At 72.2% G+C, this 57671-nt stretch carries 49 protein-coding genes (2 of these 49 cut by a window edge); 37 read left to right on the top strand and 12 right to left on the bottom strand.

What is annotated here, in order from left to right; all coding sequences use genetic code 11:
* The 8 genes from SPOPO_RS27700 to SPOPO_RS0104460 form a co-directional block, all read left to right on the top strand.
* A protein-coding gene (locus tag SPOPO_RS27700; RefSeq protein ID WP_019873589.1) for a SpoIIE family protein phosphatase crosses the window boundary here: on the top strand, positions 1–186 show its 3' portion. The gene continues 1863 nt to the left of window position 1, outside the view; the window shows 186 of its 2049 coding nt (coding positions 1864–2049); its start codon lies beyond the left edge, outside the window; it ends in the stop codon at positions 184–186.
* A 60-nt stretch (positions 187–246) separates the two neighbouring features.
* Positions 247–1272 carry an ABC transporter substrate-binding protein gene (locus SPOPO_RS0104490; RefSeq protein ID WP_019873588.1) on the top strand — a complete coding sequence of 342 codons (1026 nt, stop codon included), beginning with the start codon at positions 247–249 and terminating at the stop codon, positions 1270–1272.
* Positions 1273–1288: 16 nt separating this feature from the next.
* Entirely contained in the window at positions 1289–2944 is a 1656-nt protein-coding gene (locus tag SPOPO_RS0104485; RefSeq protein WP_019873587.1) for an ABC transporter ATP-binding protein, read from the top strand.
* Positions 2941–4689: an ABC transporter ATP-binding protein gene (locus SPOPO_RS0104480; protein ID WP_019873586.1), complete on the top strand. Its 1749-nt coding sequence runs from the start codon at positions 2941–2943 to the stop codon at positions 4687–4689. Before SPOPO_RS0104485 ends, SPOPO_RS0104480 begins: the two co-directional genes overlap by 4 nt.
* A 10-nt stretch (positions 4690–4699) precedes the next feature.
* Positions 4700–5707, top strand: coding sequence for a sensor histidine kinase (locus SPOPO_RS0104475; protein WP_019873585.1), 1008 nt, complete (start codon positions 4700–4702; stop codon positions 5705–5707).
* Positions 5708–5726: 19 nt separating this feature from the next.
* Positions 5727–6368 carry a response regulator gene (locus tag SPOPO_RS0104470; RefSeq protein WP_019873584.1) on the top strand — a complete coding sequence of 214 codons (642 nt, stop codon included), beginning with the start codon at positions 5727–5729 and terminating at the stop codon, positions 6366–6368.
* A 20-nt stretch (positions 6369–6388) separates the two neighbouring features.
* Positions 6389–6646 carry a hypothetical protein gene (locus tag SPOPO_RS0104465; RefSeq protein WP_156869563.1) on the top strand — a complete coding sequence of 86 codons (258 nt, stop codon included), beginning with the start codon at positions 6389–6391 and terminating at the stop codon, positions 6644–6646.
* Between the two features lie 328 nt (positions 6647–6974).
* A complete protein-coding gene (locus tag SPOPO_RS0104460; RefSeq protein WP_019873582.1) occupies positions 6975–8117 on the top strand; it encodes an MFS transporter in 1143 nt (380 codons plus the stop codon).
* 73 nt (positions 8118–8190) lie between these two features.
* On the opposite strand, the gene SPOPO_RS0104455 is transcribed toward SPOPO_RS0104460, so the two are convergent.
* Positions 8191–8811: a TetR/AcrR family transcriptional regulator gene (locus SPOPO_RS0104455; protein WP_211210850.1), complete on the bottom strand. Its 621-nt coding sequence runs from the start codon at positions 8809–8811 to the stop codon at positions 8191–8193.
* Between the two features lie 55 nt (positions 8812–8866).
* On the opposite strand from SPOPO_RS0104455, the gene SPOPO_RS0104450 reads away from it, so the two are divergent.
* From SPOPO_RS0104450 to SPOPO_RS0104410, 9 genes are all read left to right on the top strand, one after another.
* Positions 8867–10021: an acyl-CoA dehydrogenase family protein gene (locus SPOPO_RS0104450; RefSeq protein ID WP_019873580.1), complete on the top strand. Its 1155-nt coding sequence runs from the start codon at positions 8867–8869 to the stop codon at positions 10019–10021.
* Positions 10018–11559 carry an acyl-CoA carboxylase subunit beta gene (locus tag SPOPO_RS0104445; protein WP_019873579.1) on the top strand — a complete coding sequence of 514 codons (1542 nt, stop codon included), beginning with the start codon at positions 10018–10020 and terminating at the stop codon, positions 11557–11559. Before SPOPO_RS0104450 ends, SPOPO_RS0104445 begins: the two co-directional genes overlap by 4 nt.
* 27 nt (positions 11560–11586) lie before the next feature.
* Positions 11587–13554 carry an AMP-binding protein gene (locus tag SPOPO_RS0104440; protein WP_019873578.1) on the top strand — a complete coding sequence of 656 codons (1968 nt, stop codon included), beginning with the start codon at positions 11587–11589 and terminating at the stop codon, positions 13552–13554.
* A complete protein-coding gene (locus tag SPOPO_RS0104435; protein WP_019873577.1) occupies positions 13554–14006 on the top strand; it encodes a MaoC family dehydratase in 453 nt (150 codons plus the stop codon). The genes SPOPO_RS0104440 and SPOPO_RS0104435 overlap by 1 nt, the downstream gene beginning before the upstream one ends.
* A complete protein-coding gene (locus tag SPOPO_RS0104430) occupies positions 14003–14824 on the top strand; it encodes an HpcH/HpaI aldolase/citrate lyase family protein (protein WP_019873576.1) in 822 nt (273 codons plus the stop codon). Before SPOPO_RS0104435 ends, SPOPO_RS0104430 begins: the two co-directional genes overlap by 4 nt.
* The gene (locus tag SPOPO_RS27695; protein ID WP_019873575.1) at positions 14821–15741 is read left to right on the top strand and encodes an LLM class F420-dependent oxidoreductase; all 921 of its coding nucleotides are present in this window, start codon (positions 14821–14823) and stop codon (positions 15739–15741) included. The genes SPOPO_RS0104430 and SPOPO_RS27695 overlap by 4 nt, the downstream gene beginning before the upstream one ends.
* 42 nt (positions 15742–15783) lie before the next feature.
* Complete coding sequence (locus SPOPO_RS0104420) at positions 15784–17514, top strand: ATP-binding protein (RefSeq protein WP_028984513.1); 1731 nt, start codon at positions 15784–15786, stop codon at positions 17512–17514.
* A 286-nt stretch (positions 17515–17800) separates the two neighbouring features.
* Positions 17801–19477 (top strand): HNH endonuclease signature motif containing protein, encoded by a 1677-nt coding sequence (locus tag SPOPO_RS32375; RefSeq protein WP_084671647.1) that lies wholly within the window; start codon positions 17801–17803, stop codon positions 19475–19477.
* A gap of 54 nt (positions 19478–19531) precedes the next feature.
* Positions 19532–20107, top strand: coding sequence for a YdeI/OmpD-associated family protein (locus tag SPOPO_RS0104410; RefSeq protein ID WP_019873572.1), 576 nt, complete (start codon positions 19532–19534; stop codon positions 20105–20107).
* A 7-nt stretch (positions 20108–20114) separates the two neighbouring features.
* Here SPOPO_RS0104410 and surE read toward each other — a convergent pair whose 3' ends face one another.
* From surE to SPOPO_RS0104395, 3 genes are read right to left on the bottom strand one after another with little or no spacing between them, the layout of a single operon-like run.
* Positions 20115–20927 carry a 5'/3'-nucleotidase SurE gene (gene surE / locus SPOPO_RS0104405; RefSeq protein WP_019873571.1) on the bottom strand — a complete coding sequence of 271 codons (813 nt, stop codon included), beginning with the start codon at positions 20925–20927 and terminating at the stop codon, positions 20115–20117.
* Positions 20924–21865: a PfkB family carbohydrate kinase gene (locus tag SPOPO_RS0104400; RefSeq protein ID WP_019873570.1), complete on the bottom strand. Its 942-nt coding sequence runs from the start codon at positions 21863–21865 to the stop codon at positions 20924–20926. Before SPOPO_RS0104400 ends, surE begins: the two co-directional genes overlap by 4 nt.
* A 53-nt stretch (positions 21866–21918) precedes the next feature.
* On the bottom strand, positions 21919–22755 hold the full coding sequence (locus SPOPO_RS0104395; RefSeq protein ID WP_028984511.1) for a hypothetical protein: 837 nt from the start codon (positions 22753–22755) through the stop codon (positions 21919–21921).
* 216 nt (positions 22756–22971) lie between these two features.
* Here SPOPO_RS0104395 and SPOPO_RS0104390 point away from each other — a divergent pair, with 216 nt between their 5' ends.
* Both SPOPO_RS0104390 and SPOPO_RS0104385 read left to right on the top strand, forming a co-directional pair.
* Positions 22972–24714, top strand: a complete 1743-nt coding sequence (locus tag SPOPO_RS0104390; protein ID WP_019873569.1) for a PHA/PHB synthase family protein — start codon at positions 22972–22974, stop codon at positions 24712–24714.
* A gap of 2 nt (positions 24715–24716) precedes the next feature.
* Positions 24717–25568 carry an alpha/beta fold hydrolase gene (locus tag SPOPO_RS0104385; RefSeq protein ID WP_019873568.1) on the top strand — a complete coding sequence of 284 codons (852 nt, stop codon included), beginning with the start codon at positions 24717–24719 and terminating at the stop codon, positions 25566–25568.
* A 147-nt stretch (positions 25569–25715) separates the two neighbouring features.
* Here SPOPO_RS0104385 and SPOPO_RS0104380 read toward each other — a convergent pair whose 3' ends face one another.
* The 5 genes from SPOPO_RS0104380 to icmF form a co-directional block, all read right to left on the bottom strand.
* Positions 25716–27317 (bottom strand): ABC transporter substrate-binding protein, encoded by a 1602-nt coding sequence (locus SPOPO_RS0104380; protein ID WP_084670882.1) that lies wholly within the window; start codon positions 27315–27317, stop codon positions 25716–25718.
* Positions 27314–28114: a hypothetical protein gene (locus tag SPOPO_RS27685; RefSeq protein WP_019873566.1), complete on the bottom strand. Its 801-nt coding sequence runs from the start codon at positions 28112–28114 to the stop codon at positions 27314–27316. The genes SPOPO_RS0104380 and SPOPO_RS27685 overlap by 4 nt, the downstream gene beginning before the upstream one ends.
* 206 nt (positions 28115–28320) lie before the next feature.
* Positions 28321–29493 (bottom strand): acyl-CoA dehydrogenase family protein, encoded by a 1173-nt coding sequence (locus SPOPO_RS0104370; protein ID WP_019873565.1) that lies wholly within the window; start codon positions 29491–29493, stop codon positions 28321–28323.
* Positions 29494–29565: 72 nt separating this feature from the next.
* Entirely contained in the window at positions 29566–30426 is an 861-nt protein-coding gene (locus tag SPOPO_RS0104365; RefSeq protein WP_019873564.1) for a 3-hydroxybutyryl-CoA dehydrogenase, read from the bottom strand.
* 25 nt (positions 30427–30451) lie between these two features.
* Positions 30452–33709 carry a fused isobutyryl-CoA mutase/GTPase IcmF gene (icmF, locus tag SPOPO_RS0104360; protein WP_019873563.1) on the bottom strand — a complete coding sequence of 1086 codons (3258 nt, stop codon included), beginning with the start codon at positions 33707–33709 and terminating at the stop codon, positions 30452–30454.
* Between the two features lie 98 nt (positions 33710–33807).
* On the opposite strand from icmF, the gene SPOPO_RS0104355 reads away from it, so the two are divergent.
* Positions 33808–34278 (top strand): MarR family transcriptional regulator, encoded by a 471-nt coding sequence (locus tag SPOPO_RS0104355; RefSeq protein WP_051098498.1) that lies wholly within the window; start codon positions 33808–33810, stop codon positions 34276–34278.
* 118 nt (positions 34279–34396) lie between these two features.
* Here SPOPO_RS0104355 and SPOPO_RS0104350 read toward each other — a convergent pair whose 3' ends face one another.
* Entirely contained in the window at positions 34397–36055 is a 1659-nt protein-coding gene (locus tag SPOPO_RS0104350; protein WP_084670881.1) for a peptide ABC transporter substrate-binding protein, read from the bottom strand.
* Positions 36056–36355: 300 nt separating this feature from the next.
* Here SPOPO_RS0104350 and SPOPO_RS0104345 point away from each other — a divergent pair, with 300 nt between their 5' ends.
* From SPOPO_RS0104345 to SPOPO_RS0104315, 7 genes are all read left to right on the top strand, one after another.
* Positions 36356–37471, top strand: coding sequence for an NDMA-dependent alcohol dehydrogenase (locus SPOPO_RS0104345; protein ID WP_019873560.1), 1116 nt, complete (start codon positions 36356–36358; stop codon positions 37469–37471).
* Between the two features lie 5 nt (positions 37472–37476).
* Positions 37477–38361 (top strand): AAA family ATPase, encoded by an 885-nt coding sequence (locus SPOPO_RS0104340; RefSeq protein WP_019873559.1) that lies wholly within the window; start codon positions 37477–37479, stop codon positions 38359–38361.
* A gap of 149 nt (positions 38362–38510) precedes the next feature.
* Complete coding sequence (locus tag SPOPO_RS0104335; RefSeq protein ID WP_019873558.1) at positions 38511–39308, top strand: VWA domain-containing protein; 798 nt, start codon at positions 38511–38513, stop codon at positions 39306–39308.
* A 124-nt stretch (positions 39309–39432) separates the two neighbouring features.
* Positions 39433–40293, top strand: coding sequence for a nitroreductase family protein (locus SPOPO_RS0104330; protein ID WP_019873557.1), 861 nt, complete (start codon positions 39433–39435; stop codon positions 40291–40293).
* 81 nt (positions 40294–40374) lie between these two features.
* Entirely contained in the window at positions 40375–40755 is a 381-nt protein-coding gene (locus SPOPO_RS0104325; RefSeq protein WP_019873556.1) for a hypothetical protein, read from the top strand.
* Positions 40756–40767: 12 nt separating this feature from the next.
* Positions 40768–42336 carry an AMP-binding protein gene (locus SPOPO_RS0104320; protein ID WP_019873555.1) on the top strand — a complete coding sequence of 523 codons (1569 nt, stop codon included), beginning with the start codon at positions 40768–40770 and terminating at the stop codon, positions 42334–42336.
* Positions 42337–42371: 35 nt separating this feature from the next.
* Complete coding sequence (locus SPOPO_RS0104315) at positions 42372–43592, top strand: thiolase family protein (protein ID WP_028984508.1); 1221 nt, start codon at positions 42372–42374, stop codon at positions 43590–43592.
* Between the two features lie 611 nt (positions 43593–44203).
* Here SPOPO_RS0104315 and SPOPO_RS0104305 read toward each other — a convergent pair.
* On the bottom strand, positions 44204–45904 hold the full coding sequence (locus SPOPO_RS0104305; protein ID WP_019873552.1) for an ABC transporter substrate-binding protein: 1701 nt from the start codon (positions 45902–45904) through the stop codon (positions 44204–44206).
* A 105-nt stretch (positions 45905–46009) separates the two neighbouring features.
* Here SPOPO_RS0104305 and SPOPO_RS0104300 point away from each other — a divergent pair, with 105 nt between their 5' ends.
* The 3 genes from SPOPO_RS0104300 (at position 46010) to SPOPO_RS0104290 (ending at position 50879) form a co-directional block, all read left to right on the top strand.
* A complete protein-coding gene (locus tag SPOPO_RS0104300; protein ID WP_019873551.1) occupies positions 46010–47170 on the top strand; it encodes a PucR family transcriptional regulator in 1161 nt (386 codons plus the stop codon).
* Positions 47171–47295: 125 nt separating this feature from the next.
* Complete coding sequence (gene cofD / locus SPOPO_RS0104295) at positions 47296–48309, top strand: 2-phospho-L-lactate transferase (protein ID WP_019873550.1); 1014 nt, start codon at positions 47296–47298, stop codon at positions 48307–48309.
* On the top strand, positions 48306–50879 hold the full coding sequence (locus SPOPO_RS0104290; RefSeq protein ID WP_019873549.1) for a bifunctional FO biosynthesis protein CofGH: 2574 nt from the start codon (positions 48306–48308) through the stop codon (positions 50877–50879). The genes cofD and SPOPO_RS0104290 overlap by 4 nt, the downstream gene beginning before the upstream one ends.
* Here SPOPO_RS0104290 and SPOPO_RS0104285 read toward each other — a convergent pair.
* Entirely contained in the window at positions 50825–52288 is a 1464-nt protein-coding gene (locus SPOPO_RS0104285; RefSeq protein ID WP_019873548.1) for a flavin-containing monooxygenase, read from the bottom strand. The two genes, SPOPO_RS0104290 and SPOPO_RS0104285, sit on opposite strands and share 55 nt — an antisense overlap.
* Positions 52289–52373: 85 nt before the next feature.
* Here SPOPO_RS0104285 and mftA point away from each other — a divergent pair, with 85 nt between their 5' ends.
* The 7 genes in view from mftA to mftD are tightly spaced (at most 11 nt apart) and all read left to right on the top strand, a layout consistent with a single transcriptional unit that may run on beyond the window.
* Complete coding sequence (gene mftA / locus SPOPO_RS33570) at positions 52374–52484, top strand: mycofactocin precursor MftA (protein WP_019873547.1); 111 nt, start codon at positions 52374–52376, stop codon at positions 52482–52484.
* A complete protein-coding gene (gene mftB / locus SPOPO_RS0104275; RefSeq protein WP_245541697.1) occupies positions 52474–52782 on the top strand; it encodes a mycofactocin biosynthesis chaperone MftB in 309 nt (102 codons plus the stop codon). Before mftA ends, mftB begins: the two co-directional genes overlap by 11 nt.
* Positions 52782–54017 (top strand): mycofactocin radical SAM maturase, encoded by a 1236-nt coding sequence (gene mftC / locus SPOPO_RS0104270; RefSeq protein ID WP_019873545.1) that lies wholly within the window; start codon positions 52782–52784, stop codon positions 54015–54017. Before mftB ends, mftC begins: the two co-directional genes overlap by 1 nt.
* Positions 54004–54735: a mycofactocin biosynthesis peptidyl-dipeptidase MftE gene (gene mftE / locus SPOPO_RS0104265; protein ID WP_019873544.1), complete on the top strand. Its 732-nt coding sequence runs from the start codon at positions 54004–54006 to the stop codon at positions 54733–54735. Before mftC ends, mftE begins: the two co-directional genes overlap by 14 nt.
* A complete protein-coding gene (locus tag SPOPO_RS0104260) occupies positions 54732–55532 on the top strand; it encodes a mycofactocin-coupled SDR family oxidoreductase (protein WP_019873543.1) in 801 nt (266 codons plus the stop codon). The genes mftE and SPOPO_RS0104260 overlap by 4 nt, the downstream gene beginning before the upstream one ends.
* An 11-nt stretch (positions 55533–55543) precedes the next feature.
* Positions 55544–57040, top strand: a complete 1497-nt coding sequence (locus SPOPO_RS27680; RefSeq protein WP_169577153.1) for a glycosyltransferase — start codon at positions 55544–55546, stop codon at positions 57038–57040.
* A protein-coding gene (gene mftD / locus SPOPO_RS0104250) for a pre-mycofactocin synthase MftD (protein WP_019873541.1) crosses the window boundary here: on the top strand, positions 57009–57671 show its 5' portion. The gene runs 513 nt beyond the window's last position; 663 of the gene's 1176 nt are visible here — the first part of the coding sequence; the start codon lies at positions 57009–57011; its stop codon lies beyond the right edge, outside the window. The genes SPOPO_RS27680 and mftD overlap by 32 nt, the downstream gene beginning before the upstream one ends.

Below are 57671 nucleotides of genomic sequence, written 5' to 3'. Positions count from 1 at the left end.
CGCGGCGAGGCGGGGGAGTTCTTCGGCGAGGACAACCTGCTGACGACCCTGCGCGCCGCCCACGCTGCGACCGCGTCCGAGCTCGCCGGCGTCGTCGAGACCGCCTGCCGGCACTTCGGCGCCTCCGGCGCCCCCCGCGACGACCTCGCGGTGCTCGTCGTCCAGGCGGCGGCGCCGACGCTTTAGCGGCCGCCCCACCCCGAAGTAAGGTCTGCCTCACCCCACCCGACTTCGGAGGTTCCGTCCATGCCCGCCCTGTTGCTGGAGCACCCCTCGCACGTCGTCGACGACTCGACGCGGCGTCACTTCCTGTTCGGCGTCGGCGGTCTCGGCGCCGCGCTGCTCGCCGGTTGCTCCGACGACGAGGACACGTTGCTGAAGTCGCGAACGCCCGGCCCGAGTGCCCCGAGCACGCGGACGGTCGACGACGCCTTCGGGCCGACGGAGATTCCGGTCGCCCCGACGAAGGTCGTCGCGGACTCGGTGAGCACGTACGGGCACCTGATGTCGCTGGGCGTCACGCCGGTCGCGACCGCGCTGCCCGAGGGGATCAGCGCCGACTACATCTCGCCGGATGCGGGCTCGATGACCAACGTCGTCGCCGACGACGGCTGGACCGTGGACCTCGAGGAGGTCCTCGCGATGGCGCCGCAGCTGATCCTCGCCGTCGGCGCGGAGTACAACAAGGAGAACGTCGACCGGTACCGCGCGGCCCTGCCGACCTACGCGTACGCCGAGTACTACGACTCCGGCACCGACGAGGACGTGAAGAAGACGGTGCGCGGTATCGCCGCGGCGATCGGCCGCGAGCAGCAGGCCGAGGCGGAGATCCGCCGCTACGAGGGCCGCATCAACGTCCTGCGCCAGAAGGCCGCCGACGCCGGGGTGAACACGCGCAAGCTCGCCGTCGTCCGTTTCGACTCGGCCGGGTTCATCGGCGTGCGCATCGATCAGACCCCCAACGCGATCTTCACCGCGCTCGGTTTCGCGAGGCCCGACTTCCCGGCCGCGACCGTCGACGGCTACCTCGAGCTCAGCGAGGAGAACCTCTCGGTCCTCGACGAGGCCGACATCCTGCTGATCAACACCGACGACGACGTCGTCGTCGACAACCTGACGACGCTGAAGTCCCCGCTGTGGGAGCGGCTCGAGGTCGTCAGCTCCGGCAACGCCCACTTCGTCAGCGCCTGGAACGGCGGCGACCTGCCGCAGCTGCACCGGATCCTGGACGACATCGAGCGCGAGGTGGTCGACCGCGCCGGCACCGCGTGAGCGTCGCGGAGACCCCGTGAGCCGGCACCCGGTGCTGCGCGAGGTCCTGCGCAGCCAACCGGGCCCGCTGGCCGGCGGCGTGGCCGCCGGGCTGGCGTGGCAGATCGCCGTCGCGGCCGTTCCGATCCTGCTCGGCGTCGTCGTGGACCGCGCCATCGTCGACGGCGACACCGTCGCCGTGTGGTGGGGCGCGGCCGCGCTGTTCGGCGTCGGCGTCGTGACCGCGGCGGCCGACGCCGCCCGCCACTGGTGCGAGACCACCGCCCAGGCCCGGACGACCGTCGTGCTGTGGGACCGGATCTCCGCGACTGCGTTGCGTGCCGACGGTCCGCACCGGGACCGCTGGCCCGCGTCGGAGGTCGTGGCCCGCTCGACCGCGGACATGGAGGCCGTCGCGACCGCGGCCGGGTCCGTGTCGTGGATCGTCGCGCAGGCGGCGATCATCCCGGTCGTCCTCACCGCGCTCGTCGTGATCGACCCGGTCCTCGCGCTGGTCGCGGTGCTGGCCGCCGTCGTCGCGGTGTCGGCGATGTGGTGGGGCTCGGTGGCGTGGAAGCGGCACTCGGAGCAGACCTCGTCCGCGCTGGCCGCGTACGTCGCCGACGCCCACGCGGTGCTCTCCGGCTTCGTCGCGATTCGCGGCGCGGGCGCCGACGACGGCGTGCTCCGCGGCATCGAGCGGCGCTCGGAGGCGGTGCGCGACCGCTACACCCGTGCCGGCCGGTGGTGGTTGTTCTTCACCCCGGTGCTCGAGGTCTGTTCCGGCATCACGGTGATCGCGCTGCTGTGGGTCGGCGGTGAGCGCGTCGTCGACGGCGGGCTCGGCGTCGGGGAGGTCGTCGCGGCGATCGGCCTCGCCGTGGTGCTGGTCGAGCCGATGGGCTCGGTCGGCTACGGCATCGTCGCCTTGCGCTCGGCCGTCGTCTCCGGCGGTCGTCTCGCCGAACTCGGCGACCCCGGCGAGCCCGAGGACGCGGTCGGTCCTACCCCGCCCCTCGGGGACGGCCTGGTCGCCGTTGATCTGATGGTGCGTCACCCCGAGCGGGTGCTGCCGATCCTCGACGGGCTCGACCATCACTTCGCCCCCGGCCGCCCGACGCTGGTCGTCGGGCCGGTGGGGTCGGGCAAGACGACGCTGACCGAGCTGCTCGCCGGAGACCGCGAGCCGACCCGCGGCGAGGTGCGCCTGGGGGACCGGCCGCTGCGCGACCTGAGCCCGGACGAGCGCCGCCGCACGGTGCTGCGGCTCGGCCCCGAGCCGTTCCTGCTCGCCGCGACCCTCGCGGAGAACCTGCGCCTCGGCGCCCCCGCCGCTCCCGACGCCGACCTGCTCACCGCCCTCCGGCTCGCCCGCGCCGACGACCTGCTCGCCGCGCTGCCGGACGGGCTCGACACCGTCCTTGCCGACCGCGGGGTCTCGCTGTCCGGAGGCGAACGGCAGCGGATCGCGCTCGCCCGTGCGGTGCTCGCCCGCCCCGCCGTCCTGATCCTCGACGGCGCGACGGGGGGCCTGGAGCCGGTCCGAGAGCACGCCCTGCTCGGCGGGCTGAGCGAGGCCTGGCGATCCGGCGTCCTCGTCGTGGTGTCCGCGAATCCCCTGCTGCGTGGGCGATTCCCCGACGTCCTCGCCCTCGACGCCCCGGTCTGGCACGGCGCGGCGGTGACCCCGTGAGGCGCCCGGGTGCCGGCGGAGGTCGGACGGCGCTGGGCCGCACGGTCGCCGCGGAGCTGCGCGCGCAGCGGTGGCGGCTCGGCGGTGCGCTGGCGACGGTCGTCGTCTCGGCCGCGCTCGTCGCCGCCGGCCCGAGCGTCGTCCGCTACGCCTTCGACTCCGGCATGCTCGCGCGCGACGCCGGGGCGCTGCGGCTCGCCGTCGGGCTCGCGCTGGGGCTGTTGCTGCTCACCGGTCTCGTCGGCGGTCTGCGCACGTACCTGATGACGACGCTGGCGCAGCGCGTCCTGCACCGGATGCGGTGCAGCGTGCTCGCGGGCGTCCTCGCGCGCGACCTCGCCGACCACGTCACCGCGCCCCGCGGTGACGTCCAGGCCCGGGCGACCAGCGACATCGAGTCGCTCACCTCCGCGGTGGAGAACCTGATCCCGGATTTCGTGCGCGACCTCGTCCTCGTCGTCGGCGGTCTCGTCGCGGTCGGGATCCTCGCCCCGCAGCTGATGCTGATCGCGATGCTCGCGCTCCCGCCCGCGGTCCTCGCCGGGCGGTGGCTCCTGCGCCGCAGCGCCGTGGTCTACCCGGCGCTGTACGCGAGCAACGGCCGCGCGCTCGGGGTCGTCACCGAGACCGTCGAGGGCGCAGCGACGATCGCGGCCCTGCGCGCGGGCGAGCGGCGGCTCGAGACGGTGCGCACCGCCGGGGCGGACCTGGTCCGTGCGGAGCTCGCCGCGGCCGCGCTGCGCAACTGGTTCTACTCGACGCTGATCGTCGTCCAGTCCGCGGGCACCGCCGCGGTCGTCGTCGGCGCGGGCCTGCTCGTCACCGACGGCCGGGTCAGCGTCGGCACCGCGGCCGCCGCGATCCTCGCCCTCACCGGGGTCTACGGCCCGCTGAGCCAGGCGATCGGCCGGCTCGACGAGGTCCTCTCGGCCCGGGCCGCCTTCGTCCGCGTCGCCGAACTGGCCGACCGCGCCGTGCCCGCCGGCGACGACACCGGCGTCGACCTGCCCGCCCGCGGCGAGCTCGAACTGCGTGGCGTCGGCTACCGGTACCCGGGCGCGGAGCGCGAGCCGGCGCTCGTCGACGTCGACCTGCGCGTCGGGCCGGGCGAGCACCTGGCGGTCGTGGGCGAGACCGGCTCGGGCAAGTCGACGCTCGGCCGCCTGGCCGCGGGGTTGCTGACCCCGACGGCCGGCACCGTCTCGCTCGGCGGCGTCGACCTCGCCGCGGCGTCGTCGCGGGCCCGCCGGCAGCGGCTGATGCTGCTGCCGCAGGAGACGTTCCTGCTCTCGGGCACCGTCGCCGACAACGCACGCATCGCGACGCCCGAGGTCGACGACGCCGTGGTCGAGGCCGCCGCCGACCGCCTCGGCGTCCGGGGCTGGATCGACTCCCTGCCCGACGGCGTGCGCACCGACGTCGGCCCGGCCGGGTCGCGGCTGTCGACGGGGGAGCGGCAACTCGTCGCGCTGCTGCGGGTCGCGATGGCGGACCCCGCGGTGCTCGTTCTGGACGAGGCCACCAGCGTGCTCGACGCCGGGCTCGACGCGGCGGTCGGGGAGGCGATGGCCCGGCTGTCGGCCGACCGCGTCGTGATCGTCGTCGCGCACCGGCCGCACACCGCCGACCGGTGCGACGCCGCCGTCGTGCTGCGCGACGGTCGCGTCGTCGAGCGCGGAACCCCGGCCGTCCTCGCCGGGGCGGGTGGCGCCTACGCGCGGCTGTGGGCGACGCTGACGGCGTGAGGATGGACGCGTGAAGCTGCTGCCGACGAGGAGCTCCGGGAAGTCCTTCGACCTGCCCCTGTTCTGGTGGGTCATCGCGATCAACGGAGCGGTCTTCGTGGTCGGCACCGTCGCCCTGGCGTTGTCGCCGGCCACGGTGTCGACGCGGGTCGTGCTCTCCGAGGCGATCGTCCTCGCCGTCGGGCTGACCGTCATGCTCGTCACCAACGGGCTGCTGCTGCACAACCGGCTCGCCCCGCTCGACCGGCTCAGCCGCCAGATGAGCAGTGTCGACCTGCTCCGCCCGGGGCAGCGTGTCTCGCCGGCGGACGCCGGCACCGGTGGAGTCGCCGCGCTGGTCGCGAGCTACAACGCCATGCTCGACCGGCTGGAGGCCGAGCGCAGCGCGAGCGCGGCCGCCGCCTTGGCCGCGACCGAGGCCGAGCGCGCCCGGATCGCGCGCGAGCTCCACGACGAGATCGGGCAGTCCCTGACCGTCGTGCTGCTCGGGCTCAAGCGGGTCGCCGACCAGGCGCCGCCGCAGTTGTCCGAGGAGCTCGAGCTGATCCAGGAGTCCGCGCGGGCGAGCCTCGACGAGGTCCGCCGCGTCGCGCGACGGTTGCGCCCCGGCGTCCTCGACGACCTCGGGCTGCTCTCCGCCCTCGCCGCGCTCGCGTCGGAGTTCACCGAGAACACCGGCCTGCCCGTCCGGCGCGGGTTCGCCCCGGGCCTGCCCGCGCTCGACCCGCAGGCCGAGCTCGTCGTCTACCGCGTCGCGCAGGAGGGACTGACCAACGCCGCCCGGCACTCCGGCGCGAACCGCGTCGAGCTGTCCCTGTCCCGGCAGGGCGAGGCGGTCGTGCTGCGCGTCGCCGACGACGGCCACGGGCTGCGCGGGGCCGAGGACGGCGCCGGCATCCGCGGCATGCGCGAGCGGGCGCTGCTGATCGGAGCCGACCTGCGCGTCGGATCCCGCTCCGGCGGTGGCACCGAGGTCCGCATGCTCGTCCCCCTCCGACCGCGGGCGGGGGTCAGCTGACGTGGCGCCAGAAACAGCGGTGCGGATCCTGCTCGCGGACGACCACGTCCTCGTCCGACGCGGTGTGCGGCTGATCCTCGACGCCGAGCCCGACCTCGCGGTCGTCGCCGAGGCGGGGGACGGGGCCGAAGCGGTCGCCGCGGTGAAGGAGCACGAGATCGACCTCGCCGTGCTCGACGTCGCCATGCCCCGGATGACCGGGCTCCAGGCCGCGCGCGAGCTGCACCGGCGCTTCCCGGCGATGCGGATCCTGCTGCTCTCGATGTACGACAGCGAGCAGTACTTCTTCGAGGCGCTCAAGGTCGGCGCCTCGGGCTACGTGCTCAAGTCCGTCGCGGACCAGGACCTGATCTCCGCCTGCCGCGCGGCGATGCGGGGTGAGCCGTTCGTCTACGCCGGGGCGCTCAGCGTCCTCGTCCGCGACGTGCTCGACCGGAACCGGCGCGGCGAGCCCCTCCCGGGCGGCGCGCTCACCCCGCGCGAGGACGAGGTCGTGAAGCTGATCGCCGAGGGCCACTCCAACAAGGAGATCGCCGAGGCGCTGACGATCAGCGTCAAGACCGTCGAGCGGCACCGGGCCAACGTTCTCTCCAAGCTCGGGATGCGTGACCGCACCGAGCTCACCCGCTACGCGATCCGGGCCGGGCTGATCGAACCCTGAGAACCGGGTAGTGCGAACGGGTGACCGCGCGGCGCATTCGGCTCACTCCGCCGCCTCAGCAGGACGTGCTGGGCCGGGTGGCCGGTCGGGCGTTGCAGGTGCTCGTCCTGCTCAGCCTCACGGCCGGGACCGCGCTCGCCGGGATCCTCGGCGCGCTGCTGGCCGTGCCGTTCGTCGCGGTCGTGTGGACGGTCGCGACCGCCTGGAATCCCGACGCCGCGGACGAACCCGCGGGCGCTCTGGAGGTCGGTCCCGACCGGGTGCTGCGCCGCGCCTGAGCGAATACCCACCGGGCCCACAGGTGCCGCACATCCCGGCCGATAACTCTGGTAGTCGGGGGACTACGCCGACGGGAGGGAGACGGCCGACGTGGGCAACGGGGATCAATTCGCCCAGGAACGGACAGACCGTTGCGCGCGTCCAAGCGAGATGCCCCCAGCGTTCACCTACAGGTTGGTCACACGACCGCGTAAGAGCGATCCCGTGTGGTACCCAACTGACATGAGCAATACGGGGGCGGCTGTGGACGGCGTGTCTGACGCTGCGTCCGCACGGGAGAACCGTAGGATCGTCCGCCCTTTTTCGCGTCTGACCGCGGCGGTCGCAATGCACGCCGCGGGCGACGTGATGGTGGCGATCGCGCTCGCGAACACCATCTTCTTCACGGCTCCGAGTGACGCCGCGCGCCAGCAGGTCGTGCTGTACCTGGCGCTGGCGATGCTGCCCGTGGCACTGCTCACGCCGGTCGTCGACGGGCTGCTCGCCCGGCACGCAAAGCAACTCCGGCACACGCTGTTCCTCGCCTCGGCGATCCGGGTCGGCCTGGCCGCCGCGTTGATCGGGGGCGTGGAGACCGCGGCGCTGTACCCGCTGGCGCTCGCGCTGCTGGTGACGTCGCGGGTGCACGGCATCGCCCGCACCGCGTACGTTCCGGAGATCCTGCCGTCCGACCGCTCGCTGGTCTGGGCCAACACCTGGCTGTCCGCGACGGTGAACATCGCCAGCGCGATCGGCGCCGGCATCGCCACCGCGGTCGTCGCGCTGACCGGCGCCTCCTCGGGCGCCCTGTTCGTCGCCGTCGGCGCCTATGCGCTCTCCGCGCTCGTGGTCCTGCCGCGGGTCCCGGGCGAGCGTGCGATCGACGCCGTCGACCGCGACCTCGTGATCGACGGGGACGCCGCCCGCCTGCCGTCCCGCACCGTGGCGGCCGGCGTCGCGCTGGCCGTCATCCGGTTCGCGACCGGTTTCCTGACCTTCCTGCTCGCCTTCTCGGCCAAGGACAACCCGGCGCTGTTCTCCGCGCTGGTCGCCGCGGCCGTGATCGGCGGCGCGCTCGGTACGTTCACCGCCGGCGCCGCCCGTCCGTTCATGCCGATGTGGGCGCTGCCCCCGACCCTGCTCGCCGTGCTCGCCTTCACCGCCGCCTCCGCGGCGTGGGACGGCCGCGCGGTGTGGTCCTTCGCGGTCGCGCTCAGCTCCGCGTTCGCCTGGGCCGCCGGCAAGGTCGCCTTCGACGGCCTCACCCAGCAGCTCACCTGCCCGGCCGGCCGCCGCCGCGTCGTCGTCCGCTACGCCGTCGGGTTCCAGGTCTGCTGGATCGTCGGCGCCGCCGTCGCCCTGACCCCGGTCGACGCCTCCTACGCCCTCGCCGCCCTCGCCGTCGGCTGCACCCTCGGCCTCGTCGGCGCCCTCAAGCAGGCCGAGGTCAAGCTCCCCTCCCTCGCGAGCCTTCTCGCCTTCGAGCGCTGAGCCCCGCCCCACCCCCTTCGTCGACAAGGGGTGACACCCTTTGTAAACCGTCGACAAGGGGTGTCACCCTTTGTCAACGCTCCAGGGGGGCCGTGAGGGTCGCCGCGATCTGGCGGCCGAGTTCGGCGGGCGTGGCCGGGCCGGACGGGCGGTACCACTTGTAGCACCAGTTGATCGCGCCCAGGCAGGTGTTCACGTACACGCGCGGCGCCATCTCCTCCAGGGGGCCGGCCGGCGCGTCCGGGTGGGTCGCGCGGTGGGCAGCGAGGTGAGCGGTGACGGCGTCGAGGAACAGGTCCTCGAACTCCTTGCGCCGGGCCAGCAGTTCGTCGGCGAGGTCGGCGGGGAGCTCGTGCTCCTCCTCGAAGCAGACCTTGAGCAGCTGCTGTTTCTCGCAGGTGTAGACGACGCGCGCGGTGATCAGCGCGCGGATTGCCTCCAGGGGAGAAGGGGCGGCGGCGACGAGGGCGCGGGCCTCCTCGACGCTCTCGGCCAGGACCTCGGAGTAGATCCGGACGAGTAGCTCCTCCTTGCTGCGGAAGTAGTGGTACAGCGTGGGCTTCGAGAGCCCGACGGCCGCGGCGATCTCGTTCATGGAGGTGGCGCGGAAGCCCTGACGGCTGAAGATCTCGGCCGCGGTCGACACCACCCGGACGCGCTGGGCGTCCGCCCGGGTCGGGCTTGTTGTCGTCACGAACAACAGGGTACCGTCGACCGACCAGTCGGTCGAGAACCCGGGGAGCAACCGGATGAGCTGGGAACTGAGCGCCGAGCACGTGGCCTTCCGTGCGACCTGTCGGTCGTTCGTCGACCGGGAGGTCCGTCCGCTGGTCGTCGAGGCCGAGACGAGCAGGACGTTCCCGCGTGAACTGATGAAGCGCTTCGGCGCGGCCGGCCTCCTCGGCCTGACGACGCCGGAGGAGCTCGGTGGCTCGGGCACGGACTCGCTCGCGGTCGCGATCCTGTCCGAGGAGTTGGCCCGCGCCAGCGGTGGTCTGGCGGTCACCGCGCTCGTCAGCGCCTACATGGCCGGGCCGCACCTGGTCCGGCACGGCACCGCGGCGCAGCAGCAACGGTGGGTCCGCGCCCTCTGCGACGGCGAGGCGATCGCCGCGATCGCGGTCACCGAACCGCAGGCCGGCTCCGACGTCGCGGGCATGACGTCGACGGCGCGGCGAACCGAACTGTCGGACGGGGCAGCCGGCTGGGTCCTCAACGGCCGCAAGATGTTCATCACCAACGCGGCGCTCGCGGACGTGCTGATCGTCGGCGCGCGGACCAGCTCCGACCGGCACGGCGGCGTGACGCTGTTCCTGGTCAAGGCCGATGCTCCCGGGCTCTCGTTCGGCAACCCGCTGACGAAGATGGGCTGGCACTCCTCGGACACCCGTGAGGTGATCCTCGACGACGTGCCGGTCGCCGCCGACGCGGTGCTCGGCACCGAGGGCCGCGGGTTCCAGCAGATCATGGAGGGCTTCCAGCTCGAGCGGGTCGCGCTCGCCGGGATGGGTCTCGGACACGCGGCGGAGTGTCTCGATCTCGCGCGCAACTACGTCCGCGACCGCGAGGCGTTCGGCGCCCCGCTGATCGGGCTGCAGACCGTCCGCCACCGCCTCGCGACGATGGAGATCGAGCTCGACGCCGCGCGTCTGATGACCCATCAGTCCGCGGCCCGCCTCGACGCCGGGCACCCGGACGCGCTCAAGACCGTGGCTCAGGCGAAGTACCTGGCGGCCGTCGCGGCCAACCGGATCGTCGACGACGCCGTGCAACTCTTCGGCGGCGCCGGGTTCGTCGAGGAGACCCCGGTCGCGATGCACTACCGCGACGCGCGCATCCTGCGGATCGGCGGCGGCACCGACGAGATCCAGCTCGAGATCCTCACCAAGGGGCTCGTGCCTTGAGCCCGGGGACGGCGGACGTCCTCGCCGCGCAGGAGCACGCGCGGCGGGGGAACGTCTCGGCCGACGAGCACGCGGCGCGGTGGCCGGACAAGTTGCCGGTCCGCGAACGGCTCGCGCTCCTGCTCGACCCCGACAGCTTCGTCGAGGACGGCCTGCTGGCGAGCGCGGGCGATCCTGATCCGGCGAAGGTCCTCCCGGCCGACGGCGTCGTCACCGGCGTCGGCCGGATCGACGGGCGCCGCGTCGCGGTGATCGCCTCGGACTTCACGGTCAAGGCCGGCTCGTGGGGCGCGCGAACGTGCGAGAAGCAGATCCGCATCCTGGAGCGCGCCGACCGCGACCTGCTGCCGGTCGTCTACCTCGTCGACGCCGCGGGCGGCCGGCTGACCGACCAGCTGGGCTTCTTCCCCGGCCCCCGCGGGGCGTCGGCGATCTTCCACCAGCAGGTCACGCTGTCCGGCCGGGTGCCGCAGATCTGCGTGCTGCTCGGGCCGTCGGCCGCGGGCGGCGCCTACATGCCCGCGTTCTGCGACTGGGTCGGGATGGTCGAGGGCAACGCGTCGATGTACCTCGCGAGCCCCCGCGTCGCGGAGAAGGTGACCGGCGAGATCACGAGCCTGGAGGAGATGGGCGGCGCCGAGATGCACACGTCGGTCTCCGGCTGCGCCGACGAGCGATTCGGCTCGGACTGGGAGGCGATCGCCGCCGCGCGCCTGCTGTTGTCGTACCTGCCCGACGACTACCGATCTCCGCCCGCGTCCGTCCCCGGCGTCCCGCCCGAACGCGCGTTGCACGACGGCGTCGTCCCCGCGGACCCGAACACCCCCTACGACGTCCGCGACGTGATCGAGGGCGTGGTCGACGCCGGGTCGTTCTTCGAGATCAAGGCGCGGTGGGCGCAGGAGATGGTCGTCGGCCTCGCGCGGCTCGACGGCCGGGTCGTCGGGCTCGTCGCGAACCAGCCGAGCGTCCGCAGCGGCGCGATCTTCGTCGACTCCGCGGACAAGGCGACGCGCTTCATCTCGATGTGTGACGCCTACAACGTCCCGCTGCTGTTCCTGCACGACGTGCCCGGCTTCATGGTGGGCGCGGCGGTGGAGCGGGCCGGGATCATCCGCCACGGCGCGAAGCTGATCGCCGCGATGTCGAGCGCGGACGTCCCGAAGATCTCCGTGGTGCTGCGCAAGTCCTACGCCGCCGGGAACTACGCGATGTGCGCCCCGGGGTTCTCACCGCGCGCCACCCTCGCGCTGCCGACGGCGACGATCGGCCCGATGTCGCCGGAGGCGTCCACCAACGCGGTGTACGCGAACAAGATCGCCGCCATTGCCGACCCGGACGAGCGGGCCGCCTTCGTCGCCGCGCGCACCGCCGAGCAGGAGCGCGACCTCAACCTGCTCCGCCTCGCCGGCGAGCTCGTCGTGGACGCCGTCGTTCCGCCGGCGGCGCTGCGGGCCGAGCTCGTCGCCCGCCTCGCCGACGCCGAGGGCTGGACCCGGCGCAGCGGCCGACGACACCACCTGATCAGCCCGGTCTGACGTTCCCAACCTCTCGGGAGGACGACGATGTCCGACAGCGAGACCCTCGACCACCTGCTCTCCTCGCCGCTCGTCCCGCTGCGGCCGGACTGGACGGTGCCGGAGCGCGTCACCCAGCTCGCGGAGCTCCGCGACCTCGGCACCGACGAGTACTGGGAGTGGGTCGCGGCGCAGCAGCGGTGGCTGGAGCCCTGGAGCACGGTGCGGAGCGGTGAGCTCGGGGACTTCCGCTACTTCTCCGGCGGCCGGATCAACGTCGCGGACAACTGTGTCGACCGCTGGGCCGAGGACCCGGCGACCGCCGACCGCGTCGCGATCGTGTGGGAGGGCGAGCCGGGCGACACCCGCAGCCTCACCTACGCCGAGCTTCGTAACGAGGTGTCAGCTCTGGCCGCGGGGCTCGCGCAGCTCGGCGTCCAGGAGGGTGACGTCGTCGGCATCTACCTGCCGAACCTCGTCGAGGCGTTCACCGCGATCCACGCCTGCAACCGCCTCGGCGCGATCTACACGGTGCTGTTCTCCGGGTTCGGTGAGGAGGCGGTCGCGTCGCGGTTGCTGACCGCGCGGGCGAAGGTCGTGATCGTCGCGGACGCGGTCTACCGGCGCGGCAAGCCGATCCCGCTGTTGCAGACGTTGCGGGCCGCGCGGCCGCGGATTCCGACGCTGCTCGCGACCGTCGTCGTCGACCGGACCGGCGACCTCGCGGCGGGCAGCGCCGGCCCGCTGGAGGAGAACGAGATCGCGTACGCCGAGGTCGTCGCGAACGGGCAGGGCGGGCTCGCCCCGCTGCCGCTCGACCCCAACGCGCCCTCGTTCCTGATCTTCACCTCGGGCACGGAGTCGCGACCGAAGGGCGTCGTGCACTCCGTCGGCGGCTTTCTGCTCGGCACGTGGGCGAACGCGCACTGGCAGGTCGGGTACGAACCCGGGGACGTGTACTGGGTCGCCGCCGACGTCGGCTGGCTGACGTTCCCCATCCAGGCCGTCGTCGGCGGGCTCGCGTGCGGGATGACGATCGCCTGTTACGAGGGCGCGCTCGACACCCCGACGCCCGCGCGGTTCTACGAGATCTGCGAGCGCCACCGCGTCACCAAGGTCCTCGCCGCGCCGACGTTGTGGCGCATGCTGCGCAAGTTCGGGGACGGTCTCGCGGCCGAGCACCCGTTGAGCCTGAAGCTGATCACCATGCAGGGCGAGCCCCTCGATGTCGACACCTTCACCTGGACGACGACGACCTTCGACGCCCCCGTCGTCAACGCGTACGGCCAGACCGAGACGGGGTCGACGTGGGCCTACCCCGTGTACGGCGTCGAACCGATCAAGGCCGGGTCGCTCGGCACCGCGGTGCCGGGGCACGAGTTCGCGATCCTCGACGACGCCGGCGAGCCCGTGCCGCCGGGCACGAAGGGCAACCTCGTCCTCACCGCGCCGTTCCCGACGCTGTGCCGGACGGTGTGGGACGACGCCGGCCGGTACACGTCGGCGTACTTCTCCCGCTTCCCTGGCGTGTACGCCACCAACGACGAGGCCGTGCTCGACCCCGACGGGCACCTGTGGGTGCTCGGCCGCGTGGACGACGTCATCAACGTCGCCGCGCACCGGATCTCGACGATGGAGATCGAGGGCGCGCTGACCGCGCACCCGGCGGTCGTGGAGGCTGCGGTCGTCGGCGTTCCCGACCCGACGAAGGGCACCGTGCCGGTCGCGTTCGTGACGCTGGCGAACGGCGTGGACGCCGATTCGGCGCGCGAGCAGCTGGCCACCCACGTGGTCGGGGAGATGGGCGGGTACGCGCGCCCGGCGACGATCTTCGTCACCCCGACCCTGCCCAAGACCCGCACCGGGAAGACCATGCGACGGCTCCTGCGGGACCTCGTCGTGCACGGAAAGCCGACCGGGGACACGTCCGCGATGGAGGATCCGGCAGCCTTGGACGTCGTGGCCGGGGTCGTCCGGGCCGCGCAGGACGGGTCGGCGAGCGGGAACGGAGCCTGATGGCGGGGTTGTACTTCGAGGACCTCAAGGCGGGGATGGTCGTCGAGCACGCGACCAGGCGGACGGTCACCGAGACCGACAACGTCCTGTTCACGGCGATGACGATGAACACCGCCCCGCTGCACCTCGACCACGACTACGCGGCGGGCACGGAGTTCGGCCGGCCGCTGGTCAACTCGATGTTCACGCTCGCGCTGGTCGTGGGGCTCTCGGTCGCCGAGCTGACGCAGGGCACGATCGTCGCCCAGCTCGGCATCGGCGACGTGCGGTTCCCGGCGCCGGTCTTCGTCGGCGACACCGTCCGGGTCCAGACCGAGATCGTCGAGGCGCGGCCGTCGGAGTCCCGTCCGGCCAACGGCGTCGTCGTCTTCGAGCACCGCGCGTACAACCAGCGCGACGAGCTCGTCTGCGTCTGCCGCCGCACCGGCCTGATGCACCGGAGGCCGGCGTGAAGCGCCTGCGCAACCCGCTGTTCGTGCCGGGCGGGCGCCCGGAGCTGCTGGCGAAGGTGGCCCGCAGCGCCCCGGACGCCGTGTTCGTCGACCTCGAGGACGCCGTGCCGCCGGGGGAGAAGGACACCGCCCGGGCGCTCGTTGTCGAGGCGCTGGACGCCGGGCGCCCGGACGTTCCGACGCTGGTGCGGATCAACCCCGTCGACTCGCCGGAGCACGCGGCCGACGTCGCGGCCTGTGCGTCGCTGATCGCCGCGGGCTCGCTCGACGGCGTGGTGCTGCCGAAGTACTCCGCGGTCGACCAGCTCGCGACGCTGCGCGCGGCCCTGTCGCCGGGCGCGGTCGTGGTCGCCGGTCTGGAGACCGGGCTCGGCGTCGCGGACGCGCGTGAGCTGCTCGCGGCCCGGCCCGACGCGGCCTACTTCGGGGCCGAGGACTACGCGCTCGACATCGGCGCCCGCCGCACACCCCGCAGCCGTGAGGTGCTCTACGCCCGCAGCCACGTCGTGCTGTGCGCGAAGCTCGCCGGCGTGCTCGCGCTGGACCAGGCCGTGGTCGCGGTGCGCGACGTCGGCGCCTACCGGCGCGATGCCGAGGAGGGCCGTGACCTCGGCTACGACGGCAAGATCTGCCTGCACCCGGACCAGGTGACGATCGCGGCGGAGGTGTTCGCGCCCTCGGAGGCGGAGGTCGCCCACGCCCGCGCGGTGATCGCTGCTGCGGCCGACGGTGTGGGGGTCGTGGACGGCGCGATGGTCGACGCCGTTCACGTACGGATGGCGGAGACAGTGCTCGCACGGGCGGGGGAGGACGTATGAGAGTCGGAGTCGCGCTGACGGCGAACGCGGAGTTCGCGAGGATCCCGGCGCAGGCGCGGCGGCTGGAGGAGGCCGGCTTCGACCTGATCGCGTCCGGCGAGCACGTGTTCTTCCACGCGCCCGTCCCCAACGGCCTGATCGCGCTCGCCGCCGCCGGCGGCGCCACCGAGCGCATTCGCCTGCTCTCCGCGCTGACGCTGCTGCCGACGTACCCGGCCGCGCTCGCCGCCAAGCAGGTCGCGACGCTCGACGGCGTCACGAACGGGCGCTTCGAGTTCGGCGTCGGCGTCGGTGGTGAGTACCCGTCAGAACTGCGGGCGTGCGGCCTGGACCCGAAACACCGCGGCGCCTACACCGACGAGGCGCTCGAGGTGATCACGAAGCTGTTCACCGGTGAGCGGGTCGAGCACAACGGCCGGTTCGTGACGATCGAGGGGGAGCGGTTGCTGCCTCCGCCGGTCCAGCGTCCCGGGCCGCCGATCTGGGTCGGCGGGCGCAAGCCCGCGGCGATGCGTCGCGCCGGCCGCTTCGCGGACGTCTGGATGCCGTACCTGATGACCGCGGAGCAGGTGGCGTCGAGCCTGGCGTCCGCCCGCGAGCACGCCGAGGCCGCGGGCCGGAAGTCGGACGACGTCGCCGGCGCGTACTTCGCGTGGTGCAACGTCGGCCGGAACGGTGACCGGGCCCGGGCCTCCGGCATCGAGATGCTCTCCCGCGCCTACAACCAGGACATGGGGCCCGTCGCCGACAAGTACATGGTGCTCGGGTCGCCCGAGCACGTCGTCGAGCGACTGTCCGCCTACGCGGCCGCGGGCGCGGGGACGGTCATCATCGCGACGGCCTGCCCGCCGGAGGACGCGGACGAGGTGCTCGACCTGCTCGCCTCCGACGTGCTCCCCGCCTTGCGCCAGGTCTGACGCACCGTCATGACCGTCCTGACCGGCGAGCCCCCGGAACCGCTGCGGTCGGTGCTGGTCGCGAACCGCGGCGAGATCGCGGTGCGCGTCCTGCGCGCGGCGCGGGACGCCGGGATGCGGGCGGTGGCGGTCCACACGGCTGCCGATGCGGAAGCGCTGCACGTCCGGCGCGCCGACGAGGCCCACGAGGTCGAGAGCTACCTCGACATCGCGTCGGTGGTCGCCGCCGCGCAGCGGGCCGGGGTGGACGCGATCCACCCGGGCTACGGGTTCCTCGCCGAGAACGCGGACTTCGCGGAGGCGGTCCGTACGGCCGGGCTGGTGTGGATCGGCCCGCCGCCGGCGGTGATCCGGGACCTCGGCGACAAGGTGACGGCCCGTCGGATCGCGCGGGACGCGGGGGTGCCCCTGCTGCCCGGCACCGAGTCACCGGTGGCCGACGCGGCGGCGGTCGAGGCGTTCGCCGCGGAGCACGGGTTGCCGCTGGTCATCAAGGCCGCGTTCGGGGGCGGTGGCCGCGGGCTGAAGGTCGTGCGGACGGTCGCGGAGATCCCCGACGCGTTCGCCTCCGCGACCCGCGAGGCCGTCGCCGCGTTCGGGCGTGGGGAGTGCTTCGTCGAGCGGTTCCTCGACTCCGCCCGGCACGTCGAGGCGCAGGTGCTCGCGGACGACGACGGCCGGGTCGTGGTGGTCGGGCTGCGCGACTGCTCGGTCCAGCGGCGCAATCAGAAGCTCGTCGAGGAGGCTCCCGCGCCGGCTCTGCCCGCCGGGGTGGTGGCGCGGATCTCGGAGTCCGCGCGTTCCCTCTGCCGCGCCGCCGGCTACCGGAATGCGGGCACGGTGGAGTACCTCGTCGGCACGGACGGGACCGTCGCGTTCCTCGAGGTGAACACCCGGCTGCAGGTCGAGCACCCGGTGACCGAGGAGACGACCGGCGTCGACCTCGTCGCCGAGCAGTTTCGGCTCGCGGCCGGTGGTCGCCTGGCTCGTGAGGACGACGTCCCGGCCCGCGGCCACGCCGTCGAGTTCCGGTTGATCGCCGAGGACCCGGCGCAGGGCTACCTGCCGGTGCCGGGGACCGTGACCCGGCTGGCCGTCCCGACCGGGCCGGGCGTGCGCCTCGACGCCGGGGTGGAGGACGGCGACGCCGTCGACCCGCGGTTCGACTCGATGTTCGCCAAGCTGATCGTGAGCGCTCCCGACCGCGCCGCCGCCCTGCGCCGGGCCGCGCGGGTGCTGGCGGAGACCGAGATCGCCGGCGTCCCGACGCCGCTGGCCGTCTACCGGCGGATCGTCCGGCACCCCGACTTCGCGGGCGAGGTGCTGCGCGTCCACAACCGTTGGGTCGAGCAGGACCTCGCCGCCGAGGCCGACCTCGAAACCGGCGGAGGCCCGACCGACCCCGCCGTGGTGGGCGTGCGCGTCGGGCGTCGCGTGATGCCGGTCCGCGTCCCCGGCCTCACGGTCCTCGGCGGCCGGGCCGCGGCGATCCGCGCCGAGGCCGCGGCCCTGCGCACCGCGGGCGCCGCCGTCGCCGACGGCCCCGAGGTCCTCGCCCCGATGCAGGGGACGATCGTCGCCGTCGCGGTGAAGGACGGCGACCTCGTCGCCCCCGGCGACCTGATCGCCGTCTGCGAGGCGATGAAGATGGAGAACCCCGTCCGCGCGCACCGCGCCGGCGTCGTCACCGGCCTCTCGGTCACTCCCGGCGCCCCCGTCGCCGCCGCCACCGTCCTCTGCACCCTCGCCGCCCCTGTGGATAAGAAAGGGTGACACCCCTTACTCGCGAGTAAGGGGTGTCACCCTTTCGTCGGGGTTATCCACAACCCGTTGGAGATGACATCTCCAATGGGGGTCGCGTGATGTTGATGAGGCGTCAGAGGTGTTGTGACACTGCGGGTTCAGCGCCTGCGCGCTCTTCGTCCCGGCGAAAATGGACTGTCGGTGGTGGCCTCTAGGTTGATTCGTGATGACGGGGACATCGACAGCAGCAGCGCCCACGCCGAGTGCGTGGCAGGTCTCGTTGGGCATCGCGCCCAGCGAGGGCGAGTGCGCGTCGATGACCGGGGCCGAGTCGGTCGCCGTGCTGCGTGCGACGCAACGGCAGCTCAACGCCGCCCACGCGGCCTGGCTGGCAATGGTGGCCGAGGTCGGGTCCCGCGGCCTGGATTCCGAGGACGAGATCGTGCGCCTGGCGGCCCCGGACCGCTGGGGCGCCGATGAGGTCCGCACCGCCCTGCACATCTCGGCCTACACCGCCAACGAGCTGCTGGACTTCGCCTGGGCGATCGTGCGCCGCTTCCCGAAATTGCATGCCGCGATGGCCGCCGGCGAGTTGAGTATCGAACGGGCCCGGGTGATCCATTTCTGGGTCCGGGACATGAGCGATGAGCACGCCAGCACCGTGATCGATGAGGTCCTCGGGCACTGCTCGATCGACGCCGACCGCCCGTGGACCAGTGAGCAGCTCGGCGCGCGGTGCCGCAAACTCGGGATCCAGCTCGACCCGGACTGGGCCCAGCGGCGCTTCGCCGAAGCGCACCGCGAGCGGCGCGTGATCTCCTGGCGCAACGAGGACGGCACCGCCACCCTCGCCGCGCAGAACCAGGACCCCGCCCGCGTCGCCGCCGCCATCGCCCGGGTCCGCAAGCTCGCCGACGACGCCAAACGTGCGGGTGATCCGCGGCCGCTGGATCACCTGCGCTCGGAGATCGCGCTCAACCTGCTGGACGGCACTTACGCCGACTTCACCGACGACCAGATCCTCGCCCACCTCGCCACCACCCGCCCCACCGAGGACGAGCACGACCCGGCCGACGAGACCGACGACACCGAGATGGGCGAGGAGTACCAGCCGGAGCCGGCGCCCGAGCCGGAGCCCGAGCCGGCGCCCGAGCCCGCCCCCGAGCCGGAGGCGGAGCCGGCGCCGGTGGCGCGGTCCCCGCATCACGGGGTGCAGCTGACCGCGAAGGTCTCCACTCTGCTCGGGCTGGACCGCGACCCCGCCGAACTGGCCGGGCAGGGACCGATCCACGCCGAGTACGCCCGCGACCTCGCGAAGCAACTCTCCGCCGGGCAGTGGCGGTTCGCGGTCACCGGCCCCGACGGGTACGCGGTCAGCTCCGGGCTCGTCATCGCCCGGCCGATCGACTGGGAACGGCGCCGGACCAGTGACCACGGCATCGTCGACCTCCTCATTCCCGCCGACCTGCTGCAGACCCTGCTGGAGGAGACCGTCACCAGCCCCGAGATCGCCCTCTGGCGGCCCGTGCTCGTCGAGATCGGCCGCCAGCACCTTCTGGCTACCGCAGGACCGGACGACCAGCCCACGCCGGAAGACCCGGACGACGCGAACTCTGCCGAGGCGCGCCGCCGCTTCCCCCGCCAAGCCCTACGTCGGGACACCCAGCTGCGGATGACGACCTGCCAGGCCCCCGGCTGCCGGCTCCCGGCCGCGCGGTCGGAGATCGACCACACGATCGACCACGCCCGCGGCGGACTGACCCTGGCCGGGAACCTCGGCCCGCTGTGCGAGCACGACCACGACCTCAAGACCAAGGGCGGGTGGCAACTCATCCGGCTCGGCCACGACCGAGTCCGCTGGATCACCCGCCTCGGTGTCGTCTACGACGTCGAAATCCCACCACTGATCGAACCCGACACACCCGGGCGAGCCAGCGCACCCGGGGATGAACGACAACCACCCCGCCCCGCACCCGACGAGCCAGCCGCCTGAGGCTCCCGGGGCGATGGCGGACGCGCGGCGGCCGCCGGTGATTAGATTCGTGCCGTGTCAGCTACGCCGGGGGACGGGGTCTTCTTCACCGGGCCGGCGGAGTTCGAGGCGTGGCTGGAGGAGCATGCGGACACCGCGGACGAACTCTGGATCCGGTTCGCGAAGAAGGCGACGGGGATCGCGTCCCTCGACTGGGCGGGGGCGGTCGAGGTCGCGCTGTGCTTCGGGTGGATCGACGGGCAGGTGCGGCGGGTCGACGACTCCTGGCACCTGCAGCGGTTCACTCCGCGCCGGCCGAAGAGCGCGTGGGCGAAGCTGAATCGCGTCAAGGTCGAGAAGCTGATCGCGGAGGGGCGGATGCGCCCGCGCGGACTGGCGGAGGTCGAACGGGCAAAGGCCGACGGCCGCTGGGACGCGGCGTACGACCCGCCCTCGACGGCGACCGTGCCCGACGACCTCGCCGCCGCGCTGAAGGCCGCCGGGGCGCGGAAGAAGTTCGACGCCCTCGACAGTTCGAACCGCTTCGCGGTCCTGCACCGGGTGCAGCGGACGAAGACCCCCGCCGGGCGGGCGAAGGCGATCGAGCGTGTGGTGAACCTCATCGCCTCCGGGGGCAAGCCGCACCCCTGAGGGTGCGTCAGGCCTTGATCGGGCCGGTGAGGAAGTCCCCGACCAGCGAGCGGAGGTCGACGTCCCCGGCCTGGCAGACCGGCCGCAGGGCCGTCAGGGTCGCCCAGCCCGCGGCGAGGAGGGCGGCGTCGCTGTCCGGCTCCGAACTGGTGTCGACCTCCGAGAACCCGGTGACGACGTAGCCCTTGCCCGACTCGAGGATGTTCGTCTGTACCGCACCGAAGCTGGCCAGCGACGCCTCGCGGACGCCGCGCACGTCGTCGGGCGCCAGGTCCGGGACGTTGAGGTTCAGGATCGTCCCCTTGGGTGCGGACATCAGGCACGGCAGGACCCGCTCCGCGAGCGCGGCCGCGGTCGCGAAGTTGCGGTCGGGCCCGACGCCGAGCGACACCGCCAGCGACGTCACACCCTGCCCGGCCGCGGTCAGGGCCGCACCGACGGTGCCGGAGTGCAGGATCGCGTGACCGGTGTTCGGGCCGTTGTTGATGCCGGAGAGGACGTAGTCGAACGGGCCGCCGAACGCGCCCCGCACCCCGACCAGCGAGATGTACGCCGGCAGCGCCGCGACCGCGTAGGTCGGGCAGTCCTCCAGCCCGGGCAGCTCGCGCGTCTCGAACAGCAGCCGCCCGTCGGTCTCGGTCGAGGTGATCGAGGCACTGGCGCCACTGGTGTCCGTCATCGGAGCCGCGACGACCGGCCGCATCCCGGCCTGGCGGGCCGCGATGGCGAGCAGTCGCAGACCCTCGCTGGCGATCCCGTCGTCGTTCGTGATCAGGACCGAGGGGCCGTTGTCCTGACGCTCCGTCATGTCCGACGTCATGTCGCTGCCTCCGGATTCAGATCGTGCAACTCGAACTGCTCGGCCAGTCGCTGGATCGCGGACCGCTCCCCGCTGGCCAGCCCGTGCCGCGTCACGTTCAGGGCGCCGGCGGCAGCCCCGAGTCGGAGCGCCTCGGCGAGGTCCAGCCCCGCGGCGATGCCGACGGCGAGGCCGGCGGTCATCGAGTCCCCGGCGCCGCGGTGGTCGACGACGTCGAGCGAGGGCCCGGTGACCGACACCAGTCGTCCGTCGATGAGCGCGAAGGCCGGGTCGCCCGCCCGGCTGACGACGACGTTGTCGGCGCCGGTCTTGGTCAGTTCGGTCATCGCGCTCAGCAGCGACGCGGTGTCGCCGGGCGTCGCGAGCCCGTCGCGCTCGAGTTCCTCGTGGCTGACCTTGACCAGGCTGAGCCCGCCGGCCAGTGCCTCGGCCAGGACGTCGCCGGACAGATCGGCGACCACCGTGCGCCCCATCGAGCGCAGGTCACCGGCCAGACGCCGGTAGATCTCGGACGGCAGCAGCGGCGGATCCCACGCCCCGGGCCCGGCCAGGATGGTGACGTCCGCCTCCAGGGCCCCGGTCAGCGCGGTCGTGTAGAAGTCGTCGATGTCGTGCCGGGTCAGGGTCTCCGGCCGCATGGCGGCGACCTGGCGGCGCTCACCGTCGCGGCGGTCGTGGACGTACGCGCCGTTCGTCGCCCCGACCGACACGGCCGCGACCTGGAGGCCGGTGTCGGCCATCAGCGCCCGGACGACGGCCCCGGACTCGCCGCCGAACGGCCCGCCGAGCGTCACCACGGCCCCCAGCGCGTGCGCCATCCGGGCCGCCCAGAATCCCTGACCGCCCGGGTGCAGATGGATCTCGTCGCCGCCCGGCCCCGCCTCGACGGTCACGGTCAGCAACGGGTCGGGTGCGAAGACGAACACGGTGCCGCTCACGCGGGGGCGCTACCCGCGGGCGCAGCGGGCAACCAAGCGGCCCGCCCCGGGACTCAGTCCCGCAGCCGCTGCCGCTCCTCGACCACGTCCGCGCGGAGCTTCTTGAGTCGCTGCTTCTGCCGGCGGCTGAGGCCGGGCTCGTCGAGGGCGTCGTCGAGACGGGCGAGGATGCGCTTGAGGCTCTGGTCGGCGGTGTCGCCGTCCCGCTCCCGGGCGTCCTTGAGCGCGTCCTTGGCCGCCTGGATGGCGGACTCCCGCTCGGAGTCCGTGCGCAGCTCGTTCGAGACCTTGACGGCCGGCTTGGTGTCCTCGCCGGAGAAGGCGCTGACGGCGATCACCGGCGCCGCGACCGCGAGCACCAGCCCGATCGCCGCGGCCCCGACGAGCCGGGGCGAGACCGACGCCGTCGCGACCGGCACGACCACCGACCGCAGCGCGGTGGGGTCCAGTGGGGTGCGGGTGGCGATCGAGACGGCGGTGCGGGGGTCGGCGACCCCCGCCGAGGCCAGCAGGGCCTCGATCCTGGCCGCCGGCAGGTTCTCCAGGTGCATCAGCGCGAACGCGGCGCGGGAGGCCGGGACCATGCCGGCCAGCGCGTGCTCGATCTGCCGGGAGGCCGCGGGGCCGCCGTCCACGACCCGGACCAGGCCCGCGGGCAGCCAGCCGCCCCCGGGCCCCGCGTGCAGGACGTCCCGGATCACCCGGGCCCGGGCGGCCGCGTAGTCGTCCCCGGCGTCGGCGAGTGCCATCCGCGCCAGTCCGTCCGCCAGCCGCGCGCGGCGCCGCCGGGCGATCGTCGGCGGGAGCGCCGTGAACGCGAGGCGACGGAGAGCGAGCAGCTCCGGCCCTTCGGACGGCACTCCGCCGTCGATCGGGACTTCGCTGGACATGCCTCACCCCGTGTTTCTCGACAACCCCTCCTGAGCATGGAAGCAGGGCAAGGTCAGGGAACCCACAAAGGCGGCCAAAAGCTGATTCGCCCTCACCCGTGAAATTTGCACGTTTCCCGTTAGTGTTCGGCACACCCGGTCGGATTCCCTGACAGATCCGCCCTGGTCCCACGCTCGGCCCCACCCGAAAGTCCCCTTCCCGAAGGTGGTCGCGGAATGAGCGCACGCAACGGCGCGCCCCGAGGTTCTGCTCGTACCCCTGGCCGTACCTCTGGACGAAATGAGGAGGCCGTCGAGGTCGGCGTCCCCTTCGACCTGCTCCTGTCCCGGGCCACGGAGGGCTCCTGGCGCAATCTCGTCCCCACCCCGTCCTCGACGCTGAAGCTGGCCGGGGCCCTCGCCCGCCGGCCCCGGACGGTCGTCAGCCAGAGCGCGACCCTGACCGGGGAGCTGGCGAAGGTCGTCGCCGGCCGGTCCGAGCTGGCGCCGCATCCCAAGGACGCCCGCTACGCGCACCCCGCGTGGCAGGAGAACCCCGTCCTGCGCCGGGCGCTCCAGGCGCACCTGGCCGTCTCCGCGTCCGCGGAGCAGCTGGTCGCGAACGCGGGGCTGGACGAGAACGCCGGCCACCGCGTGACGCTGACGGTGAGCAACCTCCTCGACGCGACCGCGCCCAGCAACAACCTGGTTTTGAACCCGGGCGCGCTGGCCACCGCCAAGGAGACGAAGGGCGCGAGCCTGGTCCGCGGGACGCGCAACCTCGTCCGCGACCTGTCCGCGCCGCCCCGCGTCCCGCGGATGGTGGAGCCGGACGCCTTCGAGGTGGGCGTCAACGTCGCCGCGACGCCGGGTGCCGTCGTCGAGCGGACGGCGGTCTACGAGCTGCTGCAGTACAACGCCACGACCCCGACCGTCCGGCGGGTCCCGCTGCTGCTCGTGCCGCCGGTGATCAACAAGTACTACGTCGCCGACATGGCGCCCGGGCGCAGCATGGTCGAGTACCTGGTCGGCCAGGGGCACCAGGTGTTCGTGATGTCGTGGCGCAACCCGGACGTCCGGCATTCCGCCTGGAACCTCGACACCTACGGCGACGCGATCGTCAACGCGATCGGCACCGCCCGGCAGATCTGCGGCAGCGAGAGCGTCTCGCTGCTCTCGTTCTGCTCCGGCGGGATCCTGAGCGCGATGGTGCTCGCCCACCTCGCCGACACCGGACGGCTGACGGACGTCTCCGCCGCCGCCTGGTCGGTCACCGTCCTCGACCAGTCCCGCGCCGGCGTCGCCGGGGCGCTGCTCACGCCGGCCGCGGCCGAGGCGGCGGCCCGCTCGTCGGCCGCCCGCGGCTACCTCGACGGGCGCGTGCTCGCGGAGGTGTTCGCCTGGCTCCGGCCTCGCGACCTGATCTGGAACTACTGGGTCGACAGCTACCTGATGGGCAAGTCACCCCGACCCTTCGACGTCCTGTTCTGGAACGCGGACACGACCCGCATGGCCGCGGCGCTCCACAAGGACTTCCTCGCGATGGCCCAGCAGAACTCGCTGGTCCACCCGGGGATGGCGACGATGCTCGGATCGCCGGTCGACCTCGGCACGGTGGACATCGACACCTACATCACCGGCGGGATCAACGACCACCTCTGCCCGTGGGAGTCCTGCTACGCCAGTACGCAACTTCTGGGCGGGAACAGCCGATTCGTCCTGTCCAGCGCCGGGCACGTCGCCTCGATCGTGAACCCGCCCACGAACCCCAAGGCAACCTTCCGAATCGCGGACAGCACCCCCGCCGACGCGCATGATTGGTTGAAGGCCGCCGAGACGGTGAAGGGTTCCTGGTGGCCCGACTTCAGCCAGTGGTTGCACGAACACGGAGGTGAGATGGTGGACGCGCCGTCGACACCCGGCTCCGCCGAGCACCCCGCGATCGTCGCCGCGCCCGGCACCTACGTGCGGGCCACCTGACCGTGACGCAACCGCTGCCCAGCGCCGGTCCCGCCCCGCGGGAGCCGGCCCGTCAGGCCCGCACCGAGGTCCTCGACGTCGGCCGGCCGCTCGAGGTCAGTCACTGGCCCGGCGCCCCGGGGCGGATGCCCCTGTTGCTGTGCGCGGGGATCGGGACGTCCTCGTCGCTGTTCGACCTGCTCGTCGAGCACCTCGACCCGGAGCGGCCGCTGATCGCGGTCAACCCGCCCGGCCTCGGGTCGTCCCCGCCGCCGAAGGCGCCGTACATCCTGCACACCATGGCGCGCTGCCTCCGGCTGGCCGTGGACCGTCTCGGGTACGACCGCACCGACGTCCTCGGCATCTCGTGGGGCGGCGCGCTCGCGCAGCAGTTCGCGTTCCAGAACCCGCGCCGGTGCCACCGTGCCGTCCTCGTCGCGACCGCGACGGGCTGGCTGTGCGTCCCGCCGAGCCCGCGCACCCTCGCCCGCATGGCGACGCCCCGCCGGCACCGCAACCCGGCGTACGCCCGGCGCATCGCCGGTGAGCTCTACGGCGGCACGGCCCGCCGGGACCCGGCGGGGACCGTCGACCTGCTCCACAGCGCCCCGAGCGCGACGCCGGTGCGCAGCTACCTGTACCAGCTCGGCGCCGGCACCGGTTGGGCGAGCCTGCCCGCGTTGCGGATGGTCCGTCAGCCCACACTGGTGCTGGCCGGCGACGACGACCCGATCATCCCGACGGCGAACGCCCGCCTGATGTCCGCCGCCCTGCCCCACGGCCGGTTGCACATCTATCGCGGCGGCCACCTCGCGCTGCTGACCGAGGCCGCCGACCTCGCCCCGGTCATCGAGAACTTCCTCGACGAGCGGTAGCGCCGCCAACCCCCGGACCGGACGAAGGCCCGGTCCGCCGGAACCGGGCCTTCGCGCGGTGTTCACCCACCAACCCCGCTGCCTCCGCCGTCGGTGACCGTCTGGCTGACGGGCCCTCAGAACGGCGGCAACGCCTACGGGCCGCCCCTACCTGTTCGTGTAGATCACGAACTGGTCGGGGTCGGGTTCGAACCCGGACGGGGTGCCGTCCGGGTTCGAGACGGTGTTGGTGGAGGTGTACTTGTACATGTACTCGCGGCCCTGGCCGTACTCGGGATTCCAGTTCTGGCCGTACCGCTCGGCCGGGGCCCACGAGAAGCGCTGGTCCAGCGAGGCGTCGGCGGTGTAGACGTCGCCGTTCGCGAGTTGGGCCATCAGCCGCTCACGCGTCAGGTTCGGGCCGACGGTCTTCGCCGCCTTCTCGAACACCAGCGCGCCGACGTAGCTGGACTGCACGATGTGGTGGTTCAGGCCCTTGTTGCCGCGGGCGTACTTGTTCATGGTCGCCATGAACTCCGGGCCCCACAGCTTGTAGGTCGTGTTCGTCCAGTAGCGGCCGACGGGGTGCTGCCCGAACAGCGAGCCGAGCACCTCGGCCGCGAGGTGGTTCCCCGAGATGCCCTTCGACGGGTAGTAACCCTGCTGCGCCGCCTCGACCATGAACTTCACCATCGTGGCCGGGTTGATGACGTAGTGGACGATGTGCTCCGGGTTCGCCGCGCGCATCGAGAGGATCTGCGCGGACATCGAGGTCTCGGAGATCGCGACGTCGAGCTTGCGGACCAGGTCCGCGCCCGACTCGTCGAGGATCTGCTGCACCTGCTGGCACGCCAGCTGCATCTCCGGGCTCGCGAGGCAGACGAGGCCGTACGTCTTGGGCTTGATGACGTTCTTCACCCAGTGGGCGTTGGCCATCGCCTCGTGGATCATCGACATGTGCGTGGGGAACATGTACGAGTCCTGCCACTCGGTCTGGGAGTAGGCCCAGGTGCCGATGGCCGGGATGCGGTAGGTCGCGAGGTCCGAGTGGACCGACGCGGACGCCCAGCTCGAGTAGCCGAGGAACGCGAAGACCTTGTCCTGCTGCACGAGCTTCTTGATGCAGGCCTTCGATCGTGAGACCTCACCGGGACCGTCGTCGCAGTCGACGAGCGAGAGCCGCCGGCCGAGCACACCGCCGCGGTCGTTGATCGACGCGAACGTCGCCTTGACGCCGTTGACGAGCGGGGTCGCGAGCACGTTGCCCAGCGCCATGCCGTGCATGGTCACCGTGCCCATCTTGATCGAGTCCTGCGTGACGCCGACGTCGGTGATGCCGTTCTTCTGCGCGGCGATGCGGGCGTTCGCCTTCGCCGACGTCGCACCCTCGTAGCTGTTCGCCGCGCGCAGCGACTCGACCTGCTTCTTGGTCTGCTGGACCGGCGCCTTCTGCGTCGCGGCCGGAGCGGCCGGCAGGGGGTCGTCGGCCTGCGCCTGCGCGACGGCCTCGGCCAGCGCTCGAGTGGCCGCGTCCTCGGGGCTGCCCTTGCCGCGCTTGGAGGCCTGGGCGTCGAGGTAGTCCGCGACCGCCTTGACGAGCGCGGCGGTGCTGTCGGTGGAGTCCTGCGGATTCGCGAGGGTGTCGCCGACCGGGGCGGCCTCGGCGACGTCCCCCGAATTGCTGCCACCGCCGCACGCGGACACCAGCAGCGCGGCGGCGACCGCCACCGGAAGGGCGGCGCGCAGGCTTCGGGGTACCGGCCGTCTCATGGTGTGCTCCCACCGAGTCGCTTCTGTTCCGCCAGAACGGCCGCGCGCAGGGTGCGCAGCCGTTGGATCTCCGCCTTGTTCTGGTCGGGGCGCGCCAGCTCGTCGTCGAGCCGGTCGAGGATGCGGCGCAGGTCCCGGTCGAGCTGGACGGCCTTCGCGATCGCGTCCGCGTCCGGCTGCTGCTGCACCGGGGCCTGGTTGGAGACCTGCTCGGGGGCGTCGTCGCTGCCGCCGCTTGTGCTCACCGCGATCACCGGCGCGGCGACGCCCACGACGAGCGCGGCTGCGGCCGCCGCGATGATCCGCGGTCGCCGGGTGGACGTCACGACGGGGACGACGACGGCCCGCACGTCCTCCGGTGACAGGTCCGCGCGCTCGGCCATGCTGACGGCGGTGCGCGGATCGGTGACCCCGGCCTGCCGCAGCAGCGCCTCCGCCCGCTCGCCGCGGACGCCCTCCAACCGGGTCAGCACGTAGGCGGCCCGCGTCGCCGGCGTCATCGCGGCGAGGGCGGTCTCGGCCGGCGACTCGGGACCGCGGGGGCGCACCCGCGCGGCGAGGGCACCGGCTCCGCTCGGGTGCGGACTGACCCGCAGCACCTCGGGGATCAGGCGGTCACGCGCGGTGGACCAGCGCGCCCCGTCGGCGAGATTGCGCCGCGCGAGGTCGTCGGCGACCCGGGCTCGGCGCGTCCGCCCCAGGGCGGGGGGCAAGGCGACATAGGCCAGGTGTCGGAGCCGATCGAGATCGGTGTCCGGGGACCTGGCCGCGTCGGGGTCCGGCGACCCGTTCGCCATCGAGGTGTCTCCGATGGTGGTGTCGGCAGGTGGGCAAGCGGAACATGAGGAACATTCCGCCCCATGTGTGTAACCCGTGCCGGGCAAGCCCAAGCCCAAGCGGAACCCAAAGGTCCTGCGGACGGTGCGTGAAAAACACACGAGCCCCCACGGTCCGTGACCGTGGGGGCTCGTTGGTTGCGCTGAGTCGAACCTGAATGATCAAGCTACTTCAGCAGGGACCGCGCGATGACGATGCGCTGGACCTGGTTGGTGCCCTCGTAGATCTGGGTGATCTTGGCGTCGCGCATCATGCGCTCGACCGGGTAGTCCTTCACGTAGCCGTAGCCGCCGAGCAGCTGGACGGCGTCGGTGGTGACCTTCATGGCGACGTCGGACGCGTAGGCCTTGGCCGCGGCGCCGAAGTACGTCAGGTCCTTGTCCTCGCGCTCGGACTTCGCGGCGGCGGCGTAGACGAGCTGACGCGCAGCCTCGATCTGCATCGCCATGTCCGCGACCATGAACTGCAGGCCCTGGAACTCGGCGATCGCCTTGCCGAACTGCCGGCGCTCCTTCATGTACCCCGCGGCGAAGTCGAGCGCGCCCTGCGCGACACCGAGCGCCTGCGCGCCGATCGTGATGCGGGTGTGGTCGAGCGTCCGCATCGCGGTGGTGAAGCCGGTGCCCACCTCGCCGATGATCCGGTCGCCCGGGATGCGCACGTCGTCGAAGGTGACGGTGCGGGTCGGCGAACCCTTGATGCCGAGCTTGCGCTCGGGGGCGCCGAAGGAGACGCCGTTGTCGTTCTTCTCGACGACGAAGGCGCTGATGCCCCCGCGCGAACCCTTCTCCGGGTCGGTGACCGCGAAGACGGTGTAGAACTCGGACTCGCCCGCGTTGGTGATCCAGCACTTGCTGCCGTTGAGGATCCAGCCGTCGCCGTCGGCGACCGCGCGGGTCTTCATGCCGCCGGCGTCCGAACCAGCCTCGGGCTCGGACAGGCAGTAGGAGAACATCCCCTCGCCGTTCGCGAGCTTCGTCAGGTACTTGCTCTTCAGCTCCTCGGAGCCGGAGAGGATCAGCGGCAGCGAGCCGAGCTTGTTCACGCCGGGGATCAGCGACGACGACATGCAGACGCGCGCGACCTCCTCGACGATGATCACCGTCGCGAGGGCGTCGGCACCCTGGCCGCCGTACTCCTCGGGGACGTGGGGCGCGTCGAAGCCGGCCTGGCGCAGGGCGTCCAGGGCCTCCTTCGGGAAGCGGCCCTGGTCGTCGACGTCGTGCGCGTGCGGGGCGATCTGCGCCTCCGCGAGCGACCGCACCGACTGGCGCAGGTCCTCGTAGTCCTTCGGCAGCGTGCAGGCGTCGAAGTCCTTGTTGCCTTGATAACCGGCCATGCTGGGGACGTCCCTCTGTGTAGTCGGGCGGAAACTGAAGGTCTGTGCGGTCTGAGACTGGGGGATCAGTTCTCAGTGGTAGTCGTGGAACCCGCGCCCACTCTTCTTGCCGAGCAGGCCCGCGTCCACCATGCGCAGGAGCAGCGGCGGGGCGAAGTACAGCGGCTCCTTGAACTCCTCGTACATGGAGTCGGCGATCGCCTTGATGGTGTCGAGACCGATCAGGTCCGCCAAGGCGAGCGGGCCCATCGGGTGGGCACAGCCGAGCACCATCCCGTTGTCGATGTCGTCGGCCGAGGCGAAGCCGGAGTCCATCATCCGGATCGCCGAGAGGATGTACGGCACCAGCAGGGCGTTGACGATGAAACCGGCGCGGTCCTGCGAGCGGATGACGTGCTTGCCGAGCACCCCGGACGCGAACGCGGACGAACGCTCCGCGGTCTCCGGCGAGGTGAGCAGCGAGGTGACGAGCTCGACGAGCTTGAGCACGGGCACCGGGTTGAAGAAGTGGATCCCGACGACCTTGTCCGGCCGCGAGGTCGCCATGCCGAGCTTCATGATCGGGATCGACGACGTGTTCGACGCGAGGATCGCGTCCGGCGAGGTGATCACCTTGTCGAGCGTCTTGAAGATGTCGAGCTTGATCTGCTCGTTCTCCGCGACGGCCTCGACCGAGAGGTCCACGTCCGCGAACTCACCGATGTCGGTGGTGAACGTGAGCCTCTCCAGCGTCGCCGCGTGGGTGGCCTCGTCGAGCTTCCCGCGCTGCAGAGCGCGGCTCAACGACGACTCGACGCGCTTGCGCCCGGCCGCCAGCGCCTCGGCACTGACCTCCGTGACCGTCACGTTGAGGCCGGCACGTGCGCAGACCTCCGCGATGCCGGAGCCCATCAGCCCGGACCCGACCACTCCGACGCGCTGGATCTCGCTCATTCGTTCTCCCCTGTCACTTTGTGCGTCAGACGTTGCGCCGGTACTGACCGCCGACCTCGAAGAATGCTTCCGTGATCTGGCCCAGAGAACAAACGCGAGCGGCGTCCATGAGCACGGCGAAGACATTCTCGCCCGCGATCGCCGCTTCCTGCAGTCGCCGAATGGCGACCTGACCCGCCTCGGCGTTCCGGGACTGGAAGTCGCGGACCCGGTGAAGCTGGGACTGCTTCTCCTCCTCGGTGCCCCGGGCGAGCTCGAGCTTGACCGGCGCCCGCTCGCCGTCCGGCGGCAGGAACGTGTTGACGCCGACGATCGGCAGCGAGCCGTCGTGCTTGCGCTGCTCGTAGAGCATCGACTCGTCCTGGATCCGGCCGCGCTGGTAACCGGTCTCCATCGCGCCGAGGACGCCGCCGCGCTCGGAGATGCGCTCGAACTCGCGGAGCACGGCCTCCTCGACCAAATCGGTGAGCTCGTCGATGATGAACGACCCCTGCAGCGGGTTCTCGTTCTTCGCGAGACCCCACTCCTGATTGATGATCAGCTGGATCGCGAGCGCCCGGCGCACCGACTCCGGCGACGGGGTCGTGACGGCCTCGTCGTAGGCGTTGGTGTGGAGGCTGTTGCAGTTGTCGTAGAGCGCGATCAGCGCCTGCAGCGTCGTGCGGATGTCGTTGAAGTCCATCTCCTGCGCGTGCAGGGAGCGGCCCGACGTCTGCACGTGGTACTTCAGCTTCTGCGAGCGCTCGTTCGCGCCGTACTTCTCCTTCATCGCGACCGCCCAGATCCGGCGGGCGACGCGGCCGATCACCGAGTACTCGGGGTCCATGCCGTTCGAGAAGAAGAACGACAGGTTCGGCGCGAAGTCGTCGACGTCCATGCCGCGCGCGAGGTAGCTCTCGACGTAGGTGAAGCCGTTGGAGAGCGTGAACGCGAGCTGGCTGATCGGGTTCGCCCCGGCCTCGGCGATGTGGTAGCCGGAGATGGAGACCGAGTAGAAGTTCCGCACCTTGTTCGCGATGAAGTACTCCTGGATGTCGCCCATCATCTTGAGCGAGAACTCCGTGGAGAACAGGCAGGTGTTCTGGCCCTGGTCCTCCTTGAGGATGTCGGCCTGCACCGTGCCGCGGACGGTGGACAGCGTCCACGCGCGGACCTCGGCCGCCTCGTCCTCGGTCAGCTCGCGACCGAGCTCGGCCGCCTTCTTCTCCAGCTCGCGGTCGATCGCGGTGTTGAGGAAGAACGCGAGGATCGTCGGCGCCGGGCCGTTGATCGTCATCGACACCGAGGTGTTCGGCGCGGTCAGGTCGAAGCCGTCGTACAGCGCCTTCATGTCCTCCAGCGTCGCGATCGACACGCCGGACGTGCCGACCTTGCCGTAGATGTCGGGGCGGACGTCCGGGTCGCGGCCGTACAGCGTCACCGAGTCGAACGCCGTCGAGAGCCGCGTGGCCGGCTGGCCCTTGCTCAGCAGGTGGAAGCGCCGGTTCGTGCGGAACGGGTCGCCCTCACCGGCGAACATGCGCGCGGGGTCCTCACCCTCGCGCTTGAACGGGAAGACGCCCGCGGTGTACGGGAACTCGCCCGGCAGGTTTTCACTGCGCAGGAAGCGGAGCAGCTCGCCCTCGTCGCCGTAGCGGGGAAGCGCGACGCGCGGGATGCGCGTGCCCGACAGGGACTCGCGGAACAGCCGGTTCTTGATCTCCTTGTCGCGGATCTTCACGACGTGCTCGTCGCCGCTGTAGGCCTCGACCGTCGCCGGCCAGGACGCGAGCAGCGCCTTGCTGTCCTCGCTGAGCTCCGCCTCGGTCTCGTCGAGCAGCACCTCGAGCACGCCGGTGTCCCCGTTGCGCGTCGCGACGAGGTCCTTGGTCGCGCGCAGCTGCTGACGTTGCCGCGCGAGCTCGACCTCCTTGCGGGTCTGCTCGTGGTAGCCGCGCACGGTCTCGGCGATCTCGGCCAGGTACCGCACGCGGTTCGGCGGGATGATCGTCTTGAGATGGCTGGAGGCCTTGACCTCGACGGTGGGCAGCGTGCCCGGCTCCAGCGGCAGGCCGCGCTCCCCGAGCAGGCCCTTGAGGTGCTGGTACAGCGCGGTGACGCCGTCGTCGTTGAAGCGGGCGGCGCTCGTGCCGAACACCGGCATGTTCTGCCAGTCGGAGGACATGAGGCCCTGGTTGCGCGCGATCTGCCGGGCGACGTCGCGCAGCGCGTCCTCGGCGCCGCGGCGCTCGAACTTGTTGATCGCGACGACGTCGGCGAAGTCGAGCATCCCGATCTTCTCCAGCTGCGACGCGGCGCCGAACTCCGGCGTCATCACGTACAGCGAGAGGTCGACGTACGGCACGATCGCGTCGTCGCCCTGGCCGATGCCGGGGGTCTCGACGATGACCAGGTCGTAGCCCGCGGCCTTGCAGGCCGCAATGACGTCGGTCAGGCAGCTCGGGACCTCCGAGCCCCCGCCGCGCGTCGCGAGCGACCGGAAGTAGACGTTGCCCTGACCGGTGCCCCCGTCCCGGTTGTAACCGTGGAGGCCGTTCATGCGGATGCGGTCACCGAGCAGGGCGCCGCCACCCTTGCGCCGCGTCGGGTCGACGGCGATGACGGCGATCCGCAGCTTGTCCTGCTGGTCCAGCCGCAGCCGGTGCACGAGCTCGTCGGTCAGCGACGACTTGCCGGAGCCACCGGTCCCGGTGATGCCGAGAACCGGGACGCTGCGGTCGGACGCCGCCGAGGAGATGGCCGCCGCGAGCTCCGCCGGCAGCTTGCCGGCCTCGATCGTGGTGATCGTGCGGGCCAGCGTCGCGGTCTCACCCGCGAGCAGCGCGTCCGCGCTGGTCGGGGGAGTGGCCGCCAGGTCGACGTCGCAGGTCGCGATCATCGTGTTGATCATCCCGGCGAGGCCGAGCTTCTGGCCGTCCTCCGGCGAGAAGATCGTGACGCCCCGCTCGCGCAGCAGCGCGATCTCCTCGGCGACGATGACGCCCCCGCCGCCGCCGTAGACCTGCACGTGGCCGGCACCGCGCTCGGCGAGCAGTTCCTTCAGGTAGCTGAAGTACTCGATGTGGCCGCCCTGGTACGAGCTGACCGCGACGCCCTGCGCGTCCTCCTGGATCGCGGCGGTGACGACCTCGTCGACGGAGCGGTTGTGCCCGAGGTGGATCACCTCGGCACCCTGGGCCTGGAGGATCCGCCGCATGATGTTGATCGACGCGTCGTGTCCGTCGAACAGGCTGGCCGCAGTGACGAACCGGACCGGGTTGGCCGGGACGTGAAGTTCCGTCATCGGGGGCGCTCCTGACTGGTGCTCAGACGGGGGGCAATTAGGTTGTTCGCGTGCCGTTGGACTTCGACCCCATCGCCGAGGCGCATCGGCAGTGGCTGATGCGCTGGCCGGAGCACGCCGACCAGATGGCGGCCGTGACCTCGGTGATGCGGGTTCAGCAGTTGTTGCTCGGGGAGATCGACCGGACACTCAAGCCGTTCGGCCTGACCTTCGCCTCGTTCGAGGCGCTCCGCCTGCTGGCGTTCACCCGTGAGGGTGAACTGCCCATGGGCAAGATCGGTGAACGCCTCATGGTGCATCCGGCGTCGGTGACCAACACCGTGGACAAACTCGAGCGCGCCGGCATGGTGCGCCGCCGCTCGGCGCCGGAGGACCGGCGCCGGGTGCTCGCTGCCATCACACCCGACGGCCGCGATCTGGTCGAAAAGGCGACCGCGGCGCTGAACGCCGCGGACTTCGCGTTGCCCGGGGTCGACCGGGACACCGCTGTCGCGCTGACTGCGCTGCTGCGCAGGATCCGCGAGCGGGGGAACGACTTCGACGCGAACGCGCATGACCCCTGGGCGTAGGTCTCACCGGGTGAATATTTTGACGCCCAAATAATCGCTCGAGGTCCCCGGAAACGACAAGGTGGGCTGCGCCACTCGGCGCAGCCCACCTCGGGGTCGAGAAAACGTACTCCGCAGGTCAGCGGGTCACGGCGATCCCGGTCAGGTCGTACAGCCCGAAGATGTCGAGCTTGACCCCGGTGACCCGGTCCGAGAACCCGGCGAGCGAGTTCGTGTACCAGAGCGGCACCGACGGCATGTCGTTGACCAGCAGGGCCTCAGCGTCCGCGTAGGTGTCGAAGGCCTCGTCCAGGTTCGGCCGCGAGGCCGCCCGGCTCAGCTCGTCGTTGAAGCGGGTGTACCGGTAGTCCACCCAGTTTGCGACACCGTTGCGGGAGTACATCGGCACCAGGAAGTCGTCGATCGACGGGTAGGCCATCGTCTTGTCGATGACCAGCAGGTCGTCGGTCTCCTCATCGGTCATGAGGTCCTGGAACCGCTGCGCCGACGCCGGCGTGACCTCGCACGGCTCGTTGAGCGCGCGCTCGATCTGACGGCAGACCTCGGTCCACATCGACGGGTTCGAGACGGTCGGGGTCTCGGCGTCGTAGGTGATGCGGATCGTGCCGTCGTAGCCACCCGCGCGGTTGCGCTCGTCGCGGGCGTCGTCGCGGTCGTAGAGGCAGGTCCGGCCGCACCGGTTCTCCTCGTAGCCCGCGACACCCGGCGGGGTCCAGCCGGTGGCCGGGACCAGGAACTCGCCCGGGGCGAGCTTCACGAGCTCGCTGCGGTCGAGCGCCATCGAGATCGCGCGCTTGAGGCGCTCGGACCGGTAGGTGCGGTCCTCGTCCTCGTCCGGGAAGCGGAGCACCTGGATCTGGCCGTACGGGCTCGCGACCCAGCGGTCGTCGAGGTCGTCCTGGTAGCGCTCGTCCTCACGGGCGCCGGCCGGGATGACGTCGGTGACGTCGAGGGTGTTCGCGACGACGTCGTTGTAGGCCGCCTCGCTGTTGTCGTACATCTTGAAGATCACGTTCTTGACCTTCGCGCGGGACGGACCGCTGTAGTCGTCCCAGGCCTCGAGCACGATCCGGTCGCCGTGGTCCCACTCGCTGAGCGTGAACGGCCCGGCGCCGATCGGCTCCTCGGAGAACTCCTGGCCGGCGTCGGTGAAGAACGACGCGGGCAGCGGGGCGAAGGCGACCAGGCCCAGGCGCTGCGGGAACGTCGCGTCCGCCTCACGCAGCGCGATCGTGAAGGTCCGGTCGTCCGCGATCGTCAGACCCGACAGCTGCGTCGAGCTCGGCGGCGGCGCCTGGCCGAGGCCCTCCTCGCCGTCCGGGTCGAGCGGGTGGACCGACTCGTAGCCGACGATCGGCGAGAACAGGTTCGCGTTGGGCGAGTTGTTCGGCCCGTACGCGGCGTAGTTCCACGCGTCGACGAAGCTCGCCGCGGTCACCGGGGTGCCGTCGGAGAACGTGGCGTTCTCCCGGATGCGCACCGTCCAGGTCTTCGCGTCGTCGGTGCTGATCGACTCCGCGAGGTCCGTGCGTGCCTCGCCGTTGCTGGCGTAGTGCACCAGCCGCGCCGTCACCGCGTTGAGGATGTTCAGCCCGCAGGTCGAGCTGGTCGCCGCCGGCGTCAGCGGGAACGACGGCGTGCAGCCACGGACGGTGATCGTGTCGTCGTCGCCCTCGGCGCCGCTGCCGCCCCCGTCACTGCACGCACTCAGGGCGAGTACGGCCGACATGCCTGCCGCGAGGCCCGCGAACCTCCGGCTCCGCATCATTCGTCGCATTCCGCCGCTCCTATCGCACTACAGCTCGTACCGATTTGAACACTATTCGCTTCACTCCCTTTGTTCACAGAAACGTGAAGCGAAAAAAACGGTCAACTCGGCCTGGGATTGGTCTGGACACGCCGGGTTCGTCCGGTGGCGCTCGCTCCGGGAACGGTCGTGTGGCGGGGACCGTTCCCACCGCCGCGTTCGCTGCATAGGGTCACGATGTCCCGACTATGAGCTGCACCACAACCCAGTCCCAGTACCACCCAGCAGTCCCACCCAGCAGTCCCACAACGCAGTGGAGGTGTCCCGCCTGTGAAGACCAAGGCCGCCGTCGTCTACGAACCCGGCAAGCCGATCGAGATCGAGGAGTTGGACCTGGACGGCCCCCGTGAGGGCGAGGTCCTGATCCGCTACACCCACGCCGGCCTGTGCCACTCCGACATCCACGTGGCCCACGGTGACCTCCCCTGCCGGACGCCGATCGTGCTCGGGCACGAGGGCGCCGGGATCATCGAGGAGGTCGGTGCCGGCGTCACCCGCGTCAAGCCGGGTGACAAGGTCGTCTGCTCGTTCATCCCGAACTGCGGCCACTGCCGCTGGTGCGCGACCGGTCGCCAGTCGATCTGCGACATGGGCGCGACGATCCTCGAGGGCAACCTGCCCGGCCCCCGGCCGTTCCCGAACACCGGTCCGCGCGGCGAGTACGGCGCGATGTGCATGATCGGCACGTTCAGCCAGTACGGCACCATCCACCAGAACTCCGTGGTCGCGGTCGACGCGGACCTGCCGCTGGACAAGGCCGTGCTCGTCGGCTGCGGCGTCCCCACCGGCTGGGGATCGGCTGTGAACACGGCCGACACGCAGCCCGGCGACACGATCCTGGTCGTCGGCGTGGGCGGCATCGGCATCAACGCCGTGCAGGGCGCCCGCTACGCCGGCGCGAAGAACGTCATCGCCGTCGACCCGCTGGAGAACAAGCGGGAGAAGGCCCTCGAGCTCGGCGCCACCCACGCGGTCGCGACCTCCGAGGAGGCCATGGAGCTCGCGATGGAGCTCACCCGGGGTGTGGGCGCCGACAAGGGCATCATCACCACCGACCTGGTGACGGAAGCTCAGGTCACGACGACGTTCCACACGATCAGCAAGGGCGGCAAGGTCGTTCTCACCGGTCTGAACAAGCTCGACCTGAACAACGTCGTGATCCCGTCCGCGCTGATGACGCTGTTCCGCAAGACGGTCCAGGGCTCGCTGTTCGGTGACTGCAATCCGACCACCGACATCCCGAAGATCCTCGGGCTGTACCAGAGCGGTGACCTCAAGCTCGACGAGATCATCACCCGGACCTACAAGCTGGAAGAGGTCAACGAGGGCTACGACGACCTCCTCGCCGGCAAGAACGTCCGCGGCGTGATCGTTCACGAGCACTGATCTCCTTGACCGAGGAGTCACCTGGCAACGTCATCGGGCGGGCCCGCGAGGTCGAGCTGCTCGTCGCCGCGCTGGACGCGGGGGCGCACGTGCTCCTCGAGGGCCCGCCCGGAACCGGAAAGACCACGCTGCTGCGCGCGGTGGCGGAGGCCGAGAAGACCGGGTTCGTCTTCGTCGAGGGCAACGCGGAACTGACGCCGGCTCGGTTGGTCGGGCACTTCGACCCCGCGCTGGTGCTGGAGCGCGGCTACGGGCCGGAGACCTTCGTCGACGGCCCGCTGGCCGAGGCCCTGCGGGCGGGGGCGCTCCTCTATGTCGAGGAGACCAACCGCATCCCGGAGGAGACGCTCAACGTCCTCATCACGGTGATGAGCGAGGGCGAGCTGACCGTCCCGCGGTACGGGCGCATCGTCGCGGCGGAGGGCTTCCGGCTCGTCGCCGCGATGAACCCGTTCGACGCCGTCGGCACCGCACGCATCTCGTCGGCGATCTACGACCGGGTCTGCCGGATCACGATGGGCTACCAGGACGCCGGCGACGAGTTCGAGATCGTCGCGTTGCGGGCGCCGGGCGGCAGCGCGGTCTGGCGGTCCAAGGTCGTCGACCTCGTCCGCCGGACCCGGGAGCACCCGGAGATCCGGGTGGGCTCGTCGGTGCGCGGGGCGATCGACATGTCCCGGCTGGCCGGTGCGTTGGCCGGCCGGCGCGGGGTCGACCCCGAGAACTGGACGGTCGGCCTCGACGCGGCGCTCGTCGCCCTGTCGGGCCGGATCCGGCTGGCCGAGTCGATCGGCCGCGCGCCCGAGGACGTCGTGCGCGAGCTCTACGTCGCCGTGTTCGGGGCCGAGCCGCGGGAGGACGCCGGGGGTGATGACCCGGGGGGAGCCTGAGCCCGCCCTCGCCGGCGGGCGACCCGGCTCCCGGGGGAGCCCCGAAACGGCGGCCGCGCCCCGGCCCCGGTGACCGCACGATCGGTCGCAACCAGCTCGCGAACCGGTCGCGGTTCGCCGAGCTGTCCCCGGAGGTCGGCGTCCTCGACGTGAAGGCGGCCGAGGACGCCATGGCCGCCGACCCGGACGCCACCCTCGCGCTGCTCGCCGAGATGGCGCGGGCGACCGACGAGAAGCTCCGCGCCGCCGCGCGGCAACTCGCCGGGCGCATCGTGCTCGACCGCGTCCGGACCGGGCCGCCGAAGGCGCGCGGCATCGGCAAGCTGCGCAACGTCCCGGCCGACCGCGGCGGGGACCTCGACCTCGACGCGTCGATGCCGGCCGTGGTCGACGCCAAGGCCTTGCGGCGCCCGCCGCACCTCGGTGACCTGACCGCGCGGACGTGGTCGCGTCCCGAGCTCGCGCTGTGCCTGCTCGTCGACGCGTCCGGGTCGATGGGCGGCGAACGGCTCGCGGCGGCCGCCCTCACCGCGGCCGCGTGCGCGCTGCGGGCCCCGGGGGAGTACGCCGTCCTCTCCTTCGCGCGCGAGGTCTCGGTGCTCAAGGCGATCGACGCCCCAGCCGCTCCGCAGACCGTGGTCGACGCGATCCTCGGGTTGCGCGGGCACGGCGTCACCGCCCTGGCGACCGCGCTCCGGGCGGCCACCGACGAACTCGAGCGCTCCCGCGCGTCCCGTCGGGTCGTCGTCCTGCTCTCGGACTGCCGCGCCACCGACGACGAGGACCCGATCCCGGTCGCGTCCCGCGTCCCGGAGCTCGTCATCCTCGCCCCGGCCGAGGGCTGCGAGCAGGCCGAGGACCTCGCGGCGCGCTCCGGCGCCCGGTGGGCCCCGATGTCCGGGTCGTCCGACGCCCCCGCCGCGCTCCTCTCCCTCCTCGACCGCTGAGACATCCTCAGGTGCTTGGAGGGCGCTCCAAATCGGGGGTTCGGGGTTCGTAGTCGGCTCCATTGTTCCGGAGGTCGCCGTTCGCGACAGTTGCGGACAGCGAGCCACACCCCCCGCAGGACCAATGGAGGTCACGGAGATGGAGTTCCTCGAGGTCGTCGGCACCCGGCGCAGCACGCGCTGGTTCAAGACGTACCAGCCGGTCGAGCGCGAGAAGGTCCAGGAAATCCTGGAGGTCATGCGCTGGACGACGTGTCCCGGCAACCTGCAGCCGTGGCGCGCGGTCGTGGTGTGGCGCGACGAGCTCGACCCGGACATCCGCGAGGAACTCCTGCAGGCGGACAACTGGCAGGGTGCGCACGTCCAGGCCCCGGTCTGGATCTACATCTTCGCCGACCCCGAGGCGGCGCGGCCCGGATCGTTCGCCACCAGCACCCAGCAGCTGATCGAGGTCGGCGCGGTGCCGACCGCCTACGGCTGGTCCAAGACCCGCATCGTCGACGCGATCGAGCGCGCCGTCGAGACCCCCGCCGGCATGGCCGCGATCCACGAGCTCCTGCACGACCTCCCGCACGAGGCGTCGGCGACGATCGCCCACTCCGAGACCGTCGGCGCCTGCGCCGTCACCGTCCTGGCGGCCGTCAACGCCGGGCTCGGCACCTGCCTGCACATGATCGCCCGCCCCAACAAGCAGGCCCGCGTCAAGGAGATCCTCGGCGTCCCCGAGCACTGGATCCCGGTGTGGGTGCAGCTCGTCGGCTACCCGGCCGAGGGCGTCGAGGCCGGCGGTCAGCGTCCGCGTCAGCCGTTCGAGTCGACGTTCTTCGAGGGCAACGCGCAGACGCCGTTCCGCCGCGACCCCAAGGTCGTCGAGAAGCTGGAGCGGGAGAAGCTCCTGCAGGCGCCGGCCCCGCTGCCCGGCCGCCGCGACGAGCTCATGTTCCTCGCGCGGATGTACGGCTACCCCGAGGACCAGGACGACTGAGTCGCTGCGTATCTCCACGCAGCTCATCCCCACTCAGTTGTTCCTGATCCCTCAGGTCCACGTCCCGATCGGTAGGTACGAATGCCGGACTTCCGCGACTACAAGACCGTGCAGCGCTGGCTGGAGGAACCGCCCGGGCGCGGCTTCCAGCCGGTTCGCGAGGACCCCGCGGCGAAGTGCGAGATCCTCGAGAAGTTCTGCGCGCACATCGGCGTCGATCCCGACACGCTGATCGCCACCACGACCGACCTCGTCCCCACCGGATCGGTCGAGCGCAACAAGCAGCTCAAGGCGCTCAAGCAGTGGGTCCGGGCGCAGGAGCTCCCGGACTCCCAGGCGACCAAGTGGGAGAACCACATCCGCGGGTTCTTCATCAAGAACGGCGTCAAGGTTCTGGTCCGCCCCTACGGCGACGTCTACCGGCGCAGCCCGGGTGAGCGCGCCGCCCGCGGATTGGCGTGAGGGGCGGTCAGATTGAACACCGGAGATCTGCTGACCAACGCGGCGCGGAGCTACCCCCACCATCCTGCCTTCATCTTCGAGGGCGAGAGCCGGACGTACGCCGAGTCCTGCGCCCGCGCCGACGCGTGGGCGCGGGCCCTGCTCGCGGGGGGCCTCCAACGCGGTGACCGCGTCGCGCTGTACCTGCGCAACTGTCCCGAGTTTCTGGAGACGCTCTACGGCACGTGGAAGGCCGGCGGCGTCGTCGTCCCGCTCAACGCGACCTTCACGGCCGACGAGTTGGCTTGGCACCTCGCTGACAGCGGTGCCTCGGTCCTGCTCACCGACGGCGAGGGCCTGCCGACCGTGGCGAAGGCCCGGCCCGACCTGCCGGGCCTGGCCCGGGTGATCTGCCACGACCCGGGGGCGGGACGTCCCGAGCTGCCCGCGGACGAGTTGCTCGACCAGACCCTGGCCGCCCGGTCCGGCGCGCCCCTGGTGAGCGTCGACGTCACCGAGGACGACCTCGCCTGGATCGCCTACACGTCCGGCACGACCGGCCGGCCCAAGGGCGCGATGCTCACGCACCGCGTGCTGATCTACCAGTGCCTGACGACGCTGGCCGACGTCGAGCGCATGGACCAGACCCACGTCGGCATGCACGCGGCGCCGCTGTCCCACGGGTCCGGTCACAACTCGCTGGCGTTCACGATGAAGGCCTGCACGCAGGTCATCCACCAGCGCTGGGGGTTCGACACCGCACTATTCCTGGAGCAGGTCGAGCGGTACCGCGTCGCGGCGATGTTCCTGGTCCCGACGCAGATCAAGATGATCGTCGAGCACCCGGACCTGCCGAACCGGGACGTCTCCAGCCTGCAGTGGATCTGCTACGGCGGCGCCCCGATGTACCGCGAGGACCAGAAGCGCGCGCTCAAGGCGCTCGGCCCCGTGCTCGTGCAGTGCTTCGGCCAGACCGAGTCGCCGATGTCCGGCACCGTCCTGACCCGTGACGAGCACTCACTTCACGACGGCGACGGACGCGAGCGGTCCGTCGGGCGGGTGCGGGTCGGCATCGAGCTCAAGATCCTCGACCCCGAGGGCAACGAGATGCCGCCCGGCGAGGCGGGCGAGATCTGCCTGCGCGGCCCGACACTGATGGCCGGGTACTGGAACCGGCCCGACGCGACGGCGGAGACCCTCGCCGGCGGTTGGCTGCACACCGGCGACGTGGGGATGGTCGATGAACACGGCTATCTGTTCATCCTCGACCGGCTCAAGGACCTCATCATCTCCGGCGGGCTGAACGTCTACCCGCACGAGATCGAGGACGTGCTTCTCACGCACCCGGCGGTCGCGGAGGCCTGCGTCATCGGCGTGCCCCACGAGAAGTGGGGCGAGGCGGTCCACGCCGTCGTCGTGCCGGCCGGGGGCGCGACCCTCGACCCGGCCGAGCTGATCTCGTGGAGCGGGCAGTACCTCGCGGGCTACAAGAAGCCCAAGGGAGTCGACGTCGTCGCCGCCCTGCCGAAGACCACCTACGGCAAGGTCGCGAAGCGCGAGGTCCGTGCCCCCTACTGGGCCGGCCTGGGACGCAACATCTGATGGGCCGTCATGGCTGATCGTCATGGTTGATCGTCATGGCTGACGCCTGGATCGCGGGCGCGGCCATGACGACCTTCGGGCGATCGCCGCACGGGCCGGAGGTGCTGGCCTCCCAGGCCGTGGCCGCCGCCCTGGCCGACGGCGGGCTCGCGGCCACCGAGATCGGCCAGGTGTTCCTCGGGAATGCCGCGGCCGGGCTGCTGCTCGGGCAGGAGATGATCCGCGGCCAGGTGTTCCTGCGGGGCTCCGGGCTGCTCGGGGCGCCGATCGTCAACGTCGAGAACGCGTGCGCGTCGAGCTCGTCGGCGCTCTCGTTGGCGGTGACGGCGGTTCGCGGCGGGATGCTCGACGCGGCCCTGGCCGTCGGCGTCGAGAAGATGACCGTGCCCGACAAGGCGCGGGTCTTCGGCGCGCTCGCCTCCGCCACCGACACTTTGCGCCGGCCGGACATGCGCACCCTCGTCGCGACCACGACGCTCGGGGAGGCGCGGCCCGCGGGTGAGGGCGCCCCCACCGCGTCGGCATTCATGGACCACTACGCCCACAAGGGCGCGGTGTACCTGGAGAAGGCCGGCGGCGACGTTCACGACCTCGCCCGCGTCGTCGTGAAGTCGCGCGCGTTCGGCGCGCTCAACCCCGCAGCGCAGTTCACCACCCCGACGACCGTCGAGGAGGTGCTCGCCGGCCGGGTGATCTCCGACCCGCTGCGGCTGTCGATGTGCGCCCCGATCGGCGACGGCGCCGCCGCGGTCGTGGTCGTCTCCGACCGGCTCGCGAAGCGGCTCGGTCGCCGCAGCGTGCGCGTCGCGGGGCAGGGGATCGTCAGCAACGACCCGACGACCCCGGATTTCCCGGCCGGGCTCGCCGCCGCGAAGGCGTTCATCCAGGCCGGTGTCGGCCCGCACGACATCGACGTCGTCGAGGTCCACGACGCCGCCGCCCCGGCGGAGTTGTTCTGCCTCGAGGAGATCGGGCTCTGCCCCGAGGGTGGGGCCCTCGGCCTCCTCCGCGACGGCGTCACCGGCCCCGGCGGCCGGCGTCCGGTCAACCCCAGCGGTGGCCTGCTCTCGCGGGGCCACCCCGTCGGCGCCACCGGCTGCGGCCAGATCGTCGAGCTCGCCGACCAGCTGCGTGGCCGCTGCAGCGCCCGCCAGGTCCCCGGCGCCCGCCTCGCCCTCGCCCAGAACTCGGGCGGGATCCTCGGCGACCACGAGGCCGTCGCCGTCGTCACCATCCTCGAGCGCACGACGCGCTGACCCCGTGCGGTTGCGCTTCACTCGCCGGGGCCAGGGCTCACTCGCCGGCGCCAGCCCTCACTCGCCGGCGGTTGCGCTTCACTCGCCGGCGCCAGCCTTCACTCGCCAGGCCTGGCGAGTAGAGCCTGTCCCCAGCGAGTGAAGCCGACCCCGGCGCACCCGCGCCGGCGCCCCCAGGCGACCCGGAGCGACGTCTTCACAAGCCGAGCGCCTGCTTCACCAGCCCGGCCGGGCCTGTGAAGACGGGTGCGGCCAGTGAAGACGCTGCGGCCAGTGAAGCCGCGGGTGGCCCGGAACCACGAGGCCCTCGCCGTCGTGACGATCCTCGAGCGCACGACGCGCTGACCGTGCGGTTGCGCTTCACTCGCCGGCGCCAGCCTTCACTCGCCGGCGCCAGCCTTCACTCGCCGGCGCCGGCCGTCACTCGCCGGCGGTTGCGCTTCACTCGCCGGCGCCAGCCTTCACTCGCCAGGCCTGGCGAGTAGAGCCTGTCCCCAGCGAGTGAAGCCGACCCCGGCGCACAGGAAGAAGGGCGGGCACCGGGAGTCCGGTGCCCGCCCTGTTGTGGCGGTCGTGCTGTGGCGGGCTGATCTACCCCAGCGGAGAGCGACTCACTTGTTGGTGTAGATGACGAACTGGTCCTTGTCGGGAGCGAAGCCGGAGGGACTGCCGTCGGGGTTGGCGATGGTGTTCGTGTTCTCGTACTTGTACATGTACTCGCGGCCCTGGCCCTGCTTGTCGCTCCAGGTCTGGTTGGCGCCGGTGCCGCCGCGTTCGGCCTTGTTCCACGACCAGCTCTGCTCCAGGGAGGCATCGGCGGCGTAGACGTCGCCGTTGGAGAGCTGGGCCATCAGCCGTTCGCGGGTCAGGTTCGGGCCGACGGCCTTGGCGGCGCGCTCGAACACCAGGGCGCCGACGTAGCTGGCCTGGACGATGTGGTGGTTCAGACCCTTGTTGCCGCGGGCGTAGCGGTTCATGATCGCCATGAACTCGGTGCCCCAGAGCTTGTACGTCGTGTTGGTCCAGTACCGGCCGGCCGGGTGCTTGCCGAACAGCGAGCCGATGATCTCGCCGGCCATGTGGTTACCGGAGATGCCCTTCGGCGGGTAGTAGTTCTGCTGGGACGCCTCGACGAGGAACTTGGTGGTGGTGGCCGCGTTGATCACGTAGTGGATGACGTGGTCGGGGTTCGCGGCGCGCATCGCGAGGACCTGGCCGGACATGGAGGTCTCGGTGATGCCGACGTCGACCTTCTTGACCATCTTGGCGCCGGAGGCGTCGAGGATCCGCTGCACCTCGCTGCACGAGAGCTGCATCTCGGGGCTGGTCAGGCAGAGCAGGCCGTAGGTCTTGGGCTTGATGACGTTCTTCACCCAATGGGCGTTGGTCATCGCCTCGTGAACCATCGACATGTGGGTCGGGAACATGTACGGGTCCTGCCACTCGGTCTGGGAGTAGGCCCAGGTGCCGATGGCCGGAACCTTGTACTGCGCCAGGTCGGAGTGGATCGACGCGGACGCCCAGCTCGTGTAGCCCATGAACGCGAAGATCTTGTCCTGGCCGACGAGCTTCTTGATGCAGGCTTTCGAGCGGGAGACCTCGCCCGGGCCGTCGTCGCAGTCGACCAACGACAGCCGACGGCCGAGCACGCCGCCGCGGTCGTTGATCGAGGTGAAGGTGGCCTTGATGCCGGCCGCGATCGGCCCGATCAGCAGGTTGCCCAGGGCCATGCCGTACATGCCGACGGTGCCCATCTTGATCGAGTCCTTGGTGACGCCCGTGTCGGTGGCGCCGCCCCGTTGCGCCGCGACGCGATCGTTGGCCGCGCGCTCGGCAGCGGAGTCGATGCTCGTCAGCCCGCCGAGGGAGGCGCCGGCCGCGCCCTTGGCCGAGGTGTCCGAGGACGTCCCGGCCTTCTTCGCCGACGACTTGTTCGCGGCGGAGCCGGCCGACTCCACGGGCGCGGCCGCACCGGTGACGGGCGCCTGCCCCGCGGCGGCTTCGCCCGCGGCGTCCGAGACCGGTGCGGCAGCGGGGTCCGCGGCCGCGGAGTCGGTGCCGGCCGCGTCGACCGGCGCCCCGGCCGGGTCGGTGACGACGGCTTCGGACTGGGCGGCGTTCGCCGCCGTGGCGTCGCTGTCGCTGCTGCCGCCGCCGCAGGAGCTCAGCACGAGCGCTGCACTCAGCACGATCGGAGTCGCGGTGAGGAAGCGCCTGGAGTGGACTCGCACGTGGGTCTCCTCGAAGGTGTGGGGGGCCAGGGTCTGTTCGCCGCGCCGGTTGACCGGGACGTGAAACCGAGGCGTCGACATGCCCGGCTTGTGCCGTTCATGGTTCGGGAGTGAGACCGGGGTCACAATGGAGTCCGCTACGAACGGTGGCCCCTTGATTTGTAGGCCGCTCCAAGAGGAGGACGGGTGCTCGACGCCACCCCGCGCAGCCTGACCGCGGTTGCCGACGCGCTGATGGAGCGCGAGGAAGCGCTGGTCGCCGCCCAGGTGAAGGCGGTGCGCGAGTTCGCCGGGTACGACCGGATCCCGCTCCCGTCCCTCCGGAGCTCGGCCCGCCGCAACGTCCTGCGGGTCGTGTCGGTCCTGCGGGGGAGCCCGGACCTGCCGGCCGAGGCGGAGGAGACCGAGCGGCAGTCCGGCGGCCAGCGCGCGCTGCAGGGCATCCCGGCCGACGTCGTCGTCGGCGCCTACCGCGCGGTGATGGGCCTGCTGCGCGAGGAGTTCCTGACCACGGCGACGGAGCTGGCGATCCCCGCCGTCGACGTGCTCCACGCAACGCGCCTGCTCTGGGACCTGACGGACCGTTACTCGACCGAGGTCGTCGCCGAACGGCAGCAGATCGACATCGAGTTCGCCCGCCGCGACGAACAGGAGCGGCTCGCGTTCCTCCAGCGGCTGCTCACCGGCACCCTGCTGCCCGCCGAGGTCCTGGTCGGCGGCGTGGCCTACGGCCTGGTGCCCGACGCCGAGTACTGGGTCAGCCGCGGCCGGCACCCCGAGGAGCACCGGCACGCGTTGTCCCGCCGCCTGGAGTACTCGGGCGCGACGTCGAACTTCCGGCCGCTGATCGGATGGATCGACGGGGACGTCGTCGCCGTCACCGCCAAGCGGCCCACGGTGGAGTCCGACGGCGCCGTGCTGGCCGTCTCCGGCCCCGTCCCGCCCGCCGGGTTCCCCCAGGCCTTCGGCGAGGCGACGCGGCTGCTGAACGTCGCCGCCCGGTTCCAGCGGCAGGGCCTGGTCGACAACAACACGCTCTCGATCCGGATCGCGGTCGTCGAGGAGGGTGAGCTCTCCGAGGCGCTGCTCGCCCGGTACGCGACGCCGGTCCTGGCCACCGGCGCGACCGCCGGGATCGTCCTGTCGACGGTCCGCACGTTCCTCGCCTGCCGGCGGCACATCGCGGAGACGGCGGCGGCGCTGTCCGTCCACGTCAACACCGTCCGGTACCGGCTGGCCCGGTACGCCGAGCTGACCGGCGCGGACCTCGACGACACCGAGACCCTGATCGAGGTGTGGTGGGCGCTCGAATCCTGGGCGCTGCGGGAACAGACTCCCGGCGCGTAGACCGGCAGCCCGGCTTGGAGCCGCGTACAAGCCGGTGCACGGACCTTCGTCCGCCCGTCCATGGCGCGAGCGGGCGCGGTCACGGAGCATGAGCGGCTACACCCCCACTCCAGGGAGGTCCGCGGGTGATCGTGGGACTGGGCGGCGGCGTCGGCGCGTCGCGGTTCTGGCGGGCGCTGCTCGCCGAACTGAACGAACCGAGCGAGTTGACCGTCGTCGTCAACACCGCGGACGACCTCTGGGTGCACGGCCTGCGGGTCTGCCCTGACCTCGACACGACGCTCTACGCCCTCTCCGGGCGGCAGGACCTCGAACGCGGCTGGGGCGTGCAGGGAGAGTCCTGGCGGGTGATGGACGCGGTCCGCTCGCTCGGCGGAGACCCCTGGTTCCACCTCGGCGACCTGGACCTGGGGACGCACCTGCTCCGTACCGGGCTGCTGCGGGACGGTGTCGGTCTGGCCGAGGTGACGCGGCGCCTGGCGGTCGGCCTCGGCGTCGCGACGCCGGTGCTGCCGATGACCGAGGACGAGGTGACCTCCTACGTCCTCACCGCGGCCGGTGAGCTCCTGCACTTCCAGGAGTTTCACGTCGCGCGCCGCTCGCGCGACGACGTCCGCGCGATCTCGTACCGCAACGCCGACACCGCCGCCCCCGCCCCCGGCGTGCTGGAGGCGATCCTCACCGCCGACCTCGTCGTGATCGCGCCGAGCAACCCGCTCGCGAGCGTCGGGCCGATCCTCGCCCTGCCCGGCGTCCGGGAGGCGCTGCGTGCAAGCAAGGCCCCGGTCGTCGCCGTCACCCCGGTCGTCTCGGGAGTGCCGATCACCGCCCCGGGCGAGCAACATCGCGCGGACACGCGCGTCGGGCTGCTGCGCTCCGTCGGGCTCTCGCACACCGCGGCGGCGGCCGCGAGCCTGCTGCGCGACGTCGCCGACGTCTTCGTGCTCGACCGCGCCGACGAGATCGAGGCCGAGACGATCGCCGGCTTCGGGCTGGAGGTCCTGCTCGCCGACACCCTCGCCACCGAGCTCGCGGCCGGGGGGATCGACCTGCCGGCCGCGCGGGCGGTGCTGGAGCGAAGCTCCCCCTCCCGTGCCTCCGCCCGATCTGCTGCGGCCCCGACCCGGGAGCGCCCGTGAACCCGGGCCTGCGGCGCGCGCTGCGCCGGGCCCGGGACGGGGCGACCCTGAACGTTCCCGAGGTCACCGACCTGCTCGGTGCCCGCGGCGAGGCGTTGGCGGACCTGACGGCCACGGCCGCCCGGGTCCGCGACGCGGGCCTCGTGGCCGCGGGCCGGCCGGGCGTCGTCACCTACTCGCCGAAGGTCTTCGTGCCGGTGACCCGGCTGTGCCGCGACCGCTGCCACTACTGCACCTTCACCGTGACGCCGGGTCAGTTGCGCCGCGCGGGCGTGGATCCGTATCTCTCCGTCGACGAGGTGCTCGACCTCTGCCGCCGCGGCGCGGAACTCGGTTGCACCGAGGCCCTGTTCACGGTCGGCGACCGTCCCGAGGACCGCTGGCCGGTGGCGAAGCAGTGGCTGACCGAGGCCGGGTACGACTCGACGCTGGACTACCTGCGCGCCCTCGCGATCCGCGTGCTGGAGGAGACCGGCCTGCTGCCGCACCTCAACCCCGGCGTGATGACGTGGGAGGAGATCGCGCGCGTCAAGCCGGTCTCGCCGTCGATGGGGATGATGCTCGAGACGACCTCGACGCGGTTGTTTCACTCGCCCGGCGGCGCCCACCACGGCTCGCCCGACAAGGACCCGGCGGTTCGGTTACGGGTCCTGGAGGACGCGGGCCGCCTCAACGTCCCGTTCACGACCGGGCTGCTCATCGGCATCGGCGAGACGCCGTTGGAGCGAGCCGAGTCACTGTTCGCGCTCCGGCGCGTGGCCCGGGCGTACGGGCACGTGCAGGAAATTCTCGTCCAGAACTTCCGCGCGAAGCCGGACACCGCGATGCGGTCCGTACCGGACGTCGGCTTCGAGGAGTACCTGGCCGCGGTTGCCACGGCACGGGTCGTGCTCGGGCCGCGCATGCGCATCCAGGCTCCGCCGAACCTCTCCGCGCCCGACGAGCTCGCCGCGCTGCTCGGCGCCGGTGTCGACGACTGGGGCGGGGTCTCGCCGCTGACGCCCGATCACGTCAACCCCGAGCGGCCCTGGCCAGCGCGCGACGTCCTGGCGGCGGCCACCGCGGAGGCGGGCTTCACCCTGACGCCGCGCCTCACCGTCCACCCCGAGTACGTGCGCGCGGGAGAGCCGTGGATCGACCCCCGCGTCGCCCCGCACGTGGAGGCGCTCGCCGACGCCACCGGTCTCGTCCGCCCCGGCGTACGGCCGGTCGGTCGGCCGTGGCAGGAGCCCGAGCGGCTGACCGAAACCGGTCGGGTCGACCTCCACGCTGCGATCGACACCGAGGGTCGGCGCACCGAGACCCGCTCGGACTTCGACGCCGCCTACGGCGACTGGGAGGCAGTTCGCGAGGACGCCCGGCGCATCGGCAGTGCCCCGGCGCGCCTCGACGGCGACGTCGCCGCCGCGTTGCGGGCAGCCGAGCGGTCACCAGCTGATCTGACGGATGCTCAGGCGTTGGCGCTCATGACCTGCGACGGCCCGGCGCTCGAGGCGCTGGCCGCCCTCGCCGACGCGATCCGGGCCGACGTCAACGGGCCCGAGGTCACCTACGTCGTCAACCGGAACATCAACTTCACCAACGTCTGCTACACCGGCTGCCGGTTCTGCGCGTTCGCCCAGCGGCGCACCGACGCCGACGCGTACTCGCTCTCGGTCGAACAGGTCGCCGACCGCGCGGCCGAGGCGTGGGAGGTCGGCGCGACCGAGGTCTGCATGCAGGGCGGGATCGACCCGGAGCTCTCGGGCACCGCGTACTTCGACCTGGTGCGCGCCGTGAAGCGCCGCGTCCCCCGCATGCACGTGCACGCCTTCAGCCCGATGGAGGTCGTCAACGGGGCGACGAAGGCCGGGATGTCGATCCGGGAGTGGCTGACCGCCGCCCGCGCGGCCGGCCTCGACACCATCCCGGGCACGGCGGCGGAGATCCTCGACGACGAGGTCCGCTGGGTGCTGACCAAGGGCAAGCTCCCGACGGCCGCGTGGATCGACGTCGTCACGACGGCGCACGAGCTGAACATCCGCTCGAGCGCCACGATGATGTACGGCCACGTCGACACCCCGGCCCACTGGGTCGCGCACCTCAAGCTGCTCGCGCGGCTCCAGGACGAGACCGGCGGCTTCACCGAGTTCGTCCCGCTGCCGTTCGTCCACACGAGCGCGCCGCTCTACCTCGCCGGCGTCGCCCGGCCGGGCCCGACCGCGCGCGACAACCTCGCCGTCCACGCGATGGCCCGGCTGTTGCTCCACGGGCGGATCGACAACATCCAGACGTCGTGGGTGAAGCTCGGCGTCGAGGGCACGCGGGCGACCTTGCGCGCCGGCGTCAACGACCTCGGCGGGACGCTGATGGAGGAGACCATCTCCCGCATGGCGGGCTCCGAGCACGGGTCCCGCCGGTCACCGCAGGAGCTGGACGAGATCGCGGCCGGCGTGGGCCGTCCGACCCGGCAGCGGACCACGACCTACGGTGCCGTCGACCCCGACCGTGTGGCGCTGGCCTACGCCGCGCGGGATCAGCGCACGAGCTCGAAGTCGTTGCCGTTGATCTCCTTGACCGCGGTCAGGTAGTCGCGCATGTAGCCGGGCCAGTTGGCCACGATCCGGCCGTTCTCGTTTCTGTACCAGGAGTCGCAGTCCACCCAGGCGGTGCCGGAGAACCGGCGCTGGAGGGCGGCGTCGGAGGCGGCCTCGACCTCGGGCTTCACCTCGATCGCGGCGGCGTTGCGGTCGCGGACGAGCTCGAGCGCCTGCCGGACGTAGGCCGCCTGCTGCTCGAGGTACCAGATGATCGAGCCGCCCGAGGTGTTCGTGTTCGGCCCGTAGAGGAGGAACATCGAGGGGAAGCCCGGCACGGTGATGCCCAGGTGCGCGTGGGCGCCCTCGGCCCAGACCTCGCGCAGGTCGAGCCCCTCCCGGCCGCGGATCTCCATCGGGAACATGAAGTCGTTGGTGGCGAACCCCGTTCCCCAGATGATGCAGTCCACCTCCACCACCCGCCCGTCCGCGGTGCGGACGCCGGTCTCGGTCAGCTCGGTGATCCGCTCGGTCACGAGGTCGACGTTCGGCCGGGTCAGCGCAGGCAGGAAGTGGCTGGAGAACAGCACGCGCTTGCAGCCGAAGGTGTAGTCCGGCCAGATCTTCCGGCGCAGCTCGGGGTCCTTCACCTTGCGCTTCATGAAGGCGGCGGAGCGGAGCCCGACGACCTTGCCCAAGGTCTTCGGGTGGCGGATCGCGGCCGTCAGGGACTCGGCGTACCAGTAGTAGAAGTTGCGCAGCAGGGGCTGGACGAACGGGACGTGCTCGATCGCCCACCGGACCGGGAACGGGTACGGCCGGTTACGTCGGGCCAGGAACCAGTTGCCGGTCCGCTGAAAGACGGTCAGGTGGCCGACCTTCGGCGCGATCTCGGGGACGAACTGCACGGCGCTCGCGCCCGACCCGATGACGGCCACGCGCTTGCCGGTCAGGTCGTAGCCGTGGTCCCAGCGGGCGGAGTGGAACTGCTTCCCGGTGAAGACGTCGCGGCCGGGCAGGTCGGGGATCACCGGCTGGTGCAGCTGGCCGGTCGCGATCACGAGCGCGTCCCCGACGTGCTCGGCGCCGTCCGCCGTCCGCACCGTCCACTTGCGGGCGTCACCGTCCCAGGTGCAGTCCTGGACGATCGAGTTGAACCGGATCAGCGGCTCGACGCCGAAGCTCCGGGTCACCTCCTGCAGGTAACGGAGGATCGCCGGTTGCGGGGAGCACAGGTGCGTCCAGTCGGTGCGCTGGGCGAACGAGAAGGAGTACAGCGGGCTCGGGACGTCGCAGGCGGCGCCCGGGTAGCTGTTGTGGAACCACGTCCCGCCGGGCTCCGGGGCGCTCTCGAGGAGGGTGATGTCCGAAAAGCCGTGTTTGCGCAGTTCGATGGCCATGGCGACCCCGCCGAAGCCGGCGCCGACGATGAGGATGCGAGGGCCGGGATCCGCTTGCGCCATGCGCCGGAGAGTAGTCGCAGGTGAGCCGATTACAGTGAGTCCTGCTGGACGAAATTTTCCGCGCGAGATCCCCGAGGAGCGCACCATGCTCGAGCCCCAGGTCGACGCCCCCGCCACCGAGGTGACCGACGAGGTCGTCGCCGAGGACCTGCTCGTCGAGGACGTCTCCATCGACGGCATGTGCGGTGTCTACTAAGGCGCCCAGCCCCATCGCCGGAGGGCCCTCGTTCGACCTCGACGCCGCCTGGGATCTCCACCCGCGGGTGGAGATCCGTCCGGAGCGATTCGGGGCCCTGCTCTACAGCTTCGACACCCGTCGGCTGTCGTTCCTGCGCAGCCGCGAGCTGCTTGCCGTCGTGCAGCAGCTGGGGAGGTCGGCCAGTGCCCGTGAGGCCTGCGCCGCGGCCGGCGTCGGCGAGGCCGAGCTGCCGACGTACCGCGCCGCCCTGGCGCGCCTGGCCGAGACCCAGATGATCACCGCCCGGGAGGGCTGATGACCGCGCCGACCTCGCCGCGTCCTCTGATCGAGGAGTTCGCCCTCGGACTCGAGTCCCCGATCTGCCTGACCTGGGAGCTCACGTACGCCTGCAACCTGGCGTGCGTCCACTGCCTGTCCAGCTCGGGCCGTCGCGACCCGCGCGAGCTCACCACCGCCCAGTGCATGGCGGTGATCGACGAGCTCGAGGCGATGAAGGTCTTCTACGTCAACGTCGGCGGCGGCGAGCCCACCGTCCGGCCGGACTTCTTCGAGCTGCTCGACTACGCGACGGCGCACAAGGTCGGCGTCAAGTTCTCGACGAACGGCTCGCGCATCACCCCCGCGGCGGCGCAGCGCATCGCGGCGAACGACTACCTCGACGTCCAGATCTCGCTCGACGGCGCGACCGCCGAGATCAACGACGCGGTCCGCGGCACCGGCTCGTTCGACACCGCGCTGCGGGCGCTCGACAACCTCGCGAAGGCGGGATTCTCGAACGCCAAGATCTCCGTCGTGATGACCCGTCAGAACGTCGGTCAGCTGGACGACTTCGCGGCGCTCGCCGAGCGGTACGGCGCGACGCTGCGGCTGACGCGGCTGCGTCCCTCGGGTCGCGGGGCGGACGTCTGGGACGACATGCACCTGTTCGCCGACCAGCAGCGCGCGCTCTACGACTGGCTGCTGGACCGCGGTGACAACGTCCTTACCGGCGACTCGTTCTTCCACCTCGCGGGGTACGGCTCGGCGCTGCCGGGGCTCAACCTGTGCGGGGCCGGGCGCGTGGTCTGCCTGATCGACCCGATCGGCGACGTCTACGCGTGCCCGTTCGCGATCCACCCCGAGTTCCTCGCCGGCAACGTCCTCGACCCGGGCGGCTTCGCCGGTGTGTGGCGGACGTCGGACCTGTTCGCCCACCTGCGCGAGCCGCAGACCGGCGGGGCGTGCGCGTCCTGCTCGGCGTACGACTCGTGCCGCGGCGGCTGCATGGCGGCGAAGTTCTTCACCGGTCTCCCGCTCGACGGACCGGACCCGGAGTGCGTCCGCGGCCACGGCGAGCACGCGCTCGCGACGGCGGACCGCACGGCCGCCCCGAAGTCGCCGGTGGACCACTCGAAGCCGGGCGGCCGCAAGCCCACCGGCCCCGTGCCCGTGACGATCGGGCCGCGGCCGGACTCGCTGACCGGCCTGACCACCCCGCCCGACCGCGCCTGCGACGCCAGCCCCCTGGCGGGCTTCGTTGCGGCTCGCTGACCTGACCTGGCCTCAGGTCGCCGGCCGGGCCGGCCCGGTGTTGCTGGCCGTCCCGCTCGGGGCGACCGAGCAGCACGGCCCGCACCTGCCGCACTCGGTGGACACCGACATCGCGGTGGCCCTCTGCGAGGGTCTCGCGGACCGGCGGGCGGACGTCGTCGTCGCGCCCCCGCTGTCGTTCGGCGCCAGCGGTGAGCACGCCGGGTTCCCGGGCACGCTCTCGATCGGCACGGAGGCGCTGACGCACGTCCTCGTCGAGCTGGCCCGCTCGGCCACCGACACCTTCGGCCGCGTCCTGTTCGTCTCGGGGCACGGCGGCAACGGCGAGGGCCTGCGGGCCGCCGTGGCACAGCTGCGGTCCGAAGGCCGGGACGTCCAGTTCTTCGAGCCCCGCTGGTCCGGCGACGCCCACGCCGGCCGGGCGGAGACGTCGCTGCTGCTCCACCTGGACCCGCGGCGGGTCCGGCTCGAGCTCGCCGAGCCCGGCAACACCGCCCCGCTGCCCGAGATCCTGCCGTTGCTGCGCGCCCGGGGCATCCGGGCCGCGAGCGCGAACGGGATCCTCGGCAACCCCGCCGGCGCGTCCGCCGAGGAGGGCCGGGTGCTGCTCGCCCGGTTGACGGACGACCTCGTCGCATTCGTGGAGCGGACGTCCGACGATGTGGCTGCTATCGCGACCACTTCGTCGGACGCAACGGCGGAAGAGGTGGCGGGATGAGCGCCGGACGGGTCGCGATCGTCACCGGGGCCGCGCGGGGGATCGGGGCCGCGACGGTGGCCGAGCTGGCGCGGCAGGGGTACTCGGTGCTCTGCGTCGACGCGGTGACCGACGACCCGGCGCTGGGATACCCGCTGGCGACGGTGGCGGACCTGGACGCGGTCGTGAAGCTGGCGAACGACTCCGGTGCGGGTGGCGCGGCGCCGTTCCCGGCGGACGTGCGGGACCTCGCACTGCTGGAGGCCGCGGTCGCCGACGCGGAGCGCCGGTGGGGCGGGATCGACGTCGCGATCGCGTGCGCCGGGGCCATGGGCGGCGGGGCGCCGCACTGGGAGACGTCGGTCGAGACCGAGCAGGTCGTGCTCGACGTCAACCTCGACGGCGTCCTGAACCTTGCCCGCGTGACGATCCCGGCCATGCTCAACCGGCCCGCGCCGCGGAGCGGGCGGTTCCTCGCCATCGCCTCCGCCGGCGCGACGCGGGGGCTGCCGAAGCTGGCCGCGTACTGCGCGGCGAAGGCCGGCATCACGGGGTTCATCCGGGCGCTCGCGGTCGAGCTCGGCGACTCCGGCATCACCGCGAACGCCGTCAGCCCGGGGTCGACGGACACCGCGATGCTCACCGAGTCGGCGCGGCTCTACGACCTGCCCGCGGCGGAGGAGTTCGCGGGGCAGGCCCCGCAGGACCGGCTGCTCCACCCGGACGAGGTCGCCGCCGTCGTGGCCTTCCTGGCGAGCCGGAAGTCCGGCGCGATGACGGGGGCGATCGTCCCCGTGGACGGCGGCCTCGGGCTGTGACCCGGTCGGGGGTGCCGGTCGGCACCCGCGTCGAGTTCGATCCGACGCTGCGTCAGATCGATGACGCGGTACTGGTCGGCGGTGTTCCGCGGCGGGTGCTGCGACTCGGGGCGGCGGGAGTCGCCGCCCTCGAGGAGTTGCGCGGCGGTGCGGTGCGCAGCGCGAACGGGGGAGCTCTCGCGTGCCGGCTGATCGACGCCGGGCTCGCGCATCCGCGACCGTTCCCCGTTGCGGGCGCGTCGGTGACGGTGCTGATCCCGGTCCACGGCCGGGCGGCGGCGCTGGAGAACTGCCTGCGGGCGCTGGGCGACGCGTATCCCGTCCTGGTCGTCGACGACGCCTCGCCCGATTCCGCCGCTATCGCGAGGGTCGCCGCGGGCTGCGGGGCGCGCCTGATCCGCCGGGAGGCCAACGGCGGTCCCGCGGCGGCGCGCAACACCGGCCTTGCGGCGATTCCGACCGAGTACGTCGCGTTCCTCGACAGCGACTGCGTCCCGTCGCCGGGCTGGATCGACGCCCTCGCCGGGCACCTGGCCGACCCCGCCGTCGCCGCCGTGGCGCCGCGCATCGTCGCCGCCCCCGGCGCCCCGGCCGGCGCCCGCGGGGCCCTCGACCTCGGGCCCCGCGTCGCGCGCGTCGCGCCCGGGACCCCGGTCTCCTACGTCCCCACCGCCGCCCTCCTCGCCCGCCGCGCGGCCCTGCTCGCCGTCGCCCCCACTGGAGATGACATCTCCACCGGATCGGCCGCATTCGTTGGAGATGACATCTCCACTGCAGCGGGCGGCGCGGTGTTCGACGAGCGGCTCCGGTACGGGGAGGACGTCGACCTGATCTGGCGGCTGGTCGAGGCCGGGTGGCGGGTGCGGTACGAGCCGACGGTGCGGGTGGAGCACACCGAGCCCGCGACCTGGCGGGGCGTGCTGGGGCGGCGGTTCCACTACGGGACGTCGGCGGGGCCGCTGAGCCGGCGGCATCCCGACGCGATGGCGCCGCTGATCCTGGAGCCGTGGACGGCGGCGGGGCTCGCGGCCCTGCTCGCGCGCCGGCCGGGGCTCGCGGCGGCGGCGTTCGGCGGCGCGCTGCTGGACGAGCGGCGCGTGCGGGCGGGGGCCGGGCTGCCGGTGAGCGGGACGGCCGGGGCGGTCGTGGACCGGACGGCCAAGACGGCCCGGGCGTCCGGCACGTACGCGACCCAGTTCCTCGGCCCGCTCCTGCTGGCCGGGCTGACGCGACGGCGGACGCGGTTCGCGTCCGTCGTGCTGCTCGCGGCGGGACCGGCGCACGCCTGGTGGGCGTCGCGGCCCCCGAACTACCGGGTGAGTTTCGTCGCAGGTCACGTGGCGGAGGACGTCGCGTACGGGGCAGGTGTGCTGGTCGGAGCGCTGCGGGCCCGGACGGGGCGGCCGCTGCTGCCGATTCGCGCCCGTCGCGGGGCCCGTGGGATTCTGGGGGGTCGCTCGGGAAAGGACGGCACGCATGGGCAACCCCTGGTTCGAGACGGTCGCTGAGGCGCAGCGGCGGGCCAAGCGGCGGCTGCCGCGGTCGGTGTACAAGGCACTGATCGCCGGGTCGGAGCGTGGTCTGACGCTGGAGGACAACCTCAAGGCGTTCGGCGAGCTCGGGTTCGCCCCGCACGTGGCGGGGGCGTCGGCCAAGCGTGAGCAGGGCGTGCGCGTTCTGGGTCAGGACATCTCGATGCCGGTGCTGATCTCCCCGACGGGTGTGCAGGCCGTGCACCCCGACGGTGAGGTGGCGGTGGCCCGGGCTGCGGCGGCGCGGGGGATCGCGATGGGGCTGTCCTCGTTCGCGTCCAAGCCGATCGAGGACGTCGTGGCGACCGGGGTCCCCACGTTCTTCCAGCTGTACTGGTCCGGGTCGCGGGAGGCGATGATCGCGCGGCTGGACCGCGCGCGGGCGGCCGGTGCGGTCGGGATCATCCTGACGCTGGACTGGTCCTTCTCCCACCAGCGTGACTGGGGTTCGCCCTCGATCCCGCAGTCGATCGACCTGAAGACCGCGGTGAAGTTCGCCCCCGAGGTGGCGATCCGTCCCCAGTGGCTGCTGGCGTTCGCGAAGACCGGCAAGCTGCCGGACCTGGGCGTGCCGAACGTGCGCCCGCGGGCCGAGCCGTCGCCGGGG

This window comes from Sporichthya polymorpha DSM 43042 (genome assembly GCF_000384115.1).
In the GTDB taxonomy this organism is placed as follows: Bacteria; Actinomycetota; Actinomycetes; order Sporichthyales; family Sporichthyaceae; genus Sporichthya; species Sporichthya polymorpha.
This window is presented reverse-complemented; position numbering and strand designations above follow the sequence as displayed.

Coding starts and splice junctions, on each gene's coding strand:
- mftC (WP_019873545.1), top strand. CDS start 52,782: ATGACCGCGCCGACCTCGCCGCGTCCTCTGATCGAGGAGTTCGCCCTC.
- SPOPO_RS0104305 (WP_019873552.1), bottom strand. CDS start 45,904: ATGTCGACGCCTCGGTTTCACGTCCCGGTCAACCGGCGCGGCGAACAG.
- SPOPO_RS0104330 (WP_019873557.1), top strand. CDS start 39,433: ATGGAGGTCACGGAGATGGAGTTCCTCGAGGTCGTCGGCACCCGGCGC.
- SPOPO_RS0104325 (WP_019873556.1), top strand. CDS start 40,375: ATGCCGGACTTCCGCGACTACAAGACCGTGCAGCGCTGGCTGGAGGAA.
- SPOPO_RS27695 (WP_019873575.1), top strand. CDS start 14,821: ATGAGAGTCGGAGTCGCGCTGACGGCGAACGCGGAGTTCGCGAGGATC.
- SPOPO_RS27685 (WP_019873566.1), bottom strand. CDS start 28,114: ATGGCGAACGGGTCGCCGGACCCCGACGCGGCCAGGTCCCCGGACACC.
- SPOPO_RS32375 (WP_084671647.1), top strand. CDS start 17,801: ATGACCGGGGCCGAGTCGGTCGCCGTGCTGCGTGCGACGCAACGGCAG.
- SPOPO_RS0104390 (WP_019873569.1), top strand. CDS start 22,972: ATGAGCGCACGCAACGGCGCGCCCCGAGGTTCTGCTCGTACCCCTGGC.
- SPOPO_RS0104435 (WP_019873577.1), top strand. CDS start 13,554: ATGGCGGGGTTGTACTTCGAGGACCTCAAGGCGGGGATGGTCGTCGAG.
- SPOPO_RS0104285 (WP_019873548.1), bottom strand. CDS start 52,288: ATGGCGCAAGCGGATCCCGGCCCTCGCATCCTCATCGTCGGCGCCGGC.
- SPOPO_RS0104380 (WP_084670882.1), bottom strand. CDS start 27,317: ATGAGACGGCCGGTACCCCGAAGCCTGCGCGCCGCCCTTCCGGTGGCG.
- SPOPO_RS0104365 (WP_019873564.1), bottom strand. CDS start 30,426: ATGAGCGAGATCCAGCGCGTCGGAGTGGTCGGGTCCGGGCTGATGGGC.
- SPOPO_RS0104260 (WP_019873543.1), top strand. CDS start 54,732: ATGAGCGCCGGACGGGTCGCGATCGTCACCGGGGCCGCGCGGGGGATC.
- SPOPO_RS0104460 (WP_019873582.1), top strand. CDS start 6,975: ATGCACGCCGCGGGCGACGTGATGGTGGCGATCGCGCTCGCGAACACC.
- mftA (WP_019873547.1), top strand. CDS start 52,374: ATGCTCGAGCCCCAGGTCGACGCCCCCGCCACCGAGGTGACCGACGAG.
- SPOPO_RS0104315 (WP_028984508.1), top strand. CDS start 42,372: ATGGCTGACGCCTGGATCGCGGGCGCGGCCATGACGACCTTCGGGCGA.
- SPOPO_RS0104450 (WP_019873580.1), top strand. CDS start 8,867: ATGAGCTGGGAACTGAGCGCCGAGCACGTGGCCTTCCGTGCGACCTGT.
- SPOPO_RS0104350 (WP_084670881.1), bottom strand. CDS start 36,055: ATGCGACGAATGATGCGGAGCCGGAGGTTCGCGGGCCTCGCGGCAGGC.
- SPOPO_RS0104395 (WP_028984511.1), bottom strand. CDS start 22,755: ATGTCCAGCGAAGTCCCGATCGACGGCGGAGTGCCGTCCGAAGGGCCG.
- SPOPO_RS0104355 (WP_051098498.1), top strand. CDS start 33,808: ATGCGCTGGCCGGAGCACGCCGACCAGATGGCGGCCGTGACCTCGGTG.
- SPOPO_RS0104490 (WP_019873588.1), top strand. CDS start 247: ATGCCCGCCCTGTTGCTGGAGCACCCCTCGCACGTCGTCGACGACTCG.
- SPOPO_RS0104370 (WP_019873565.1), bottom strand. CDS start 29,493: ATGGCCGGTTATCAAGGCAACAAGGACTTCGACGCCTGCACGCTGCCG.
- icmF (WP_019873563.1), bottom strand. CDS start 33,709: ATGACGGAACTTCACGTCCCGGCCAACCCGGTCCGGTTCGTCACTGCG.
- surE (WP_019873571.1), bottom strand. CDS start 20,927: ATGACGTCGGACATGACGGAGCGTCAGGACAACGGCCCCTCGGTCCTG.
- SPOPO_RS0104440 (WP_019873578.1), top strand. CDS start 11,587: ATGTCCGACAGCGAGACCCTCGACCACCTGCTCTCCTCGCCGCTCGTC.